Below are 57,671 nucleotides of genomic sequence, written 5' to 3'. Positions count from 1 at the left end.
TTAACTGCTGCTGCGGTTACAGGCAAAGTTGATGAGTTGCGCGGTCTTAAAGAGAACGTCGTTGTTGGTCGCTTGATTCCTGCTGGTACGGGCCTTGCTTATCACAAAGCCCGTAAAGAAAAAGCGGATCAAAAGCTGCTTGATAAAGACATGAGTGCAGCGTTTGATATGCCTGCTGGTAGTGATAACAAAGACTTTACAAGCTTTGATGAAGCCTTTGCCCAAGAGCTTAATCAAGACAGCCAGTCTTAATTGTTTGTCGTATAAAAAAAGCCAGCATTTTTGCTGGCTTTTTTGTACCTGTTGAATGCGCTCAAAGACAGTGTTCTTAAACGGTTTTATAAGAAATTTATTTCAAAAAATAGTACACTAAATCAGCGCCCATCACTTAGAACTTAAACAAGGATAATATACGTATGGCAGACAAAGGCCGCGTTGCTAAATATCAAGCAGATCGCACTAATCAAAAGCTGTATTTTTGTCGCTTGGCTTGTCAAGCTGCGGGCAGTAGTAACGACAAACAGCTGTATCAGGCGCATTGTGAAACCGCTATTTTTCATCTATACGGGACTTTTTTAGCTTTTTTACAAGAGCTCAGTCAATTTTACGGGCTGCAAGAGAGTGCGCCTACATTGACTGATATTGAAGAAGCTTTGGATACGCGCACACAGGTTTCTCCAGAAATCCTACGCTTAAAGCAGTTACGCGAAAAAGGCTTTTTGGCTAATATCGAGCGCGCGTATCAGCGTTGTCTTTATGCTGTTCCGCCTGAATCTTTGGCAGATACTTCAATGGCTGTTAATGCAGCGCCAAAAGATTTGATCGTTAATGTGGTGACCTTATCGAATCAATGGCTACCTGATGAGAGCACTATTCGTGAATGGCGTCAGCAGTTCTTAGAGCTTATCGAGCAACTACGTGCTGGCATGGTAGAGTTTTAATAGAATAAGCAGTGATAAGAGTAGAGCCGTCATATAGATTTAGCATAGCCATAAAAAAGGCTTATCGATAATCAATCGATAAGCCTTTTTTGGTAGCTTAGGACTCTATTCTGGCATCGGCGGCATACGTTCAGCAGGCGTTGGTGCCAGTGGTGTATTTTGGATAGCGCTACGACTGTTGTTCGTTGATTGTGTCGTAGCAGCATCCTCTTCTACAGGTTCAGGCTCTAGTGGCTGCCTTGGTTGTACATTGGGTTTAACAGGTTTTGCTCTAGCAGTATCCTTTGCTATATCGTCAGCGTCTTCATCTAAGACTAAGCCGTCATCAGTCATCTTTATCACTTTTTGCTGCTGACGTTCTGATTTGGCGCGGTTATTGATAGACACCCATTGTTTGGGCGTATCTTTAAGTTGGGCTTTCATAAAGTCCATCCACACGGGCAGGGCTGCTACGCCGCCGTACTCACGGCGACCCATCGTCGCAGGCTGATCAAAACCCATCCAAACAACAGTTGCATTGGTAGGATGAAAGCCTGCAAACCAGGCGTCTTTGGCCTCATTTGTCGTCCCTGTCTTGCCGCCGATATCATCACGACCCAGAGCACGGGCTCGAACGGCAGTACCGCGTTGAACGACATCACGTAGGATATCTGCCATCTCAAAAGCCACTTGCGGCTTTAAGATTCTAGGCGCCTGCGTAGCCATAACATATTGTACAACAGGCGCATCTAGGCGATCAGCTTTAGGCTTTGCGTCATAGATAAATGCTTCATTTTGGGCCGCTATCAGCGCCTCTTCTTCAGCATCTATTCCACCATTACTCTCAGCATCGTCCGCGCTAGCATCGTCCGTTTGCTCGTCAGTGCTCTGTGCATCGGTGGTGTCGTCATCAACAGGCGTGTTAAAGGCTTCAATCAGGGCTTCATTGCGCTCATCGAGCAGCTCGTTAAAGCATAAAGCACACGCTTGTTGCGGATTCGCTTGAAACAAAAGCTTATTATCGTAATTGTAAATTTGCTCAATAAAATAGGGCTGAACGCGGTGACCACCATTAGCAAAGGTGGCGTAGGCCGTTGCCATTTGCAGAGGCGTTGCCTGTCCTGTACCTAGTGCTAATGACAAGGTTGTCGGTAGTTTTTCTTTATCCAAACCAAATTGATCAAGCAGGTCGCGAGTATCTGAGATACCTATCGCTTGTAGCAAGCGAATAGAAACTAAGTTGCGCGACAAATACAAGCCGCGGCGTAAGGTAATATCACCTAAGAAGCGCTCGTCAGAGTTTTTGGGTTTCCAGTCGCCGACTTGAATAGGACGGTCTGAGACAATGCTATCAGGACGATAGCCTTTTTGTAGTGCGGTGGTGTAGACAAGAGGCTTAATAGTAGAGCCGGGCTGACGCCACCCTTGTAGCGCACGATTAAATTTGCTGTGATTAAAATCAAAACCACCGACCAACGCATTGAGCGCTCCTGTCTCAGGATCTAGCGAGACTAAGCTGCCTTGTACTTCAGGGATTTGTGCCAATTGCCAATTGCCATTCTCAGTCGGTATTACCCGAACGATGTCCTCTTCACTCACAACCTGACTGGCATTACTAGGATAGTAGCCAACGCGATCAGCGGATATATATTTGCGCGCCCAGCTCATACCAGACCAATTGACAGTGACGCTCTCACCTGAAGGAATAGTTGCCTCAAAGCTACGCGAATTGACCTTGGTGACTTTAGCAGGAGACATACTGCTATAACGTCGAAAGTTCTCTAACGACTCGCCATTAGCTTCGGCGCCGCGCCAGCCGTGTCTGTGCTCATAAGCAACAAGACCTTTGATAACTGCAGCTTCTGCAGCAGCTTGTGCGTCACTATCAATCGTTAATCGTACGCGCCAGCCGCCATTGACAACCTCTTCACCATAGCGGTTGACTAAAGCATATCGCGCCATCTCTGCCAAATACGGCATATTGACATCAAGTTTTTCTTGATAAAGTTTGAGTCCAATAGGCGAGTTGATGGCTTCATCATGCTGTGCTTGATCGATGTAACCTAGATCATGCATGCGTCCAATAATCCAATTACGGCGCGTCAAAGCACGATCTGGATTGGCAACAGGATTATACTTTGAAGGTGCTTTTGGTAGGCCTGCCAGCATCGCCATTTCAGCAACCGTCAAGTTCTCTAACGATTTACTGTAGTATTTTCGAGCAGCAGCGCGGATACCATAAGCGCCTTCGCCTAGATAAATCTTATTGACATAGAGTGTCAAAATCTCATCTTTACTCAGCTCATCTTCCATTTTACGAGCCAAAAACAGCTCAGTTAGCTTACGATTGAGCGTACGCTCTGGGCTCAAAAAGTAATTTTTGGCAACCTGCATAGTGATGGTTGAGCCGCCCGTTTGAGTGTCATCATCGGTGACGACTTCGGTGACCGCGCGACCAAGACCTTTGATACTAATACCGCTATGCTGAAAAAATGAAGCATCCTCTGCTACCAAAAACGCCCGCGTTAAATTCTGTGGAATCTCGTCATAAGTCACAGGCAGTGACATACGATTGCCGTACTGGCCGATGAGTTTGTCATCACGACTATAGATTTGCAGCGGCATCTCTAAACTTGCCGTTTTGATTTCTTGAATGCTAGGTAGGGTTGGGGATAGGTACATCGCCATGCCATAAAAACCAATCGGCACTGCCAATGCCAAGATGACAACCAATGCCAAAAAGGCAATAAAGAGTCCAACTAAGAAGCGTAAGAGATGAACGGTAGCATTTTTTTGGGTCATAATCAGACTTTTTAATTCAAATTTGCAACAGATGTTTTATTATACCTTGAACCAAATGCGCAGGTCATACTAAATGTGCAATATCTTTTCTAAATGCTTGAATATGTCTGTTAAGTAAAGTATTGTACTGAATCATTACAATTCATTATAAAGTCGTACACTTCATACAAGGTATAGCGTTTGTGAGGTTATTTTCTTCTAAGAGTCAGCATTTAATTGGAGTGGACGTCTGTGCAACTTCAGTAAAGCTTGTGGATATACGACGTGAGCAGGGCGTATATCATCTAAAGTCTTATGGAATTGAAAGCCTAGCCTCAGGTGTGGTCGTTGACAAACTCATTGTAGATACCGAAATAGTCGGAGATACCATTGCTAGTTTGGCAAGGCGCTGTCAGGTTGCAGGTAGCAATGCGGCAACGTCAGTCTCAGGATCCGCGGTCATTACCAAAATCATCGATATGGATAAAAACCTAACTGATGTGGAACGAGAAGCACAAATTCGCCTTGATGCTGATCAGTACATACCTTATCCGCTAGAGGACGTCAATTTAGACTTTGAAGTACAAGGCCCCTCGCTTATTAGTGATGAGATGGTACAAGTACTGCTCGCCGCCTCACGTTCAGAGAACGTCGATCAGCGCGTCGATGCGCTAACCTTTGGCGGCTTGCAAACCAAAATCATGGATATCGAAACCCACGCTATCGAGCGCGCTTTTGATCTCATGGTAGACAATTTAGCCAATTTGCCTGAGCTTGTAGCTTTGGTTGATATTGGGCACAATCAGACGACTTTGTATATTGCAAAAGATGGCGAGTTTGTTTATAGCCGCGAGCAACTCTTTGGCGGCGCGCAGCTCACTGAGGCGATTCAAAACCGCTACGGTCTTACCTTTGAAGAGGCAACCTTGAGCAAGCGTGAACGCACTCTACCTGATGACTATTATCCTGAAGTGCTGACGCCGTTCTTAGAAAGTGCTATTCAGCAAATCACGCGCTCATTACAATTTTACTTCTCGTCAAGTCAGTACAATAGTATAGATCACATTGTGCTAGCAGGCGGTAGTAGTGCCATCTCAGGCTTAGCTGGTATGGTGCAACAAAAGCTTGGCGTAAGCGTCAGTGTTGCCAACCCCTTTATCAATATGACCATTGACCCCTATATAGACAGCGAGCAGCTAGCGATTGATGCGCCTAGTCTCATGGGTGCATGTGGCCTGGCGCTTAGGAGCTTTGACTAATGGCTCGTATTAACCTATTGCCTTGGCGCGCAGAAGAACGTGAACGTCGTAACAAGGAATTCATTACTTTAGTCGTTGCCGTGACTTTGCTGGCACTACTAGCGGCATTTGCATCATGGAGCTATTTTAACAATGAGTTAGAAGAGCAGCGCGACGCTAATGCGCTTATTGAGCAAGAAAACGCTCGCCTTGATGCCGTTTTGGTAGAGATTGACGGTTTAGAGCAGCGCCGTGAGGATATTATCTCTCGTATGCAAGTCATTCAAGATTTGCAGGGTCGCCGTCCTGTTCCTGTACGTTTATGGGATGATATTGCCAAAGCTATACCGCCCGCCCTTTATCTCAACAACTTTAAACGTGAAGGCGACATATTGACGCTGACGGGTTTTGCTGACAATCCAAATGTGGTATCTAGCCTGATTCGCAATCTCGATAGCAGCGAGTGGATGGGTAACTCTGCTGTTAGCAATATTCAGCAAAATATCAGCGCGTATGAAGCACCGCCCACACTCAATGAGCCGACCACGACAGGGGATGCGCCGCGTCCTGTCTACCCTGAGGACAGCTACGTACAATTTGTAGTGACGACTAAAGTACAGTCGGATACTGCTATCTTAGATGACGCTGCTGTAGCGGAGGGCACCTTATGAGACTCGATCTAAAAAAGCGTCCGTTTGGCGCCAAAAAGACGCCAATACGTAGTAAACGCCGCGCCAAAAAACCTTTTGATTTTAACGAGTTTCGCCGCAGTTTTCAGTCATTAGATGCTGATAATTATGGCAGCTGGCCGCTACCTGTCAAGCTTACGGTTATAGGATTTATTATTGCTTTTATTGCCGCTTTGTCTTGGGCGTTGCCCATTAGCAGCAAAATTGACGATATAAGAGCGGCTGAGAGTGAGCAGCAAGTATTGCTTGAGAGTTACCGCGAAAAACAATCGCGCGCGCGCCACTTAGAAGCTTATCAAGCGCAGGTCATACAGATGGAGACGGAGTTCAATACTTTGCTCGATCAATTGCCAAAGGATACGCGCGTATCAGAGCTGGTTGAGGGTATTAACATGACAGGGGTCGGCAGCAACATACGCTTCCAAGATATCTCCGTTGAACCTGAAATCGAAAACGAGTTCTTTATCGAGCAGCCTATACGCATTGCAGCTTTAGGCGAGTATCATCAGTTTGGCAGCTTTATCAGTGGTTTGGCGGCTCTACCGCGTATCATTACTATGCACGACTTTGAGATTAGTAACCCGCAGCCTACCTTAGAGGTTTTGCCTGAGCTTAATATGGTGCTACAAACCAAGACCTATCGCTCAAAAGAGGCAAAACCAGACGTAGAGGTCACAGGTGAACCGGCTGCTGCCGGGACTACAGAGGCAACGGATACTCTCGCTGCTAGTACAGGAGGCAACTGATGACCAAGAAACTACCCATCGTTTTGATCAGTGTCTTGGCATTATGGCTTAGTGGCTGTAGTGATCGTATCGGTATGGCAGAGCAGGCTATGGTAGACATACGTAATCAGCCTGCGCAGCCTATCGAGCCGCCGCCGCAAACCGAGCTGGTTGAAGATTTTGTTTATAGCGCAAATACCTTACGTAGCCCCTTTTTGCCGCCAAGTTTGGTCAATGCTCAAGGCACCAGTAGCGTGACGAACGGTATACGTCCTGATCTTAATCGTATAAAAGAGCCGCTTGAGCAATATGAGCTGGCGCAACTGATCTTTCGCGGTATGCTCATCTCGCCTGAAGGTCAGCAGTATGCCTTGGTGCAGCGCCCTGATGGTTCAGTGGCTAGCGTAAAGGTTGGCGATTATATTGGGCTAAATGATGGACGTATCGTTGAGATTACACCGACCCAAATTAATTTGATTGAAATTGTGCCAGACAGCCGCGCCGGGTTTATCGAAAGACCCCAGTCGCTGGTCTCTCCTATAAGTTAAGTCGGCAGATCTTTTGAGGAATAAGCAATGACCGTACGCCATGATCAGGTAACAACAATGAGTAAACGCGTATCTTCACCCTTTGCCGTCTCGGCACTGGCGGTAAGTATGATCACTATCAGTGCTAGCGCCTATGCCGAACAACGCATCAACACGGTCTCTGTGGTGCAGACAGCACCCGCCACTACCCAAATGCGTTTAGGGTTCTCCCAAATGCCGCAGTTGCCAGCTGCTTATCAGTTGGAGGATCCAAGCCGGCTGGTTTTGGACTTTGAGCAAGTGCAAAATGGGCTCAATAATCGCGCCAGCACCTATAATATTGGCATGATCAATGAAGTTACCACCTTAAACAACGACAGCACGACGCGCTTGATTGTGGGGCTTAGACAAGCTGGAGAGTACACGACTGCAATCGAAGGTAATGACTTACTCCTGACTATCACTGATCCTACTCGCGCTGTCGTATCCGCGCCTACTGTTGCACGTACGCCTTCTGTGGTGCGTCCTACCATAGTGAGTACTCCCACTGTAGTGACCACGCCTACTATTGTACGTGCGCCTACTGTCATCACTAATGACCCTATTCAAGATGTGTTAAATGGCAATACGGCAATCACAACCACTCCAATCGTCACGCCTATTATCGAGACGACAACGGTACCTGCCGCTGCAGTGGTCAGTCGCCCTGTAACAGTGACCGAGCAAGCCCCTGCCAATACAATGGTCGTACGAGTCAATCCTTTATTAGACCCAAGGCTTGCTGGTAGCCAAGTCAGTCAGCAATATAGCTATGATGGACTGACCGCACTGAATTTCTCTGCAAAGGGCAAGGGTGGTGATATCAGTATTGCACTTGCAAACGAAGCCATCCCAGTAGATGTGCAGCGTCAAGGCAGCCAGCTTGTGGTTCGCCTGACGGGTAGTACCGTGCCGCGTAACTTGCTACGCCGCCTAAACATCAATAGCGGACTTGTCAGTAGTGTCGATACCAAAAACCAAGGTCAAAACGGCGTTATCACCATCAATATGAATGGCGATTACGAGTATCAGGCTTATCAATCAGGCAATCAGCTTAATATTAGTGTTAAAGAGCCTGAGATGCTGCGAGAGCCGACTTTGGAGGAGAGAGTCTATACAGGTGAAGCCTTATCAATGGAGTTTCAAGACGTTGAGGTTCGTAGCGTTTTAGATATCTTGGCGCAGTTCACCGATATGAATATTGTCGCCAGTGATTCAGTCGCCGGCAATATTACCTTACGCCTTATTAACGTACCTTGGGATCAAGCGCTAGATATTATTCTAAAGAGTAAAAATCTTGGTAAGCGTGAGAATGGTAACGTCATTTTGGTCGCGCCATCCACTGAACTTGCTGAACAAGAAGCGCGTGAGCTGGCAGCACAGCAGGCGGTAGAAGCATACGCGCCGCTACGTACCGAATACATTCGTCTAAGCTACGCTAGAGCGCAAGACGTGTTTAATCTGATATCGCAAGGGAGCGGCTCAACAGGTAACAACAATATCGGCGGGGCGATTAATAATAACATCGGTACGGCTAACCGTTTTGAAGACAACAGCACGCTACTCTCACCGCGCGGTACAGTCACTATTGATGAGCGCACCAATACTTTGATCGTAAAAGATGTCGCAGATAGCATCGAGAACATTCGCGAACTTATTAGCAAAATTGACATTCCTGTACGCCAAGTCATGATCGAGGCACGTATTGTGAGTGCAACCGATAGCTTTAGTAAAGAGATCGGTGTGCGCTGGGGTATCTTGTCTAATGGCGCTGCAAACAATCGTAGTTTGCTTGTCGGTGGTAGTAATCAGACACTTGCAGACCTAAAAGACTTCGACATAGAAACCACAACAGTGAATGGTCAAACCGTCTCTTATCCCTCATACGATATCAGTCGCCCTGATAATCTAAACGTTGATCTTGGGGTTGCTAATCCTGCTGGTAGTATCGCTTTTGGTCTACTTGGGCTCTCTGATGTGATGCTTGATCTGGAGCTCTCAGCGCTACAAGCTGATAATCGCGGTGAAGTCATCTCAACGCCCAAGATTTTGACAGCAGATAAGCAAACGGCAAAAGTTTCGTCAGGTACGCAAATTCCTTATCAAGAAGCGTCCGCTAGTGGTGCGACAACGACTAGCTTTAGAGAGGCAGCACTTAGTCTGGAGGCCACACCGAATATCACTCCAGATGGCAAAATTGGTCTACAACTATTGATTACAAATGGTACGCCAACGATTATCAACAATCAGGTCGCCATCTCAGAGGACCTCATATCCACTAATGTCATTGTAGAAGATGGACAAACCATTGTCTTGGGCGGCGTATTTAGAAACCGTACGAACAACGGCGTTGATAAAGTGCCTTTCTTGGGTGACTTGCCGTACATTGGTCGCGCCTTTCGCCGCGATGTCCGCAGCAACGACAAAGAAGAGCTGCTGATCTTTATCACCCCAAAACTGATCAATGATGGTATTAGTCGTCTAAACTAAGATCGGATAGTCCGATAAAAGCAAGCCTTAGTGCTTGCTTTTTTATGGTATAGATTTGAGCGTTATAGGCAAAAGTGAATACGTGACTAGCCAGAATATCGACGACGTTGTATGATAGAGTATTTGGCTGAGTAAGTATGATGATGGAGCAATTACCGTCGGTGTTTTTAGTCGGACCGATGGGCTCAGGAAAAACGACCATAGGCCGCCTGCTCGCTAGGCAATTGGGCCGCTCTTTTGTAGATAGCGACTGGTACATAGAATCGCAGACTGGCGCTGATATTGCTTGGATATTTGCTAAAGAGGGTGAAGCGGGGTTTCGTGAGCGTGAAACACGCGCTATAGATGAGCTGACGCAAAGAGAGCAGATCGTACTGGCAACAGGTGGCGGGGCAGTTATGGCCGCGAGCAACCGTGAGTTTTTGCGTGAGCGCGGCATTGTGGTTTATCTCAACGCCCCTGTTGAGGTGCAGGTCGCCCGTACCGCGCGTGACAAATCAAGACCGCTACTCCAGCAGCCTAATCCTCGAAATATACTACAAAACTTATATGAGATTCGAGATCCTTTGTATCGGCAAGTGGCGCATATCATCATGCCAACGGGTCATACTTATCCGCGGCATATGGTCACTCAATTGCTTGAGCAACTCGAGCGCTTTTGCACCGAACAAAACATAACGACAGCAGTAATCGGTAGCGATGATCGTGACGTAGATACGCAAACAAAACCCTCTGCTGATTGACCCTTAGTTTGCCCTGACCCCTCTATCATTTAGGACTCTTCTATGACAGCGCCAATATCTGCTAACGGTTTAATGGTTAAGACGCAAAGCCATGATTATCCGATTGTCATTACTAAAGATGCTCGCAAGCTTAGTATGAGTGAGCAAATTACTCCTTTTATTAGTGGTCAGCAAGTCCTGATCGTCACTAACGATACCGTTGCCCCTTTGTACTTACAGCCTTTGCAATCAGCGCTTGAAAAAAGTTTTACAGTCAAAGTATGCATCCTACCAGATGGCGAGCAGTACAAAAATCAGACCAGTATCAATCAGATCTACGATGCGCTTATGATCGAGCATTTTAACCGTGATGTGACACTTATTGCGCTTGGCGGCGGCGTGGTAGGGGACATGACGGGGTTTGCAGCCGCAAGTTTTATGCGCGGCGTTAATTTTATTCAGATTCCAACAACGCTACTGTCACAAGTGGACTCAAGCGTTGGCGGCAAAACGGGTATCAATCATCCACAAGGCAAAAACATGATCGGCGCTTTTTGGCAACCACAAATGGTGCTTGCTGATATGAGCACGCTGCAAACATTGCCGCCGCGCGAGCTGTCCGCTGGACTGGCTGAGGTCATCAAATACGCGCTGATTATGGACGCCGATTTTTTGACTTGGCTTGAGGACAATATGGCGGCAATGATAGCGCTTGATCTAGATATATTGGGACAGGCAGTGCAGCGCTGCTGCGAGTACAAAGCTAATATCGTCGCGCAAGATGAGCGAGAATCTGGCGTACGCGCATTGCTTAATTTTGGTCACACCTTTGGTCATGTGATCGAAACACACGAGGGTTATGGTAATTGGTTACATGGTGAGGCAGTCGCAGCAGGCATGATGCAGGCAGCTCAGCTGTCGCAAAAGATGGGCTGGTTAAATGCTGAGGATCTGGCGCGAGTGGAGCGAGTTTTAGCGAGCGCTAATCTGCCAACTACGCCGCCTCCCATTGATCCGCAAACGGCATTGGATCTTATGGGACATGACAAAAAGGTCAAACAAGGTCAGATTCGCCTTATTCTGCTCAAATCTTTAGGCGAGGCGGTCGTTACAGATAAGTTTGAGGCGCCGCTACTTGTAGAGGTATTGTCCAAGCACGCTTAGCCTAACTTATTGATACACTGACTAACTCATTGATACACTAACTGTTATACCTTATGTTCTCAAAGCTCATAACTTTCAAAACCTATAATTTTCAAATCTTTAGCACATAATGGTGTAAAATAGGGATAACGCAAACGAATAGAGGTCTCTACGTTTTATCCGTTTGCTCATTCTTATTTTTGCCAAGGATTTATTCATGGTAGCACCACGCTCAACAACGCCTCCTGCTCAGTCATATCGCCGTCAGGCACTGATGTGGTTACTGATGACGCTGATACTAGGCGTTATTACGGCTTTGATTTGGATGTTTAGCCAGACGCCATCTATGGCAAGCAAAATTGAGAATGCGCCCATTTCTGCGCCGCAATCTTTGAGTACTGAACTTGAACAGCCGCTTGCTATTGAGGCTTTGCATGAGCTTGATACTGATGTGCAACCAATCAGTTTTGATGCCACTGTACGAGACTTACGTAGTTATCCTGCTGAATTCAAGGACAAGCGTTACTTACTCTCTAACAAGGGTAAGTGGACGGTGCAGGTGATGAATGTCGTTGAAAATGACGTGATTGTCAGTTATTTAGAAGGCCGCAAAGATCGCGACAAATTCTCCTACTTTCGCTATCGCGACGAAGATGATCAACTGCGCTACATGCTCACTTATGGACTGATGAGTAGCCCGCAAGAAGCGGCAGGTGCGGCTAAACTGATCGATTTTAAATTGCCTGCCAATGTTCGCGTGATACCTGAAGAGATCAATCGCTATGTCAGTATTATCGATAATTATGAGCGTCCAGGCCCTATCAAAGATCTAAGTACTAAGCGCGCCCGCTCCGTTAAATTAAAACGTACAAAACGTGAAGTGCCGCCGCCTCAGCGCGAGCAGGCACCTGCTCAAAACAACACAGACTCGAGCAATGCGTCGATCAATCAAGAGCCAAGTAATAGTAGCCCTACCCAGAGTATTCGTGAAGTGGAGAATACCGATTCTACCCTGTCAGTAGATGAGGAGCGCACTGTTGAGACAGAAGGTGCAAGCAATAATAAACCAAAAGCTGAGCAAAATAGTACCAAGCCTGCACCAGCTGATGTGATTACTGCACCTAAAAAGCCTCCTGTCGTACCGACGCCTAAGCCGCCGCCTGCCAGTAATACTACCGCGGCACCTGTCAATAATAGCAACAGCAAAGCGCCAGCAAAGAGCGATGCAAGAAGCGAAGATAGTATCAAGGCGTTAATAGAAGAAAAGAGCGAATAAAAACAGTCAAACAAGCAGTATGTACGTTAGACGACGTACGTACTGCTAAATAGTCTTGGACGCTACGCGCTATTCGTTCACCGCTAATAACCTCTAGTTATGACTTAGCAAAAAAGACTAGATTTATAGTTATGCATTCATTAAAATAAAGAGCACTAAAATTAGTAATATAAAGAAAGGTTTATCCTTAAATGTGAATAAAACCATATCTTTATGTCTTACCGGTCAAGGGTTTTTATCAGGCCGCACAGTTTGATAAGCTATAATGACGTTCAAGCTTTATGTACTTACAATAGCAGTCAAAGAATGACAATCGCTTACTGACCACATAAGACTTTGGCTTATATAAATACATTTACAGCGCATCACGCCATTTATTAATTCGGTTATAAGAATATTACCTGCCAGCCCGTTCTGCCTTCGGGCATCCGCTTATGATCCGCATTGGATGCATGAGCTGTCTGCTTACTTAAAAGGACAAGCTATGTCGATGATTTCCTCCCATACACATTTGGCGACGCCAGATGACTTCTCTGATAACTGTGGTTTTGGTTTGATTGCTCATATTGAAGGGCAAGCCAGCCACGATTTGGTCAAAACAGCCATTCATAGTTTAAGCTGTATGACCCATCGCGGCGGCGTTGCGGCTGACGGTAAAACGGGTGATGGTTGTGGTCTTTTACTTGCCAAACCGATTGAGTTTTTTAAACAAATCGCAACTGAGCAAGCTTTCGCTATTAGCGATAACTTCGCTGTCGGTATGGTATTTGTCAGTCTCGATGAGACCAAAGCTGTGCACAGTCAGCAAGTACTCGCTGAAGAAATTGAAGCGCAGGGACTTAGAGTTGCAGGCTGGCGCGATGTACCTACTGATTTGGATATTGTCGGTGAAATCGGCCGTGAGACATTGCCTGACTTTAAGCAGATATTTGTAAATGCTACTGACACGTTAAGCCCTGATGACTTTAACCGTAAACTGTTCGTTGCTCGTAAAAAAGCAGAGCAGCGCCTAAGTGATGATGAGCTGTTTTATGTTTGCTCATTGAGCTGTCAGACGATTATCTATAAAGGTCTGGTCATGCCCTCAGATCTGCCCGCGTTCTTTTTAGATTTGCAAGACACGCGTTTGGCATCGCATATCGTCGTTTTCCATCAGCGCTTTTCGACCAATACGTTGCCGCGCTGGCCTCTAGCCCAGCCGTTTCGTTACTTGGCTCATAATGGCGAGCTCAACACTATCACAGGCAATCGTAACTGGTCTGAAGCACGTACGCCAAAGCTAAAATCAGATAAGCTGCCCAACCTAAACGAATTGACCCCGCTAGTAAATAGCACAGGGTCTGATTCCTCAAGCCTTGATAATATGCTTGAGGTATTGATGTCAGGCGGTATGAATCTGTTCCACTCGATGTCTATCTTAGTGCCACCAGCATGGCAAAATGTTGATAGCATGGATATGGATCTGCGCGCGTTTTATGAGTTTTACTCGCAGCATATGGAAGCATGGGATGGGCCTGCTGGTCTTGTGATTCAAGATGGTCGCTACGCGGTTTGTATGCTTGATCGTAACGGTCTGCGTCCTTCGCGCTGGGTGACGACTAAGAACGGCTATATCACCGTGGCCTCTGAGATTGGCGTTTGGGATTACGATCCCAAAGACGTGCTGGCAAAGGGACGCGTCGGTCCTGGTCAGATGCTGGTCATCGATACATTGACCGGTCAAATACTCGATACCAAAGCCATAGCGACTTTACTTAAAAAAGCTCACCCCTACCGTAAATGGCTACGCGAGGAGGCGACGCGCATTCGTGATGACGAGCGCTTAGAAGAAGAGTTGGCTGCCAAAGCTTGTCGCGGCGATAGCCTTAAAGCACTACAAAAAATGTATCACATCACTAATGAAGAGCGTACCGAAATCATCCGCCCTAACGCTGAAAATGGTCAAGAGCCAGTCGGCTCAATGGGTGACGATACGCCAATGGCTGTGCTATCACAGCAGATACGCCATGTGGGAGACTTTTTCCGTCAGCAGTTTGCTCAGGTCACCAATCCACCGATCGATCCGCTACGCGAATCTATCGTCATGTCGCTACAGACTTGCCTTGGCGCGCAGACCAATGTGTTTGCGCCATCAGCCAAAGACGCGCACCGCATTGTACTGTCATCACCAGTGCTTTCAGCGAGCAAAATGCATCAGATTGAACATTTAGAGGACGGCGCCTTTAAGATGGCGCGCATCGATCTTAACTACGATCGCAATCTGACACTATCAGAAGCTATTGTTGCTATTTGTGAGCAAGTAGCAGCCAAGGTGCGAGCAGGCAACACCTTGATTGTCTTATCAGACAAAGCAATTGACGCAGGCAAAGTACCTGCTAATGCGATTATGGTCACAGGCGCAGTACATCATTACCTCATCGCTCAAGGCATTCGTACCGATGCCAACCTAATTATTGAAACAGGTCTTGCAAGAGATTCGCATCATATTGCAGTACTAATCGGTTTTGGTGCAACATGCGTCTATCCGTATTTGGCGTATGATGTTATCGATGATTTGGTCGCAACTGGAGAGCTATTGGGCGACCCTATTCAAGCGCGGGTTAATTTCCGTAAGGGCTTGAATAAAGGCTTGCTCAAAATCTTATCCAAGATGGGCATCTCAACGATCGTCTCTTATCGCGGCGCGCAGTTATTTGAAGCGGTTGGTCTGTCTGAGGAAGTGGTTGCCATGTGCTTTAAAGGCGTGCAAAGCCGTATCAAAGGCGCAACCTTTGAGGACTTAGCCGCTGATCAAGCCGTACTCGCAGCCAATGCCTTTAAACGCCGAGCGCCACTCGATCAAGGCGGCCTGCTCAAGTTTGTCTTTAATAAAGAGTATCACGCCTTTAACCCTGATGTGATCAACAGCTTGCATACCGCCGTTCGTACAGGGGATTATGAGAATTACCGTCAGTATGCAGATATTGTCAATAATCGCCCCGTCGCCACTTTGCGTGACTTGCTACAGCTCAATACCAGTAACAGCATCGATGTCGAAGAGGTCGAGGACAGCGCGTTAATACTCAAGCGTTTTGACTCCGCTGGCATGTCTCTTGGTGCGTTATCCCCTGAGGCGCACGAGTCAATAGCGATGGCGATGAATACTATTGGCGGTCGCTCAAACTCAGGTGAGGGCGGCGAGGATTCAGTACGTTACGGCACTTTGCGTAATTCAAAGATTAAACAAGTGGCCTCGGGTCGTTTTGGGGTGACGCCCGCGTATTTGCGCTCAGCTGAGGTTATGCAGATCAAAGTGGCTCAAGGCGCAAAACCTGGCGAGGGCGGTCAGCTGCCAGGCGGTAAGGTCAACGCTTTGATTGCTCGTCTGCGCTATTCTGTACCAGGGGTGACGCTAATCTCGCCGCCGCCGCATCATGATATTTATTCTATTGAGGATTTAGCACAGCTCATATTTGATCTTAAACAAGTTAATCCTGATGCGCTGGTCTCTGTCAAACTCGTCTCGCGCCCAGGCGTGGGTACAATTGCCACAGGCGTTGCCAAAGCTTATGCTGATCTGATTACCATCTCAGGCTATGATGGTGGTACAGCAGCGTCACCGCTGTCATCTATTCATCATGCAGGCTCGCCGTGGGAGCTAGGACTTGCTGAAACTCAGCAGTCGCTACGAGTCAATGGCCTGCGTCATAAAGTCCGCGTACAGACCGATGGTGGTCTCAAGACGGGACTGGATGTCGTCAAAGCGGCCATATTGGGTGCTGAGAGCTTTGGTTTTGGTACCACGCCGATGATTGCCGTAGGTTGTAAGTATTTGCGTATTTGTCATTTAAATAACTGCCCAACAGGGGTGGCGACGCAAACGGCTAAACTACGCGATGAGCACTACATTGGCGAAGCTGAGATGCTAATCAACTTCTTTAAGTTCGTCGCAACAGAGACGCGAGAGTGGCTAGCGGCGCTTGGCGTACGTAGCATGGAAGAGCTGGTCGGGCGTACTGACTTGCTCGATGTGTTAGAAGGCAATACGGATAAACAGCGTCATCTTGACTTATCACCGTTATTATTTAGTCACCCTGCCAGCAGCGGTATGCCGCAGACTTGTCAGGTCGAGCGTAACGAGCCGTTTGATAAAGGCTTGCTTGCTGAGCAAATGATTAAAGATATGATGCTCGCTATCCGTAAAGGCACGGGCGGGGATTACAGCTATTACGTTGGCAATTGTGATCGCTCTATCGGCGCGCGTATTTCAGGCGAGATTGCGCAGGTTTGGGGTAATCTTGGCATGAGTGATATGCCAATTAAGCTGCATCTGACGGGTACCGCAGGTCAGAGCCTTGGCGTCTGGAACGCAGGCGGTCTCAATATCGAGCTTGAAGGTGATGCCAATGACTATGTCGGCAAAGGTATGACTGGTGGCGAGATTGTTATTTATCCGCCAAAAGACTCGAGTTTCGCCGCGCAGGATACGGCTATTATAGGTAATACTTGTCTATACGGCGCGACAGGCGGCAAGCTCTATGCTGCTGGCACCGCAGGCGAGCGCTTTGGTGTACGTAACTCGGGCGCTCATGCAGTCATCGAGGGCACAGGCGATCATTGCTGTGAGTACATGACAGGCGGTATTATGACTATCCTTGGCAAAACAGGTCTTAATTTTGGCGCAGGTATGACAGGCGGTTTCGCTTACGTGCTCGATATGGAAGGCGACTTCTTTGATCGCTGTAATCATGAGCTGATTGATCTCAACCGCATCTCAAGTGAGCAGACTGAAGGCCACCGTATTCATCTGCAAAAGGTCATTGAAAACCATGTCAATAAGACAGGTAGCGCTTGGGGCCGAACCATACTAGCTGATTTTGAGCATTATGTTCGTAAGTTTTACTTGGTCAAGCCTAAGGCTGCCAGTATCGCAAACTTACTCAAAACGACCATGGCAGACCCGCAGTAGTCGCGTTATTTTGAGTACAAAAGACGCTTCAATGTTTTAAGCAGGCAGATGACTTTTATCGCATCTTTATTAACCGAAAACGATTACAGTCATCGCCCACTAATCAAGAGATTTTATCATGGCAAAACGCTTAGACAATAACTATCAGTTTATCGAAGTACCGAGGCTTGAGCCGACCAAAAAAGACATCGTCACCCGAGCAACAGAGTTCGTTGAGATCTACAATCCTATCGAGAGTGAGTCAATCGCTCAGCAGTCGCATCGTTGTCTTGAGTGCGGTAACCCTTATTGCGAATGGAAATGTCCGGTACACAACTACATTCCCAATTGGCTCAAACTTGCGACCGAAGGACAGATCTTTCAAGCCGCTGAGCTATGTCATCGCACCAATACTTTACCTGAGGTATGCGGGCGCGTATGTCCGCAAGATCGTTTGTGCGAAGGCGCTTGTACCCTCAATGACGGCTTTGGCGCAGTCACTATCGGTAATGTTGAGAAGTACATTAACGATACTGCCTTTGCTCTTGGCTGGCGTCCTGATATGTCCAATGTCGTCTGGACGGATAAAAAGGTCGCCATTATCGGCGCGGGGCCTGCTGGCCTTGGCTGCGCAGATATCTTGGTGAGAAACGGCGTTAAGCCAGTACTTTTTGACAAGCGTCCTGAAATCGGTGGCTTATTAACCTTTGGTATTCCAGAGTTCAAGATGGAAAAAGACGTCATGCGCAATCGCCGCGAGATCTTTGAAGGCATGGGTATGGAGTTTTGCTTGGAGACAGAGATTGGGACTGATGTCAGTATCGATGAGCTTATGCAGGATTATGACGCGGTATTTATGGGTATGGGCGCTTATACTTATATGCGCGGCGGTTTTGCTGGTGAAGAGCTAGAAGGCGTTCATGATGCTCTTGATTTTTTGATCGCTAACGTCAATCGCTGCAACGACTGGGAGAAAAACCCAGAGGAATATATTGATCTCAAAGGCAAGCGCGTGGTGGTGCTCGGCGGTGGTGATACGGCGATGGATTGCAACCGTACTAGCATTCGTCAAGGTGCCGAGCAAATTGTCTGTGCCTATCGCCGTGATGAGGAGAATATGCCAGGCTCGCGCCGCGAAGTCATTAACGCGCGTGAGGAGGGCGTTGAGTTTTTATTTAATCGTCAGCCGACTGAAATTATTGGCTTAAATGGCAAGGTGAATGGCGTCAAAGTCGTCACTACGCAATTAGGCGCGCCTGATAACCGTGGTCGCAGTCGCCCTGAGCCTATTCCAAATTCAGAAGAGATCATCCCCTGTGATGCAGTCATCTTGGCCTTTGGTTTTCGCCCAAGCCCAGCAGATTGGTTCGAAGGTCAGCAAGTGGCGATGAGTCAATCAGGACTTGTCGTTGCGCCAGAGGAGCAAACCTTTAAATTTCAAACCAAAAACCCAAAAATATTTGCAGGCGGGGATATGGTTCGTGGTTCTGATTTGGTCGTAACGGCGATTTGGGAAGGACGCGAAGCGGCTGAAGGTATCTTGGACTATTTGGAGGTCTAAATATCAGGCCTGAGTTCACCCTAACGTCTTTTATCTATAAAAAGGTAAAAGGCGTTATTTTTATGGTCAAGTTAGACGTAGATAGTAGATAATGTCTATTACAACCTGTCATGACAAAAGAGTATCCCGCGTGAAACCGACTATTTGGCAACGGGTCACCGCCCCTCTCGTTGAGCCGTATGCCCGCTACCAACATGCTGATGTACTGCACGCTATACGTTTGGGCACAGCAGTACTAATAGCGCTGATATTAAATGAATTCACGCGTCTGCCACATGGCGAGTGGACGACCATCACCGTGTTTGTCATCTTGGGCTTGTTGCAATATCAAGGCGCTATTTATACCAAAGCCAAAGAGCGAGTGCTCGGCACTTTGCTTGGCGTAGCTGTTGGTTTGGTGTTTTTGTGGCTTAGTCAAGATATGGGCGCTTGGTTATGGCTGTATTATATGTTGATTGGCATTATCAGCGGCATTATTGGTTATGTAGCAGTCAAGCAGCTCGGTTATATTGGACTATTAACAGGCATCACTATGCTGATGATTGTCTCAAGTCCTGATCAAAGCAATATCACCCAGGACGGGATGTTCCGCGCTGTTAATATCTTGATTGGTACGCTAGTGGCAGTCGCGGCAACTTTAGTACTACCGCTCAAGTCAACCTTGATGTGGCGGTTCTTATTGGCGACCAACCTTGAGGCCTGTAGTGACCTGTACGCTGGAGTCGGTGATCATGTCGGTGCTGATACGCTGGTTCATCAAACCTTTGAGCCCATTACGACGTCCATTACGAAGACCGATCCGCTAAATCTCACCTATAGCGCAAACAAAGTGGTAGATATACCCGTTGATGATACTTTACCCAAAGCACTAAAGGTGATCAATAAGCGTCTGCTAGCTGTCCGCCCGCATATGGCAGCTACTATGAGCGAGTCAGGTATTGACAAAAAAACTATCGAAACCATTCAGCGCACTCATCGTAATATCATTGGAACGATTGATCTACTGCTAACTGCCGCGCCGCGTTTGGCCAGTATTGAGATCGATGAGGATAATCATATTTTGCTCAAGCACTATCAGCACGAGCTGACGCATGCCATGCAAAACATAGCCGCAGTACTACGTAGCCCAAGCGATGAGTCGTTCCGTGCGATTACGCGTATCGAAGTCTCAGAATACCCAAGCGTGCAGCATCTAGCCTTTGAGTGGCAAGGGTATTTTTGGCTAACACAAACCTTGCAAATACAATTGCAGCGCTTGAGTGATCTACTCGAAAAAACCAATGCGCAGTGGTTTGCCGCTTCAGGTCTTAGGTATCAGCGCCGCGAAAAACGTCGTATTGAAGCGCATGGCGGCGAGACTGATCTGCATTTATAATTATTGACCCTTTAACCTTTTGTCACTTCTGTAAAAAAGCGCTACCGATTGCTCGATAGCGTTTTTTTATCGCTGAATAACTAGCGCAGCGATTAATGACAGTGCAGCGATTAACGACCTGTCTTTAGCATATCCCAATACTGCTGATACACTTGCAAGGCGTCGTCACCGACGTCTTCTTGAAACTCCGCTTTGGCAAGCACTTCTTGAGAGGGGTAGATCGTTGGGTTATTGCGTACGCCTTCATCCATCAGCTCACGTGCAGCGCTATTGGGTGACGCATAACCAATCTCTTCGCTGACGATTTTGGCATTCTCAGGACGCAATAGATAATCGATGAATTGATGCGCGGCGTCTACTTGTTTAGCGTTCTTGGGAATGACAAAGTTATCCATCCAAAGAATAGCGCCCTCAGACGGATACTTATAAACCAAGCTGGTCAGACCTTCATCATTCGCCATGACCGCTTCACCATTCCACGTCATACCTAGATTGGTTTCGCCTTCGATATAGGGCATGCGAGTGGCATCAGAATTAAAAGTTTTGACGTTGGGCATGAGCGTGGTCAGCTTCTCATAAGCGGCTTTGATCTCATCAGGATTGCTGCTATTGCCTGAGTAGCCAAGGGTCAATAGCGCCATACCGAATACTTCGCGCACGTCATTGGTAAGCATGACCTGATCTTTATACTCAGGCTTCCATAAATCATTCCAGCTATTAACGCTGGCAGGATCGACGCTATCACCGTTGATGGCAAGGCCAGTGCTGCCCCACATATAGGGAATCGAGTATTTGTTGTCTGGATCGACTTTTGTATTAGTGAATGAGGTATCCAAGTTGCTAAAGTTGCTTAGTTTTGACTGATCTATCTTTTGTAATAGCCCTTCGTTTGCCATTTTTTCGACATAGTACGTTGACGGTACGGCAAGATCATACTGACTTGAGTCATTGAGCAGTTTGAGCTTGGCATACATTGCCTCATTGGAGTCAAAAGTGGTGTAATTCACAGAGATACCTGTCTCAGCCTCAAAACCATCCAAAATCTCTTGCGGCATATACTCAGACCAGTTATACAGATTGAGCGTCACATCACTACTCGGCGCGCCGTCGGTGGCAGCGGTATCTGAGTTGCTACAGCTGGCAAGTACCAAAGCAACGGCAGCACTAAGCAGCAGTTTCGACATTACTGTACGTGTTGAGCGTTTGGTGGCTTGCATGGCGGTATTGGTGTTCAAGGCAGAGAGTTGAGTCAAAATAGTGCTCCTAAAGTCAGACAAATAAATATTGAGACACGTAGCAAGTATCAGCAATGATACTGTTATGGTCATAACTTAACGTGTTTTAAAGGGTAACGATAAAATCAGCTATTTTCAACAGGCTTTGATTAAATGTCAGGCTATAAGGTAAAAGATGGCATAAAAGAGAAAGCCATGAGTTATGATATGATTGCTAACCTTTTACCAATCTTTGATTTTTCTACTTTTGGTTTTTACCATAAAGGATACTCTTATGGCTCAGACGCAACCCACTATGACTTCTCAATCGACTATGATTTCGCAGTCGACCGTTTCTCAACTGACAATGCCGCAATTGTTGAAGGATAAGGTAGTCATAGTTACTGGTAGTAGTCGCGGACTTGGCGCAAAAATCGCGCAGCAAATGGCCGCTGCTGGCGCTCGTGTATGCGTCAATTATCTGAGCAGTAAAGACGCCGCTGATAAAGTCGTCGCCGACATTATATCAGTAGGCGGGCATGCTTTTGCTTATCAAGCAGATGTCACTGAGCTGGCAGAAGTCAAAGCCATGGCAGAGGAGGTCAGCAAGCGCTATGGGCGTATCGATGTTTTAGTCAATAATGCTTTGCCTCACTATCAGTTTGACCCAAGTGCTGACTATACCAGTATCGAAACCGTAAAATGGGCGCATTTTTCACAGCAAATCGATGGTATCGTCAAAGGCGCGGTCAATACCGTACAAGCGGTACTGCCGCAGATGAAAGCGCAGCACATGGGTAAGATTATCAATATCTCAACCAATCTAATCTATAACCCAGTAGTGACTTACTATGATTACACCACAGCCAAATCTGCGCTGGTTGGACTAACGCGTAACTTAGCAAGCGAGCTTGGCCCGCATGGTATTCGAGTTAATTTGCTCGCAGGTGGTCTCCTAAAAACGACGGATGCTAGCAGCCTCACGACTGAAGCAGTCTTTGATTATATCGCCACCACCACGCCGCTACGTCAAGCCACCTCAGTTGCTGATTTTGCTAATGCAGTACTGCTGATGGCGTCTGATTTGAGCGCAGCAATTACTGGACAATCTATTGCCGTTGATGGCGGTTTGACGATGCCTTAGAGTCTCAAGATTAAGAAGCTTTGAGAGCTTAAAATACTAACAACAAAATCACTAACAACCAAAAGTATCTGGAACCGATATTTAAAGAGAAATACTATGAACAACCGCCAACGCGCAGGCATACTCACTGCCATAATTGGGCTTATCGCTCTAATTGCCCTGCTTAATGCCAGCACGTCCGCCTCTATTATCAACTGGCCGATGGAGGCCTACTTAGGCACTGTATTTACCATTGGCTGGCTAAGCGGCGTGCCTGATTGGTTGGCTTATATCTTAGCCATTGTGGTTTTTATTGTGGTCATCGGCATAGGGTATAAGCTTGGCAGTTGGCTCTATGGATTGGTGCGGGGTTAAGAGTTATTTGATAATTAGTATGCGATGTATAAAAAATTACTGATTAAGCGCTGCTTTAGGACTTATTGACACTACACGCACGTAATTTAAAATCATTTTTTTAATAAGGGTAAACTAAATTAAAGCTTAGTTTGCCCTTTTTTAGTAGTGTAACTTTTTTGGAATAAATGACATATCGGCGCACAATCCTGCTATCGACTGTAAGCATTTGTTAGCAAGTCAAAAAAAGTTTGTTTCTAATTCCCAACTATGTTTCAATCGCAATCTTTGTAAGATTTTAATACTTTTATCAAATATTACATATTCCGATGGGAGCGTAGGTTATGAAGGGAAGTCATTCGCCAAATGATAACTTGGACACTATAGAGCACAGCTCACGTATGCAGCGGTTTTTAAAAGGGGTGGAGTGGTTAGGTAATTTGTTACCACATCCTGTTATTTTATTCGTTTGGATGTCAGTGTTGTTATTGCTGCTCTCAGCTGTCATGTCGTACTTTGGCGTATCAGTCATTGACCCAAGACCAGAGGGCACCAGTGGACGCAGCGCTGATGGCATGATTGAAGTCGTCAACTTGTTGAACGCTGAGGGCTTGGCTCGCATCGTCGAAAATCTGGTGACTAACTTCACTGGCTTTGTGCCGCTGGGTACGGTTCTAGTTGCCTTGCTCGGTGTCGGTATCGCTGAGCACTCAGGCATGATATCGGCTGCGCTGCGAGGTCTGGTCATGAATGCCCCAAAAAAGATGGTGACCTTTACCGTGGTATTTGCCGGTATTATGTCGAACACGGCAGCTGAGCTAGGTTATGTAGTACTGATACCACTAGCAGCAGTGATTTTTCACTCGTTAGGCAGGCACCCATTAGCCGGTCTAGCAGCGGCATTCGCTGGGGTGTCAGGCGGTTATAGTGCTAACTTACTATTAGGAACAGTGGATCCTTTATTATCAGGGATTACCCAAGAAGCGGCGCGTATCATTGACCCAGCTTATATCGTTGGGGCAGAAGCCAACTGGTACTTTATGATCGCCAGTACCTTTTTGATCAGTGGTCTAGGTTATTTTGTCACCGAAAAAATCGTCGAGCCAAGCTTAGGAGAATACAACCCTAAAGATGCTGATGATGCTTCGGTACTCGAGACGCAAATCGAAAAAGTCTCCGCACTTGAGAAAAAGGGTCTACTATGGGCCGGTATCAGCATGCTCATATTCTGCTTGTTGCTAGCATGGACCATCATTCCTGCAGACGGCATCTTGCGTAACCCAGAGACGGGTCTGGTATCAGGGTCGCCATTTCTAAAAGGCATTGTGGTCTTTATCTTCGTATTCTTTGCGATACCAGGTTATATCTACGGTAAGATCACGGGTAGCATCAAGAGCAACCAAGATGTCGTCGACGCCATGAGTAACTCGATGAGCTCACTGAGCATCTATATTGTTTTGGTGTTCTTTGCTGCGCAGTTTACCGCGTTCTTTAAATGGTCAAACTTGGGATCGGTAATGGCGGTATCTGGCGCAACTTTCTTAAGTGATGTTGGCCTAACCGGGCCGTTGCTTTTGGTTGGTTTTATCCTGATCTGTGGTCTGGTCAACCTTATGCTCGGCTCGGCATCAGCACAGTGGGCAGTGACAGCACCTATCTTTGTACCTATGCTAATGCTCACAGGCTATGCGCCAGAGATGATTCAAGCGGCGTATCGTATCGGTGACTCAACCACTAATATTATCACGCCGATGATGAGCTACTTTGGTCTTATTTTGGCAGTGGCTATTCGCTATAAAAAGGACACTGGGGTTGGGACATTAATGGCAATGATGTTACCATACTCGATGGCATTTTTGATTGGTTGGACTATTTTGTTCTCGATTTGGGTATTTGTACTGGGTCTACCTGTGGGGCCTGGCGCAGAGACATTCTATCCTGCTAGATAAACTGGTTTTATCGTTACGGTAGCAGGATTAACAATAGCTGTCTGTGTAACACTAAAAACCCTTGTCAGGTCATGGCAAGGGTTTTTAGTGTTACACACTATCTACGATACTTATGAAGTAACCTTTAGCGCCAAACGTTCAAGTACCGACTGAATACCGCGCTCTTCAATAGTGCCTGTGACAAAGTCTGCGCGCTCAATCAAAGCAGGTTGTGCGTCACCCATCGCCACCGCGAAGCCAACCAGATCAAACATCTCTAAATCATTAAAACCGTCACCAAACGCCATACATTCACTAGCATTAACGCCGTAATATTGACAGACATCCAAAATACCGCGCGCTTTTGAGGCTTCAATCGGTAAGATATCTGCGCCCGTATTGTGCCAATGCACGAGCTTGAGATCGTACTTGGCAAAGTCGACTTCTTGCATCTTCTCTTGCTGATTATTAAAAAATACTGAGCACTGATAGACTTCACTGGTCTGATGATAAAAGGGGTCGACGATAGAGTTTGGCGTACGCGCATTAAACTCACGCAAGCGCTCGTTTTCATCCGACCAAGCGATATGGGTCGCTGAATCAAACTTGTGTATCAAATCGCTGGCTTGGCACAGCTCTACAATTTTGGTTGTTTGCTTATTCGACAAGGGATAGTGACTGATTCTATTATGATTATCAAAACTATATTGACCATTCATACAGATGATCGAATCGAGTACGTTGGCCTCTAGTAGCGCCAAGATATCAGGCGGCAAAATCGCTTTTGAGCGCCCTGTCGAGATGACGAGTTTGACATCAGAATGAGCTAGCGCCTCAAGCGTCGCTTGATTATGCTTAGCAATGATGCCTTTACGGCTAAGCGTATCATCGATATCAAAAAAGATGATCTTGGGTGTCGGGATTTTACTTGTCGCCCGCGCACCGCTAGCTTTAAATTCGGTAAACATAGCTATCCTTGTCTTACTTAAATTTGCGTTCTTTTAAACTTCTTTATCTAATTGCGCTAAAAACTCATTGGCATTTTTTAAGTGCTCTTTTTGCTGGTTTTTATCCATCTTATCCCACATCGACAGCAGCATACCGATACGTGGATTCTTTGCAAAAAAGTCGCGATGCACATGCATAAAGCGCCAAAACAGCCCATCCCAAATAGCCGCCCACTCGACAAGCTCGCCTTTGGACTTGACTTGATAATCACTCATTTTATTAATATAGTTACTACCGCTGATATAGGGTTTGGTCGCCATCAGACCGCCATCGGCGAACTGACTCATGCCATAGATATTAGGCACCATCACCCAATCATAAGCATCGATAAATAGCTCCATAAACCACTGATAGACCTCATCAGGGTCAAACTCACAGAGCAGCATAAAGTTGCCAAAGATCATGAGGCGCTCAATGTGATGCGCGTATCCTGTCTTGAGCACTTTTTTAATCGTCGTATCAATGGGCATGATACCCGTATCACCGGTATAAAAGCTGGGCGGTATCTTACGTTTAAAGCCCCAAAAGTTACTGCTGCGCTGTTTGCGTCCAATATACTCGTAGAGTCCGTACATAAACTCGCGCCAGCCGATAATCTGGCGGATAAAGCCCTCTAACGAGTTAATCGGAATATCGTATTCCTCGCTAATCTCAAGTGTGCGCGTCACCACTTGCTCAGGGGTGAGCAGACCCGTATTAAGCATCGGCGTCAAAATACTATGATGCAGTACATGCTCGCTTGCGACGATAGCGTCTTCATATTTACCAAAGTCTTTAAAGCGTGTCGCTAAAAAGTTCTCAAGCCACACCTCCGCCTCGGCATGAGTGGTCGGATAGCGAAAGTCAGGATTCGCCTCGCCATAATGGCTGCCAAAATTGTCCTCAACGTAGCTTATCGCTTCCTTGTAACGCTCAGTTAACTTAGGAAATTCAAGCGCAGGCGGCGTCTCTTTACGTGGGTATTTTTTGCGGTTGTCTTCATCAAACGACCACTGTCCGCCGATAGGATCATCGTCTTCATCGATAAGGATCTTTTCACGTTTGCGCGCTTGAGTATAGAAGTCATGATGGAATAGGCGGTTGTCGCGAAAAAACTCGCAATAAACAGGCAAAGGATTCAAAAACATCGGCGTTGGCGAACAATCAAAGTCAATATCAGCGTCTAGTACGGCCTGCTGGACGTACATACGCAGCCAGTCATCGACCAGATCAATACAATAAATTTTTGCAATAGCATCATCATTGTCAGCATCGTTTTTGCTGCTGACAAAGCTCGCAACCAGCTTACGACAGTCGCTGTGTTTATGGGCGGATTCAATATAATGTACAGTTTTGCCCGCGTCCTTCAAAGTTTGCTCATAAGCTTTCATACTCGCGCGGTGCAGTACTAGCTTTTGCTTATGAAAGGGATACTGGGTAAAGTACAAATCCTCTTCAATTAGGTAGCACACGTCCTGCCAAAGGCTCACATTGGCAAACAGCTGATGCGGGAAGATTAAGCTGACTTTTTTACTCATAAGTTAAGCTTATATTAACTAAGACAACTCATTATAAATGAGCCATTGCCATGTTGTAAGGTAGGGTTGTGTTACTGATTAAATGCTAAAACGCTGCGCAAGATTTTATTGTTGCCCATAACCGAAAAGACTTTTGCTTTAACCACTCTATAAATCACATGGCAAAACCACCATATACGTAAGCATTAAACCGAGTATGAATAATAAAAATGAGAGCGAGCCAATGACCACAGCGACCAACGACACAAGCCAGCAAGATCGTGACAATGATCTGTTTAGCATCACGCCGCGTCACCCTGATAGTCGCCTTGAGGCGGACTGGTTGTTTCTGTATAACAAGCTGCCGCCTGATCAATGGTTTGGTGCAGATTACGCCTACAAGACCTCAGGTTGGCTAAAGGTACATACCAATATACGCAAACGCCAACGTATATTGATGCAAATCAGCGACGCCTATCAAAACGGCGAGTTTGATTGGTCAGAGTATCGCTCGCAAATCCTTAAACGCATCAATATGCATATCCTCAAGTTGCATCAGCATCATGGGGTAGAGGACGAAGGATTCTTCCCTGAGTTTGTCAGCATGTATCCTCAGCTTGCACCTGCGTTTGAGATACTGGGTAAGGATCACGAGTACCTCAACGCGCTACTCGATGAATTGCAAATTCAAAACGATCAGCTGGCAAGAAGTGAGGTAGAGGACAAGGCGCTGGCTAAGGAATTGCACGACACGCTAGTCAAAGTGACCGATTTACTTCAGCAGCATTTAACTGATGAAGAGGATTTAGTCATTCCGATTTTGGGGCTGAGGCAGAGTTAGGGGTTGTGAAATTTGCTATTTGCGTAGGCTGGGCTTTTAGCCCAGCATTTAAATGCTCTAAACTCTTTAAAGGCATAATTCATGCGAACCTATATCAGAGATAAGACTAAAGGTGGGACTTACTTTTTGACTATGACATTGTTAGATCGCAAAAGTGATCTTCTTACAAAACATATTAACGAGTTTCGCCACGCTTATCGACTGACTAGACAAAACCATGATTTTAAACTTAACGCGATGGTATTGTTGCCTGATCATGTGCATATGCTCATTACTTTAGCAGAGGATAGCGATAATTACGCTGTCATCATCTCTAGTATAAAGACGCATTTTTCTCGTCAAATTAAAAAGTCCGCTAGTGAAACCATCAGCCACTCTAGAGTAAGAAACAGAGAACGCGGTATTTGGCAGCGGCGGTTTTGGGAACATAGAATTAGAGACGAGTTAGATTATCAGCGCCATATGGATTATATTCATTACAACGCGGTCAAACATGGTTATGTCGCGCGTCCTTCCGATTGGCAATATTCAACGTTTCAAAGGTGCGTAGAAAAAGGGTTTTGTCCGCTTGATTGGGGTGGGGTAGGTGTTGATGTGATTGAAATTGATTATGATTGATTGTTGATTTGAGAGTTATTTTTTTGGCGTAGTTTTGCTGGGCTAAAAGCCCAGCCTACGCTAGCTAATCTCGATGCTCCCAAACAACAGCAATCTTAGCACCCAACATATCTTCTAATTCTTTCAATATTTCTGAACGAATAGAAATGGCTTCATTAATATCGCTTTCAAACTCTTCATCTTCATTGTCATCTAATTGCCAAAATTTATTAGTTGCTACAAAGTCTCCAGCGCTCATCATGAACGGGCTAGTAATAATAATATCTGAATGTGTCAGTTGCAGGTTTTCAACTGCATCAAAATAGGGTTCATGTTCACATTCGATAATATTTTCGTCAAAAAGTGAAAATGCTTCTTCTTTTTGTTCATCAGTTAAAACATGGTCTTGGTCTTCGATATAAATAAAAACGTATTGTTCACTCATAATATTCTCCCAGTAAGCACAGGCTGGGCTTTTAACCCAGCTTTCTAAAAATTAAATAAATAAACCCAACTAACCAACCTCAACCCCAGTCACATTCTGAAAGCCCCTTGGCAACTGACCACCACGATTACCACGTGTGCCTGTATAGTTCGCTAAGTCCATAGGTTTTAAGGTGACATGACGCTTGCCAGCAGTAATCACTAAGCTGTCTTGCAAGCTGAGTGGGGTAATTGCTAATACTTCCTCATCGCCTTTTAAGGTAATCATTTTATTGCCCTTTCCGCGAGCTTGCTCGGGCAGATCATCGAGCGCAAATATCAATAAATATCCGGCGTTAGTAACGACAGCAACGTGATCAGGGATAGTGCTTACCGCTTCGCTATCATCGCCATTAGTCCCTGCACTGGCATCGATACGTGCGACAGGTAACAGGCGACTATCTGCAGCAAGATTGATTAGGTTTTTGCCTGATTTTTGATTGGTATCGAGATTGCCGAGTCTATTGATAAAGCCGTAACCTTTTGAGCTGGCAAGGATAATACGTTGCTCATCGCTACCCGTGAGTAGCTGCTCAAAGCTCGCGCCTGCTGGTGGTTTGAGTACACTGGTGAGCGGATCACCTTGACCACGCGCTGAAGCTAGGTTGTGCGCTTCAATACTATAGCTACGTCCTGTGCTATCGAGAACATAAATTTTCTCATTGGATTTGCCGCGCACATCGGCTTGATAGCCATCGCCTGAGCGGTAAGTCATACCTTTTGCATCCACCTCATGACCTTTAGCGGCACGTATCCAGCCTGCTTTGGACAAGATAGCGGTAATCGGCTCACTAGGTATAAGGTCGGACTCTTTAAGTGCTTGCGCTTCATCGCGCTCCATGAGTGGCGACATACGCTCGTTGCCATGCTCCTTCATATCGGCAGTCAGCTCATCGATAATAAGTGCCGTTAGGCTCTCAGGGTTGTCGAGATATTCTTGTAGTTTGGCACGCTCAGCAGCGAGCTCGTCTTGCTCACGACGCAGCTCAATTTCCTCAAGTTTCGCGAGTTGGCGCAAGCGAATGTCCAAGATAGCATTGGCCTGAATCTCAGTGAGATCATAGTTCTGCATCAAGGTCGCTTTGGGATCGTCCTCTTCGCGGATGATACGAATCACTTCATCGATATGCAGGTACGCTATCAATAATCCTGCCAAAATATGCAAACGCTTATCGATCTTATCGAGACGAAATTGTACGCGGCGCGTGACCACAGAGCGGCGACAGACTAGCCATTCTTCTAGTATTTCCTTGAGATTTTTGACTTGCGGCTTACCGTTCAAGCCAATCATATTCATATTGACGCGGTAATTGCTCTCAAGATCGGTGCTGGCAAACAGATGACTCATGACGCGCTGGACGTCAACGCGTGTAGATTTAAGTTCTAAAACAATACGGCAAGCGTTTTCGTGATCGGACTCATCATGGATATCGACGATCCATGGCAGTTTTTTATCGGTCATCAGGCGGGCAATTTGCTCTTGAATCTTGTTGCCTGAGACTTGGTAGGGCAGAGCGTCGATGATAACGAGATTTTTCTCTTTTGGGTCAACATAAAAGGTCGCGCGCATCTTATAGCTACCGCGTCCCGTCTCATAGATCGCTTGCAAGTCTTTTTTGCTAGTAATGATCTCAGCAGGGGTGGGTAGATCAGGCGCAGGTATCGACTGGGTAAGCTGTTTGACCGATAGATCGGGGTTTTTAAGCAGGCGAATAGCCGCGCGTACCACTTCATTGAGATTGTGCGGCGGGATATCGGTCGCCATACCGACGGCGATACCTGTGGTGCCATTTAATAAAATATTGGGCAGGCGCGCGGGCAGAGTGATGGGCTCTTGCATGGTGCCATCGAAATTATCCTGCCAATCGACGGTGCCTTGACCCAGCTCGCTAAGCAAAGTATTGGCGTAGGCGGACATTTTGGCTTCGGTATAACGCATGGCAGCAAAGGATTTGGGATCATCAGGGCTACCCCAGTTGCCTTGTCCGGTGATCAGCGGATAGCGGTAGCTAAACGGCTGCGCCATTAGCACCATCGCCTCATAGCACGCGCTATCACCGTGCGGATGATATTTACCTAAGACGTCACCGACGGTACGCGCGGACTTTTTGGCTTTGGCGGAGGATTTAAGCCCCAGCTCGCTCATGGCATAGACAATACGGCGCTGCACGGGTTTGAGACCGTCAGCGATGTTGGGCAGCGCGCGATCCATAATGACATACATGGCGTAGTTGAGGTAGGCTTGTTCAGTGAATTCGGCGACAGAGCGGCTGTCCATCGGCTCGCTAGATAAGATAGGATCAATAACATCAGACATAGAGTAGGGTTCGCTTTTATTTTAATGAACAAAAAAGATACCCTATCCTAAAGCAAATCAAAGCAATTAAAAAGCGATATAACACAGTATACGACAAGGCATGACGCTTGTTTTTTATAAAAGAATTTGGCTGATTGATGGTGATATAAAGGGCTACTTTGAGCAGTAAATAAGTCATATTATTTAAGCTAGTAATCGACGATACATGCAGATTGCAGATGATTATTTATTGTAAAGCTACTAGGTTTATAACAAACAAATGTATAGCCAAAAAACTTGTGAATGAGTAGGTTTTAGTAATGCAAACATTTGATTTTACTGATAAAATCAATAGAAAGACGCTTTTGCATACTGGCATAACAGTTTTTTGTGTTGAGTAGTTAATACAAAGTGTGTATGTTAAAGAACAATAGGGTAAAGAAGCACTATTTATTACCATTTTCCTTACTTATCGTTACAGGTTGCAGTCATTTATTCGCTTGCCTTAACAGGCTATTAGCGTCTTTTTGATGCACTTGTATCAAACAGGGCAGTCATATTACATTTACTAGGAGCAACAAGATTATGGACAATCAAGAAAACGTCAATCGCAACAACGATAAAGTTTGGCTAAAAACCTATGAAAAGCTTGGCATGACTTATGATATCGATATGCCAGCTGATAACACTTCACTTATTGATATCTTTGAGCAAAGTTTTGCTAAATATGGCAGTAAGACCGCTTATGTCTGTATGGGCGCTAGCATTACTTTTAAAGAAGTTGATGAGCAAAGCAAGCAAGTCGCTGTGTATTTGCAGTCGCTTGGCCTGACTAAAGGCGATAAAGTCGCAGTCATGATGCCAAACATTTTGCAACTGCCAGTATCTGTCATTGGTGTCTTGCGTGCAGGTTTGACCCTTGTCAACGTAAACCCTTTATACACGACCAAAGAGCTTGAGCATCAACTTACAGATTCTGATGCCAAAGCACTAATCATGGTCGAAAACTTCGCTAAAACTTATCAAGATATCGGCCGTGATGTGGTTGATAATGTCGTCATCACTGGTATGGGCGACATGATGGGTACGCTCAAAGGCTTTATGGTCAATACTGTCGTACGCCATGTCAAAAAGATGGTACCTGATTATAGCATCGCCAAAAGCATCAGCTTCAAGAACATGCTGAAAAAAAGCCCTGCGCGTAAATACAAGCGTCCTAATGACATTATGCTCAATGATGTTGCTGTCCTACAGTACACAGGTGGTACAACAGGCGTGGCTAAAGGCGCGATGCTCACGCACAAAAACCTCATTGCCAACTTAGTACAGAGCAACACCTTCTTAGGTAGTGCTTTTGATGAGTTCGATGCCAAAGGCGAGCAGGCTGTTATTCTGACCGCCCTGCCGCTATACCATATTTTCTCGTTTACCGTTTGCGGTATGTTTGGGATCTATCGTGGCTGCGTCTGCTTACTAGTGCCAAACCCTCGCGACCTTGATAGCTTAATGAAAGCGTATAAAGGCAATCCACCCGCCTTCTTCCCAGCGGTCAACACCTTGTTCAATGCACTGGCTAACAACGAAGAGTTTAAAGCCATGGATCATAGCAAGTTGCAGATGTCGATGGGCGGCGGTATGGCAGTTGTGAGCGCTACAGCTGAGAAATGGCGCGAAATCACGGGCAACATTATCCTACAAGGTTATGGCTTGTCTGAGACGTCACCCGTGGCTACTGCCAATCCGCTAAGCAGCACAGAGTTTAGTGGCACTATCGGCGTTCCTATGCCAGGTACTGAGATTGCCATCATCGATGAAGAAGGCAACGAAGTCGAGATCGGCGCGCGCGGTGAGATTGGTGTTCGTGGTCCACAGGTGATGAAAGGTTATTGGCAGCGCGAAGATGCGACCAATGAGGTGATGACGCCAGATGGTTATTTTTTAACCGGTGATATCGGTATTATGGACGAAGACGGCTATGTCACTATTGTTGATCGCAAAAAGAACATGATCTTGGTTTCAGGCTTTAACGTCTATCCAAACGAAGTCGAAGAAGTCATGTCTGGTCATCCAAAAATCTTGGAGTGCGGCGTTATCGGTATTGAAGATGAAAAGAGCGGCGAGATACCAAAGATTTTTGTTGTCCGTAACGATGCAAGCTTGACCAAGCAAGAAGTATTGGATTATGCGGTAGAGAATCTCACAGGCTATAAGCGTCCGCGCCATGTTGAGTTTATCGATGAGTTGCCAAAATCAAACGTCGGCAAAATCTTGCATAAAGACTTACGCGTACTCGAAGAGCAAAACACTGCTAAAGGGTAATCGCTACCCTTATCGGAACGGCTATATCTAGCGTATTTGCAAAATAACGCTAAAAAAAGACAGGGTCTCAATGAGAGGCGCTGTCTTTTTTATGCCTTACTATCAAGGACACGCATAGAGAAATCTTGCATAAACTGCTATAGTTCTGGTCATTACTTGCCTGCTATTATTTGGGGCGTATTGCACCGCTGCAGTATTATTAATTAGGAATTATTATGACAAACCATACCGATAATCAAAACGCTGACCAGAAGGCCGCAGATGATAAAACAACAAAAAATACCCAAGCAAAGCCTAAAACCACTGAATTTCCTAATATGCCAACGATACCTAGCGATCGACCTTGGCTGAGCGCTTATGAGCGCTACGGCATTGATGCCACCATCGATATGCCCGAAGATGACACGTCTATGATCGAGGTGTTCGAGCGTAACTTTCGCCGCTACGGACAAAAAACTGCCTATATCTGTATGGGCGCATCGATCACCTTTAAGCAGTTAGATAGGTACAGTCGCCAGATTGCAAGTTACCTGCAATCATTGGGGTTAGTTAAAGGTGATAAAGTCGGCGTCATGATGCCTAATATCTTGCAATACCCTATCGTCGCGCTCGGCATCATCCGTGCTGGTATGGTGCTCGTCAATATCAACCCGCTCTACACCAGTCGTGAGCTGTCGCATCAGTTGCATGACAGCGGCGCTAAAGCCATCTTTATTGTTGAGAACTTTGCAAAAACCTATCAAGAAGCAGAGGACAAAGGTAAGGTCGAACATGTCGTCGTTTGCAAAATCGGCGATATGCTCGGATCTATAAAGGGCAGGGTCGTAAACTTAGTCGCCCGTCATATCAAAAAGATGATCCCCGCCTATCATTTGCCTAACAGCGTAAGTTTTAAAGACGCGTTGAACGCAGTTTCGGCAAGTCAATACAAGCGTCCTAATCTCAATCTCAGTGATGTGGCACTATTGCAGTATACGGGTGGTACCACAGGCGTGGCTAAAGGCGCGATGCTCTCGCATGGTAATTTGGTCGCCAATATGCTACAGATTAGCGTACTGATTAATAGCGCTTTTGAAGATGATGTGAGCAGCGATGATGTGATTTTGACCGCGTTGCCGCTGTATCATGTGTTCTCGTTTATGGTCTGCGGCATGTACGGCATGTATCAAGGCTATACTGGTTTGCTGATTCCTAATCCGCGCGATCTTGATGGTCTGATAAAAGAGATGGGTAAATACAAGCCTACCTTTATCCCAGCGGTCAATACTTTGTTTAATGGACTGGTCAATAACGAGCGTTTTGCCGAGTTAGATTTCTCTAACCTAAAAGCGTCTATCGGCGGCGGTATGTCAGTGCTGACAAGCGTCGCAAAAGAGTGGCATGAGATTACAGGACTGCCTATCGTTGAGGGCTATGGTCTATCAGAGACCTCTCCAGTTGTCGCCTTTAACCCGATGACCATCGCTGAATTCACGGGTAAAATCGGCATTCCAGCGTCGAGCACCGATATCGTCCTTATCGATGATGAGGAAAACGAGGTTGACATAGGTGCACGCGGTGAGATCTGCGTTAAAGGTCCGCAGGTGATGATCGGCTATCAAAACCGTCCTGATGAAACGGCCCAGACGTTCACTGCTAGTGGTTATCTTAAGACAGGTGACATCGGCATCATGGATGAAAAAGGCTTTATCAAGATTGTCGATCGCAAAAAAGACATGATTATCGTTTCAGGCTTCAACGTCTATCCCAACGAGATAGAAGAGGTCATGACTGAGCATCCAGCGGTCAATGAGTGCGGCGCTATTGGTGTGCCAAGCGATGAGCGCGGCGAGGATCCTAAGCTATTTGTCGTCAAGAAGGGCGAGGTCACAGAAGAAGAACTACTCGATTATGGCAAAAAGCATCTAACCGGCTACAAGCGTCCACGTCATATTCAGTTCGTTGATGAGCTGCCTAAGTCAAATGTCGGCAAAATATTGCGCAAAGAGCTGCGCAAAATGGAAGGTTTGGAGTAATCATCCATACTTAATTCAAGCGGTAGTGCAGCGATAAGGGTCAATCTTGCTATTACGCCACTGCCGCGTTAGGATATCTCACTTATTCAATCACTTATAACACTGCACTTGTTATGACGTCACACTAGGAATATTTATGCGCAATGATAACCGCGAGCTGAACCAACTTCGAGACATTAGCTTTGAGCGTCACTATACCAAACATGCTGAAGGCTCCGTGCTCGTAAGCTTCGGTGACACCAAAGTTTTGTGTACGGCGAGCGTCGAGTCAGGCGTACCGCGCTGGCTCAAAGGCAAAGGTAAGGGCTGGATCACCGCGGAATACGGTATGCTACCGCGCGCAACCAATACCCGCAATCAGCGTGAAGCGGCTCGCGGTAAGCAATCAGGACGCACTCAAGAGATTCAGCGCTTAATCGGTCGTAGCTTACGGGCGATGATAGATCTAAGCAAATTGGGCGAAAATACCATTTATCTCGATTGTGATGTGTTGCAAGCAGACGGCGGGACTCGTACCGCAAGTGTCACGGGTGCTGCGGTTGCCTTAATCGACGCGCTTGAGAGCCTGCAGCGAGCCAAAAAGCTTAAAGCTGATCCTCTAATTGGTCTGGTGGCAGCAGTCTCTGTTGGTATGAAAGACGGTCAAGCCTATCTTGATCTTAACTACGAAGAGGATTCTAATTGTGATACTGATCTCAACGTGGTGATGACGCAAAAAGGCGAGTTCATTGAATTACAAGGTACGGCCGAGGACAAGCCATTTACTCGCGCGCAAGCAGATGACATGTTAATACTGGCTGAAAAAGGCATTAGCGAGCTGGTAGCTATGCAAAAGACAGCGCTTGGCTGGTAAATAATTTTGGCGAGTAAGTAGCATTTGGCTGGTAAATAGTACGGGCAGCCAGATTAAGGTTTGGCTGCTACTTTTATGATAAGACGATAGGTTCTTTATATGCTCAAGCTGACCGATGACGGCGCAAAAATCACTCTGCAAGGCGCGCCTGCTACTGCCGATAATGGGCTGTTTTGGTTCGGCTCAGCGCTACTTATCGGTGCAATCGCAGTCGCTTTGGCGATGAGCCTATTGCCAGAGCGCCTGTCTATTGGGGCATTGGCTTTGCTGGTGGTTGGTAGCTTTATCTTTAATCGCCAGCGCCAACAGCGCAAGGCGGCACAAAGCGGCATTATCAGTACAGGTACGCTATGGGTGCAGGCAGGCAAGCTTATACATGATAATCAAGGGCGGCGCGCGACCATTGCGCTTGGCATTAGCGATAAGGTGACGCTCTTTGGTGAGCAGCTACAAATATTGGACGGCGAGGGCACGCGCAAATATCATATTAGTGGTTTTGATAATGTGCAAGAGGCCAAAGCCGCCCAAGCAATACTACAAGGTCAAGCGATCACTAAGCGCAACGCTAATATCAAAATGAGTGAGCAATAGGCTTTGCGCTCTTTAACGCCGAATACTTTTTTTATTCTCTTCAATCTATTATCTTAAAACAAATCATTAGGCTCTACTCCTACCTCTTATCTGCTTTTTTACGCCTTTTATCGTCTTAAGCTTAGTAATAAGGCTTGCGATAGGCGCTATAAATGGTTTATAAGTGAAGTTAAATTATATCGACAGGGAGTGAGTCATGCCGCGTTTATCCATTTGCTTATGTAGCGCTTTATTATTGCCATTTATCACCTTACCTGCTCATGCTGATAGTATGAGTCAGCTTATTGCGCAAAAGTCGCTCTCGGTCAATACCAGTTATCAGTATCCTAGTATACAGCGCCAAGCTCCTGCGGTATTGCCCGCATTTTTGTCAGGACAGTATGACAACGTTGATAGCGAGTATTTGCCACTGCTTAGCCTTGCAGAGAGGCAAAGCAGCCCTGCTGCGCGGGAAGTGATTAGCACGGCGCGTACGATGGCGCTCAATGAGCGTACTATCGTCCAAGGCGGCTGCTGGGATTATTTAGATGCGGTGTTCAAGCGTGCTGGCGTCACGCGCGATACCGTGCATAAAGGCAAATATGGACAAGGCCCATACGCCGCGAGTCACGAGATAAAAGCAGGGGACTGGCTCTATTATATCAATCACGGCTACAACGGCGTCGAGCACAGCGGACTGTTTGTTGGCTGGACTGATAAGGCGGCAAAAGAGGCACTCATACTTAGTTACGCCGGCGAGAATCGCCGCGAGCCTGCCCGCTACCGAGTCTATGATTTGAGTAATGTCTACCAGATCATGCGCCCAACGATTTAGAAGTTAGATGTTTTTAAGCACAAAAAAGCGTCCGTATTTATTTTTTATTTAAATGAGTACGAACGCTTTTTGGTTGTCAGATTTAATATAAATTCAAAAGGGCTTTACGACGACTAAAATGACGATAATAACTAAGCCTATGACGGGCACTTCGTTAAACCAGCGCCAAAATTTATGAGTCTTATACTGCGGATTATCAACCAGTTTTTTGCGATAATAGCCGCACGCACCGTGGTAAATTGACAACAAAACCACTAAGACTATTTTGACGTGCAACCAACCTTGGGTTTTGTACACCTCCCAACCATGCACCACCATCCAAATGCCAAATATCCACGTCGCTATCATCGATGGCGTCATGATGCCGCGATATAGTTTGCGCTCCATAATCACAAAGCGGTCCTGACTGATCTTGTCCTCACTCATCGCATGATAAACGAACAAGCGCGGTAAATAAAAAATCGCTGCAAACCAGCACACCACTGAAATGATATGCGCCGCTTTGATCCAGTTAAAGTAATCTGCCATAGTGTCTGCTCGTCGCCTTTTTAGCAAAAAAGTTGTGAATTAGCGCAATAGCTTAACCTAAAGCGCCAACGGATACTGTTGTGAATTGATTGATGTCAACTTAGCAGCTTAGACAAGCGATTCGGCAAGTACGTGCGATTGATGCCCACTCATAACGTCGAGCACAGGGACATGCTTAAGTGCTCTTGGCGTGGCAAGCTGTGCGGTCAAACCCAGCTCTTGCATTAGTCTATTGTCGCTTGCTTGACTGGCATTACCAGTCGTAAGGAGCTTGTCACCATAAAAGAAGGAGTTGGCACCTGCCATAAAGGCGAGCGCCTGCTCACCATCAGATAAGCTCTCGCGTCCTGCAGACAGGCGCACATAACTGGTCGGGCAGCATATACGAGTTACCGCAATCGTGCGTATCCATTCGATCACAGACAGCTCACCCTCAGCGATTACTTTATCTCCAATAGGTGTGCCCTTAATCGGTACGAGTAAGTTGACGGGTATAGACTCAGGGGCTTTTGGCATTTTGATCAGCTCATACAGCCAGTCCACTCGATCCTCACGGCTCTCGCCCATACCGACGATATTGCCACTACAGACATTGATGCCAGAGTTGCGCACATGAGCGATGGTATCTAAGCGCTCATCATAGCTGCGCGTACTGACCACTTGCTCATAGTAGCGTCTGGAGGTATCCAAATTATGATTGTAGTAATCAAGTCCCGCTGCGGCTAATTGCTCGGCTTGATCGGCGTCGAGCATACCAAGCGTCATGCAAGTCTCAAGCCCCAAGGCTTTGACCTCTTTGACCAGCTCAGCCACATATGGCATGTCTTTTGCGCTCGGATGCTTCCAGGCCGCGCCCATACAGAACCGCGATGAGCCTGTGGCTTTGGCGCGTTTGGCCGCGGCAATTACCTTTTGGATATCCAAGCGCTTTTCTGCTTGCAGCTCAGTCTTGTCACGGTGATGACCGGACTGTGAGCAATAGCCACAGTCTTCAGGGCAATTGCCTGTTTTGATAGAGAGCAAGGTGCTGATTTGGACTTCATTGGCTGTAAAATGCTGACGGTGAACAGTCTGTGCTTGCAATAATAAATCTGTAAGCGGTAGATCAAATAGCTCAGCGATCTGCTCGCGGCTGGGTTTAATGTGTGCTGCGTTGTTTAAGCTATTGGTTGCTGCATCACTGTTTGGGGTACTGTTTTGTCTGATGCTAGGTTCTGAAATACTAAGCAATCCTGCCATGAGTGAAGTCCTTTTATTTTAATAAACGATAAGCCTGTTTTTTTGCCATAAAAAAAGGTTGCGATACCCGTAGTATACCGCAACCTTTTAAGAACACCAGAGCGCTAATCAATCACGCCAACTTTACCCTTATTTACCGATCTTGTGCTTAGCAACGCCGACCCAATGTCCAGCGAACTGCTGAGCTTTATAAGCATATGGTTTAGCTTTTTGGATGTAGGGCTTAAGCTCTTCTGGAATAGTCGGTACGATGTGTTTGGCAAGCTTATTAAACCACATCATCAAGCTATAATCGCCTTCGATACTCAAATTGCCTTCTTGAACAGCGGTCATAAAGGCAGGCAAGCTACCTTTGGTCAACAGCTTGACGCCTGTCATTGAATCTTTAAAGTTGATCGTCAAGTCCGCTTTTTCGGCATGGCCACTACGCTGACTAAACTGTCCATTATCAAAAGTAAAGTAACGAGCAACGTCTGCCTCTTCACTTGCAATCTCGATAGTCACTTGACGATCAGCCAATAGAGCCGCGACTTCTTCGTTGTCGCTATCAGCAAGCATGGACAAGCGGTAGCCAACAACAGCCAATAGCACATCTAATGGGTCAGATTTGATATCTAAAACAGGTATAGTAAACATAGATAAGCTCCTAATATATGTCAAAAGGTGGATGAGCGATAAAATGAAGCGTAGTTTACTATACTTATGTCACCCAAGTATCAACGATTAGTGTCTATTACGTCATTAGGTAAAATTAGATTGAAACAAAGATTGGGTCTGAGAAGTATAACTCGCTTGCACTACTGAAAGCGCGGGGTGTAATCATCATCGTATACAGGACTATGCTCAACATAACGGGCGGCTTTAAGCTCACGCTGCTCTTGTAAGGCTGTGCTGACATCCTCGTAGCGAATAGCTCTGTATAGCACCCACAGCCCCAGCGGCACCCAACTAATACCCATCGCCAGCACGTAGCTGTGCCACTCAGTGAGTACAAACCAGCTCGACACCAAACCACTTATCGCCTCAACCGTTAGCCAATATCCCATACCGCCGAGCAAGTACCAAAGTAGCCAGCGCTGTGAGGACAATGCTAATACCACAACCAATCCTGCCAGCAGACTCAGACCGAGTATCGTAGTGCTATTTATACTTAGTGCGTCAAAAGAAAATATAGTCAACAACATCATTCATCTCGCTTATAAAGGTGAATTTCAATAACACCATTATGAAAGCAAAACGGATAAAGAAGAAGAGTCATAAGGCGACTTTGCGACAACCGTTGACGTCTGATTTGAGCGCGCTAAATCACAACTATAGCAAAGCCAATCTTTGCTTAAGCTCGCCCGTTTTGACGTCCCCACCACGACAATAAAGATACCAATACCGCGCCTAATAGCATCAAGCTTATCGTCATAAACCACTGCGCGCCAGCAGGGTATTGCCACGGCATAACGTTATGTACCGCATCGTTATGCAAAGCATTCGTTATCGATATTTTCCACGGCCAGACTTTGACTAAAGAGCCTGCGATAAACCCTGTTAAAAGCGCTAAAGTCGCCTGATAGTAACGCGACAATAGCCACTTAAGCACGCGCGTAAACAGTAATAGACCCGTTGCCATACCAGCGACTACTGTCAATATAACTGTTATATTCATGGTGCTGACGGCCTCTAACACCGCATCGTAAGCACCAAGCAAGAGCAGAATAAACGAGCCTGAAATACCAGGCAATATCATCGCACAAATTGCGATAGCACCTGCAAAAAATAGATAGGGCAGACTAGGTGCTGAACTCAGCAGGGGCAAACTACTAACGCCAACGGCGACTACCAGACCGATAATAAATAAGCTTGCTCGGCCTATATTCCAGCGCTTGATTTCGGTCAGTAAAATAACGACCGTCGCTGCTACTAAACCAAAGAAAAACGACCAGATCAATAAGGGCTGATTGTCCAGCAAATGCTTAATCATACCTGCCAAAGCAATAAAGCTAGTCACAATACCTAAGAGCAAACACACCAGAAAAGTTGCATCAACCTGACGCCAAACGTCACCGACACCTTTGATACCGCCGCGCTGACGGAACACGCCCCACAAACTTGGACCAATACGGCTAATGGCATTGATAAGACGCTCGTAGATGCCTGATATCAGCGCTATCGTACCGCCAGAGACGCCCGGTACAATGTCGGCTGCGCCCATAGCAATGCCTTTGACATATACGCCAAGCAACTGCTTTGGGCTGTCATCATAGGTAGGATGAGTATCTAAAGCAGGGTTTAGGTTAGCGTTTAAGTGCGCGTCTGAGGTGGTATCAGTTGTGGCAGGCGGTGTGTCTGGCTGCGGTGAGGGTGATGCCGTCATGGACATTCCTTTAGGGTGGTAAGTGATCAAAGTAGGGATGAGCATTGAAAAGAGTGAGAAGTATAAACGATATCAAGTATAAACAATAAGCCAGATGAACGGTTATATCGTCCATCTGACTTATCTTTAAAAACTTGTCGCTACGCTGAACTATCGTTAAATTCGATATGGATTATGCAGGAATAAAAGCAGGGTAGCCAAGCGCGTATAGAACGCCTTCAAGTCCTGTAACATTGATTGCCGCATCAGCGCGCGCTTGTACAATAGGTTTGGCGCGGTAAGCGACGCCCAAATCGGCATCTGCCATCATCGGTAGATCGTTTGCACCATCACCGACGCAGACCACTTGCGACATAGCAAGCCCCAAGCGCTCTGCGGTATGAGCGACGATAGCTGCCTTTTTATTACCATTCACGATAGGCATCTGAACATGGCCTGTAACCTCGCCATCTTCGATATCTAAGTGATTGGCGTGTACTTCATCAATGCCTAACTGCTCGGCGATATAATGCGCAAAATACGTAAAGCCGCCTGAGACCAATACCGTATGATAGCCCAGAGCTTTGAGGGCGCTGATTGTCGCGCGCGCCCCTGTCGATAAAGTAAGACGCGTACAGATATCATCCAAGACATCTGTTGACAGCCCTTGCAACAACGCCACACGCTGCACGAATGACTCATCAAAATCTATCTCGCCGCGCATAGCCGCTTCAGTAATGGTCTCGACTTGATCGCCAACGCCTGCCGCTTTTGCCAGCTCAACGATAACTTCTTGCTCAATCAAGGTTGAGTCCATATCAAAGCAGGCTAGCTTGTGCGTGCGCAGCATATGACCGACCGAGAGAATATGACAATCAACCAGCTCTGCGCTACTGGTTTGAGTACTGCTCTCTTGCGTGCTATCGTTTTGAGCTAAACTATTTTGAGTCAAACTATTTTGAGCCAAACTATTTTGAGCTAAGTCATGACGCAGTCGAGTGGTTAATTGATCATCAATAATGTGCGCGGCGGCACTGGTCTTGGCAGGATGCATCAAAGTATCTGTGACGGGCACAAATAAATAGCGATACACTTGCACGGAGACAAAAGGCGGGCGAGCAGTCGCTTGCGTGGTATCGATATCATCGATAGCGACCTCTACAAAATGCGCTTGGGTATCCTCAGCGACAGTCACTAAGTGCCAATTAGGCTGCTCATCCACCCACGATTGCACATAGTGATGAATATCGAGCGTGGGTATGTGAAAGGGCAAAACGACGATAAGCGCAAAAACAGGAAGCGATTGCAAAGTGTCAAAATCTTGCAAGTGCGTATCTTTGGGTAAAAGTGAAGCGATAGAGTCGACGGCCTGCTGCCATGCTTTGCTGTCTTTTGGTAACGAGTAAGGTGTGTTTTTTGGCATGGCTCAATTGTCCCTTGTATGCTGATATGAGACTAGGAATAATAACAGTTTTACAGCGTAGCGCCTATAGATACGCTAAAAAGTAAAAATGATGTAAAAATTGTTTTACAGTGGATTTATCGCACGCCATAACGACGACGATAGTGATATAGTAGCCATAGTTTATGACAGCGGCTCTTTAAAGAGTGATACTCTTTAAGCCATAGCTCTTTAGAGCTTAATAACCAGCAAACGCCTCTTTGAAAACGAGTACTTACGTCGTTTTTTAATTTTAATTATTCAAAAAGTTTATCCTATCATGATGTATTTAGCGCCGCGGCAAGGGTTGTTTGCCATTATTATTCTGGTTAGTTTTTGTCTGCAAACTTTGCTACTAGTCATTAGTACTGATCAGCAGTTGTCCAAAAGCCGTGCGCAAAAGGGCGAGCAAATGGTCGCCCAGCTCATTGACGAGGCTAGGCTGGCTTTAGAGAACAAAGACCGCGTCAGCTTAAGTGTGATTGCCAATCGCTACACCAGCGAGCAAGACGTCGCTCGCATCGTGATCAAGGACAGCAACGATGAGCTACTCGTACCTGTCGGCAACGCGCCTATGCAACAAGGCGATACCATTCGCAAAATGGCGACCAAAGGCGATGCAGTCATTGGTAGTGTGGCTTTAACTCTAAAAGATATTAGTAAGGGCGAGATCATCGCTATGCAGTGGCCGTTTGTGATCGGCTCATTACTGCTGCATCTGTTTTTGTGGTTGCTCTATGGTTATGTCGCTCGCCCAACTAAAGAACAAATCAATACCCTAAGTCATGAGATTCAAGACCTGCACCGTGATCGCTATAGACAAGAGGGGCAAAACCTTTATAATCGCCGTGCTGTGTCCGGTAGTGTTGATGATACTGAAGCTGTAGAGCAAAAATCAGCGGATAGCAGCCTTGTTAGCACCAATACCAAAGATGCTAAAATCAAAAACGATACCAAAAAAGGGGTTAGTGCTGCCAGCATCCACGATGAGCTCAATGCCTACCTTAAGTCGCAACAAAACCCTGATGCAAATCGCGAACAAGCTGTAGATGTGCCAAATACTGCTGGCAGTGACTCCAATGTCGATCAGGGTTCTAATACCTCAACTCACGCAGCATCTGAGCCTAATAAAACATCGAAGCTGTCCTCTGCTCGCACTTTCGATCATGTCAGCGTACAGATTATGCTCCATGACGAATTCAATATGCTTGAGCGCTTGGCGCCTGAGATGCGCGCGCCTTATTTAGCGCTTTGTACTCAGCTGCTTAATCAAGCTATGAACGAGCTGCTCAGATTACCGCTACTGCTCGGCGTGAGCGCTATCAATGAGCCACATTTTGATGATAAGGGCGCAGCTATCGCTCTGCTAAAGGCAGATAATAGCCATGCTAAAGTGGCGCTAGCGGGCGTGATGCTCGCCAAGCTATACCTGATGCTCAACAAGATCATTCATGACAAGCATATTGAGCTGGCGCGTTTTGCTTTGCCGGCAAAAGCAGGCGTCAGTGACAAGGTGCAGCTACAGGCCATGACACAGCTGCTTGAGAGCATCGGCAGTAAAGAGCAGATGCTTATTTTGTTGCCAAACGCCGGTCTCAAACAGATTGCAACCCATGTAAAAGTTAAGAGCGTGCAGCGTCCAACGACAGTCTATGAGCGTGAGTGCACCATCTTTGATGGTGGCAATGACGCCCTGATTCAGCGCCTCGCTGATGTGCGCAATGCCGTGTTGATGATAGATGAGTAATAGTTATGGTTAAAATAGTATTGACTACTTAAAGCGCGCAGGCGGCAAAAAGGATTGACAAGATTACCCTGAAACCTTATAAGGCATATAGATACTGATGTGTTTAGCAGTGACTAACATCAGTAACCCTTTTAACCTCCACCCCATAATGATAGGAGTTTGTCATGAGTGACGCTGATATTGACGACGATTTTGATGATGATTTTGTCGACGATGATGATGCAAAGATGGTAGAAGAGGCGGAGACCAGCGTCCGTACTCGTTTGAGCAGTTTAGAGAAACGTCGTTTAATCGACAACTTACTAGAAGAAAAGCGCCTAGCCAAAGAGCTAAAAGATGAGATGGACGATCTCGATGACTTTGATGACGATGATGACGATTGGGACGACGAGTAACTAACAGTATAGCAATGAGCCAGAGGCTACACATAGTCATACAATTTGTCTAATTGGCTAAAAACTTAACTGTGTTAAGCTCAATGTTACTGCGCTAAGTGACTAAAGTTACTGAAAGGCTTAGCGCCGCAGCCATTTTTGCGCCATAAGCGCTACCGATAAAGGATGATCTATTATGGACCCATTAAGTTTTGATCAACTGCTAGATTATTTGGACACGCAAGAGAGCCAGTTTGTGCTCGATAGCATCGCCACTCATGGGTTTTTGACAGCGACAATCGTAGGCCCTGAGCTTCCCAATTGGATTGAGGCGCTATTTGAAGGTCATATTAGTGAGATTCCAGCCAATGTCGTCGATGGCATCAAACGCTGGCGCGCAGCCATCTTAGCTGAGCTCAAAAACGAGACGCCAATAGAGCTGCCCTTTAATGAAGACGCAGGTAGTGAGCAAGCAATCGATTTCTCTGAGGAGTCAGATATTGTCGCTTGGTCTATAGGATTCGTCGATGCGATGTATGGCGATGATGCGAGCGATTGGTTTGCGGACGAAGAGACCAGCGATGATGTGGCGGTGCTCACTCTACCTATGATCGTACTAAGCGGTATTGATGACGAAGATCCTGAACTGGCGCAGATGCGTGTTAACGAGGACAATATGGTACAGATGGTCAACGGTATTGAGAGCAATTTGACCGAGCTGTTTTTATTGTTTCATACCAATGATTAGATTTACTTACATTTGATACAGTCACTAAAAAGGCAATACCATGGCGGTACAACTCTCCAATCTTGAGCATTTACCGAACTACCAAATCACTGAGCGCTTGGATGTGGTGTATGGCAGTACGGTGCGCTCAAAACACGTCGGCAAAGATCTGTTTGCTGGCCTCAAAAATATCGTCGGCGGTGAGCTGACCGCCTATACCGAGTTATTAGAGGAGTCGCGCCAAGAAGCGATCGATCGCATGATCATAAAAGCTGAAGCGCTTGGCGCGGATGCGGTTGTAGGTCTGCGTTTTTCGACTTCTAGTATCGCTCAAGGTGCCTCCGAGCTGTTTGTTTATGGCACAGCGGTCAAGGCGATACCTATGCAGCAGCGAGTAGATGAGTCGGCTCATCAGCAACATAGTCAGATTGGGCAAACCCCAAATCCTACGCAAACCCCAACTGATGACTTGCCGCGTTTTAATCCTTTTGGCGAATGAATAGGCTTAACGCTTTGGCGCTAAGACGACGTTAAAGCGTTGAGATAAGAGATAGTCCATGAACAACTCTATGAGCCAAATCCTAATCAACTACGCGCCGCTACTTATCTTATTTGTAGTAGGGTGGTTTTTTGGCATGCGTCATGAACGTCAGCATTTGGCGCGCTTGAAGGTGTCAGAGAACGATCTGCGTCATATTGTAGTCTCAAGCGAGCGTTTTTACCGTCCTAGCTTGTCGACAGGGACACAAGGCGAGCTGGTACTTGGTAGCGTGGTTATTGCACAAGACTACTTTAAGATGGTTATCGCCAAAATCTTAAGCCTATTTGGCAAAAACCTGACCACTTATGAAACCTTGCTCGATCGCGCCCGCCGTGAAGCACTAGTGCGAATGCGTACTGAGGCTCAAAGCAAAGGCTACAATCACGTTTACGGGCTACGCTTAGAGGTCACTAATATCAATCAGCTTGGCAGTATGGTCGAGGCTATCGCATATGGTACAGCAGTCATTAGTACTGACACTACTACTCAACCTTATAGCTAGAGCACGTTGAACAGCTAGAGCATGCCAAATAGTTATACCCTAGCACTTTGCCTACTCTCTTAATACTTACCCTCTTATTTACTTCTCAAGCCACAGATCTCATTACAAAAGCCTATAACTGACTGAGTAGTAACGCAATCAACGCCATAACTCGCCTATGACGACGCTATACTGGCTTACGTTTGCCAGTCGCTATCGCCTTTATTTTTATTGATGAAAGTGCAAAAGATAGCGCCTCAGGCGGCTCTCATAAACTGACCGATAATTGGTCTTATCTACATGGATGTAGTTATGGAAAGTGTTCAATTAGTTACCTTAGTCAATTCTGTTGTTATTCCTATCTGTCTGTTTTTGATCATGATGGGTATGGGCATGACCCTTATCACCAACGACTTTAAACGAGTATTAAAGTATCCAAAGGCGGTCAGCATTGGTCTGACCAATCAGCTTATTTTACTGCCGATTATCGGTTTTGCCTTAGCCAATATCATGCCATTACGACCGGAATATGCAGTCGGTGTTATGCTGCTCGTGCTCTGTCCTGGTGGCACGACCTCCAACTTATTTACCTTTTTAGCCAAAGGCGATGTGGCGCTATCAGTCACGATGACCGCGATTGCTAGCGTCGTTACTGTATTTACCATTCCTATCGTATTAAGCTTTTCGCTCATTCACTTTATGGGCGCAGGTTCCGAGTTTCAGCTGCCGATTGTCAAGACTATGGTGTCGTTGTTTGTCATTACTATTTTGCCTATTAGCATCGGTATGTTGATTAAGCGTTTTGCGCCAAGGGTTGCCGATAGCTCACAAGTTCTGGTCTCGCGTTTTGGCGTGATATTTTTGACCTTTTTGGTGGTGTTTTTGAGTTACGTGCAGCGAGATATCATCGTTGATGCTCTTATTGATACAGGGCCTGTATCGTTGATTCTAAATGTGGTGACGATGGCGATTGGTTACTATAGTAGTAAGTGGTTTGGTTTGAGCTTGACGCAAAGAACCTCTATCACGATGGAGGTTGGTTTGCAAAACAGTACCTTATCGATCTTTATGGCACTTACCTTATTATCGAACTACGATATGTCGATGACACCTGCGATTTATACGCTCATTATGTTCTTGACCGCAGGTATTATGGTCAGAGTATTTAGCGCTAAGTTCAGAAGAGAGCAAGCAGTCGCAGTTTAAAATAAACGACTGTTTTGAGCACTTAAAAAGCCCTATATCGTAGCGAAATACGCTATGACATAGGGCTTTTTTGATTATATATGCAATAAAAATAAGCCTGTTTTTGAATGATGACTCGCTTTAGCGTCTACGGCCATTAATACGAGCAATCTTATCGACTTTAGCTTCTTTGTCCTGCTCTTTGGCTTTGGCAATATCAAACAAAAAGGTGCGGTTTTTGAGGACAGCGACGAACACCACGCCGCCGACCGTATTGCCAGCCAGTACAATGGCTAAAAACACAAGATAGCGCCCAAGACTAACCGTATTGCCATAGAGTAGGGCGGAGAATATCTCAATATTACCGACGATACTGTGATGCAAACCCAAAAACCCAATACTTCCAGTAATCAAAGTGACGAGTAAAATACGGCTAATGGTATCGCGCGATGAGGTAACTAGCCAAGCGGCAATGCCCATCATCCAGCCAGCCAGTACGGCACTGCCAAAAATAACCCACCAGCGAAATCCCAAAATATGCTCGGCGTAAGCATCGATATCGCTTGCGCTAAATAGATGCATGTTGAGTCCTAAGCCAATCATCAGGGCGGCAAACAGACAACCGCCGACCACGTTGCCCGCGATAACAATGCCCCACAGCCGCAGTAATTTATTCACCGGTTCAATCTTATTGATAACAGGTAAACTCAGTAGTGATGTCTGCTCGGTAAACAGTAAAGATTGCCCGATAACCACGATGATAAAGCCTATCGGATACAGCAAGGAAGAGAGCACCATAGCAAAATTATTAGGCATGACCTGAGTGAGCAAGGCAAAGGCGGAGAGAATGACAAAAAAGCTAATGCCAATCTCCAGCCCTGCGGTAAAGGCACTGGTAAATAAAGAACCCAAAGAGCGATCAAAGGTCTCCTTGGCATCGATAACCTGCTCAACTAAGATACTCGCGTAACTCTTGGCTTGACTTAGATTGTCATCGCTGGCAACGCGTTTTATCGTCTCTTTGTCGGCATCGCTGATCTGCTCAGGAAAATCCTCGTCCTTGATGGTGCCATCGAGGTCTGTCGCGCCATCTGCCAAATGCTCTGATGAGGTGAGTGGATCGTTGCTCTTAGTCTGTTTGCTCTCTTGGGTCACAATACGCTCGCTTGATAACTGACTCTATAATAGACTGCTAGTGTAGAGAGTTACGCTTATAGACTATGTTAAATATTAGGGGCATTGCTGTTGTTGATTGTTAAGTCATACTCAATCGGCGCTAAATCATCTTAGCACCTAACAAAATCCTGTCATCTGCGTTAAAATCACTCTACCACTTATTATGTCTACTTTTAATTAATAAAAGATAAAACTATGAGCAATCCCAATACTAACAACTCCAATCTCACCCAATCGATTCAAGCCGCCCTTAATCAATTAGAAAACGCCTACAATCCAAGCGATGTCGAAGCGGGCATGTATCAAGACTGGGAGGATAGCGGCTACTTTAAACCGACTTTTGATCGTGATGAGTCGTTCTCTATCGCTTTGCCGCCGCCCAATGTCACAGGTTCCCTGCATATGGGTCACGGCTTTAATAATGCGATTATGGACGCGCTCACTCGTTATCACCGTATGGATGGCGATAATACGCTGTGGCAACCGGGCACCGATCATGCGGGTATTGCTACCCAGATGGTCGTTGAGCGTCGTCTGGAAGCTCAAGGTATCAAACGCCGCGACATGACCCGCGAAGACTTCATCGATAAAGTCTGGGAATGGAAAGAAGAGTCGGGTGACAGCATTACTACGCAGATTCGCAGACTTGGCAGCTCAGTGGATTGGTCGCGTGAGCGCTTTACTATGGATGACGGTTTGTCTAACGCGGTCAAAGAAGTCTTTGTACGTCTATTTGATGAAGGGCTGATTTATCGCGGTAAGCGTCTGGTCAACTGGGACCCTAAATTTCAAACGGCGCTGTCAGATTTGGAAGTCGAAAACGTCGACGAAAAGGGCAGCTTGTGGCATTTTCGCTATCCTTTTACCGATAAAGACCTCACTACCCAAGACGGCAAAAACTACCTCGTCGTCGCTACTACGCGTCCTGAAACCTTACTTGGTGATACTGCGGTCGCGGTCAATCCAGAGGACGCGCGCTATACGCATTTAATCGGTAAAACCATTACCTTGCCTATCACAAACCGCGTGGTGCCTATCGTTGCCGATGATTATGTCGAAAAAGACTTCGGCACGGGTGTGGTCAAAATCACCCCAGCGCATGACTTTAACGATTATGAATTGGGTCGCCGTCATAGCTTACCGCTGATCAATATCTTAGATGAGCGCGCGAATGTCTTAGCTGAGATGGAGGTCTATACCGACTTGCAAGTGCGCGAGCCTGCGCTTGAGAGTACGCCTAACGAGTATGCGGGGCTTGAACGTTTTGCCGCCCGTAAGGTACTCATTGAGCAAGCGAAAAGCGAAGGCTGGCTTGAGGACATCGAGGACTACGCTCTAAAAGCGCCGCGTGCTGAGCGTGGTGGCACTATCGTCGAGCCGTTTTTGACCGATCAGTGGTATGTCGCTATGAATAAGCTGTCGCAGCCGGCGATTGACGCGGTCGAAGACGGTCGTATCGAGTTCGTCCCTGCCCAATATAAAAACATGTATATGGCATGGATGAACAACTTGCAGGACTGGTGCATCAGCCGTCAGCTGTGGTGGGGGCATCGTATCCCTGCGTGGTATGACGATGCGACTGGTGAGATTTATGTGGCGCGTGATGAAGCCGAAGTGCGTAGTAAATACAATTTAAGCGACGACGTCAAATTGCGCCAAGACGATGATGTGCTTGATACCTGGTTTAGCTCGGGCCTTTGGACATTTAGTACGCTTGACTGGGCAGACCCGAACGCTGATCCGCGCGTGCTTGAGACCTTTCACCCGACTAGCGTCTTGGTGACTGGTTTTGACATTATCTTCTTTTGGGTTGCGCGGATGATTATGCTGACCATGCACTTTGTCAAAAATGATGATGGCACGCCGCAAGTCCCGTTCAAGACCGTCTATGTCCATGGCCTCGTGCGTGATGGCAATGGTCAAAAGATGTCCAAATCTAAGGGTAACGTCTTAGATCCGATCGATTTGATTGACGGTATCGACTTGGAAGCGCTGGTCGGAAAACGCACTAGCAATATGATGAATCCCAAAGACGCGGCTAAGATTGAGAAGCAAACGCGTAAAGAGTTCCCAGAAGGTATCCCAGCGTTTGGTACAGATGCGCTGCGCTTTACTTTTACGTCCTTAGCGAGTACAGGGCGTGATATTAACTTTGATCTTAAACGTGTCGAGGGCTACCGTAATTTCTGTAATAAAATCTGGAACGCTAGCCGTTTTGTACTGATGAACTGCGTGGATAAAGACAGCAACGCGCTACCTATCGACCAAGCGCCCAATCCTGAGGTGTGGGAATTACCCGAAAAGTGGATTATGAGCCGCCTAAACTCCAGCATCAAAAACATTCATCAGCATTTCGCTCAGTATCGCCTCGATATGGTCAGCCAAGATATCTATGAGTTTATCTGGAATGAGTACTGTGACTGGTACGTTGAGCTTGCCAAAGCCAGTCTCAATGATGACTCGGTAACAGACGCGCGCAAAGCCCAAATCCGCTACGTGCTCTTGCATGTGCTCGAGACTGCCATGCGTTTTACCCATCCGATCATGCCGTATCTGACCGAGCAGATTTGGCAGACCATCGCGCCGCTACTGGGTCGTAAAAACACCGATAGCATCGTTATTGCCGACTATCCACAAACCGATAGCGCCCAAATTAGTGAACAAATTGAAGCGGATATGGACTGGCTACAAGAGCTCATCGCTAGCGTCCGTAATATTCGTGGTGAGATGAAACTGGGTAACGCGGTACGCCTGCCAGTGCTCCTACAAAATATCTCTAGTGATGAAGATGCGCGTCTATCACGTATCAAAAACCAGTTTAAAGCGCTTGCCAAAGTAGAGAGCTTAGAGATATTAAAAGAAGGCAATGACGTACCATTGTCATCATCAAGTATGGTCGGGCAGCTACGTGTACTAGTACCGATGAAAGGGCTAATCGATCCAACGGCTGAGCTTAATCGTTTGGGTAAATCCTACGAGAAGCTGCAAAAGCAAGCCGAAGGCATCGCGCGCAAGCTGAGTAATGAAGGCTTTGTCAGTAAAGCACCTGCAGAAGTGGTCGATGCTGAGAAGGCGAAACTGGCTGAGCTAGAAGGGCAGTTGACGGCGATGACAGCGCAGATGGAAGAGTTGAAAGCGTTGTAAATAAAGCGTAAATATCTATAGTAATGAAAGACGCTGTCACACTTGTGATGGCGTTTTTTATTGTCTACTGATTAGTTCTCTAAAGAACTCTTAGTATTGCCAAATACTGAATATTTGTGTGCTACTATCTAGATTAGTGTTGATTCTGCTAAACTAACAGCCTGTTTTAATTAGATAAGTGCAAAATTAATCAAAAATTTAAAGGAATAATAACTTATGCAATTACATGCTTATACAAGAACTATTTCTGATTTGTTTTCGGTGCAAAAAAATATATTGTTCCTCGGTTTCAGAGACCTTATTCTTGGAAAAAAAGCCATATTGAGGAACTTTGGGAAGATATCACTAATAATATAACTCTTGAACATGGAGTTTTTCATCATTCTGAATACTTTATAGGTACTTTAGTTTTGGTGGGCGACGATAAAAAAACGAACCTTTTAATAGTTGATGGTCAACAAAGATTAACCACTATTACGATATTGCTTTCTGTGCTTTGTAGAAAATTTGATAGTTTATGTGAAACTAGAAAGTCTGAAGCTATTTATAATAATTATATAATTGGAGAGACGGATGATGGAGATACTTATTTTAAGTTGGAAAATGAAAGTCCAAAACCGTTTCTCCAAAATGAAATACAGCATATAAAAAAGATGGATAGAAGTGAAGCAAGTACAGATGAAGAAAAAAACTTACAGAATAACTTTGATGATTTGTATTCCTATATTTCAGCTGAAAATCTTAGCTCTACCTTTGGTATAGAACAAGAAGATAAAGTGGCATATGTGGATGCCTTAGTTGCTATACGCGAACAGGTTTTAAAACATCTTAAAGTAATATATATAACTGTTGAAGAGGAAGAAGAGGCTTATACAATATTTGAAACGCTCAATGCTAGAGGTATGGACTTAAGTTCAGTTGATCTTATAAAAAACACCCTGTTTAAAAATATGCAAACAGTACATCCAGATGATGATGCAAAAACTAAATGGAAATCTATATATGATATTGTTAATTCGAGATCTTCCAGATCTGGGAATTTAGACAATTATGTAAGACATTGGTGGATATCAAGATATTCCAATGCTAGCAAAGATACTTTGTACAAGAATTTTAAAAGAGAGCTAAAAAAAGGTAAGATTAAACCTGAAACATTTATTTCTGAATTATATGATGACTCAAAAATGTATAAAGTCATCTCTTTTCCTTATAAAGAAGATTTTCCTCGACAGGAAGATGCATCAGTTTATGACTCACTTCAGGCTTTTAAAATTTTCAATATTGCTCAGCAGAAGCTATTTTTTATATCTTTGTTCAGAAAAAAAGAAGACAAGGTGATAGCACATAAAGATTTTGTTGACATCATCACATTCTTGGAAGACTTTCACTTCGTTTTTAACGCGATATGTTCTCAAAGAGCATCTGGACTAGACCAAATATATGCTAGAAGTGCTAGAGGTTTGTTTAATTCTAAAAATAAAATAGAATACAAACCTATTTTAAGTGATCTGAAAGAGCAGTTAATAAAGAAGGTTCCCGAAAAAGATGTTTTCATTAGAAAGTTTTGTGAGTTGAAGTATTTGAAGAAAGACATAGCAGACAAAAAGCTGATTCAATATATTTTCAATAAGATAGAAAGCTTTAGTTTTGAAAATAAAGAATTTTCTGCAGACTTTTTTACTCTTGAACATATTGAGCCACAAGATTCAAAGCTTATTAGTAAGCAGAGTATAGGTAAAATTGGTAACTTACTACCTTTAGGAAATAAGTTGAACGCAGAAGCAGATAATATGAAGGTGAGTGATAAAATATCTATATATAAAAAATCTGATTTTATGCTTACACAAGATTTTGCTAATACCTTTTCAGGTAATTGGCATGAAAGTGATATAGAGTTTAGAACTAGAAGCTTAGCAGAGTATTACTACGATAATTTGCTAAACCGACTAACACCTAAAACCAATAGTTAATATTAAAAATATTATAGTCGATCTGCTTTAGAATATTTACAAGGCTGATATTCATATTGCTTGAGATATTATTTTTACTTGCTTGTTTTGTAAGTTTCTTAGATTTAATCAAATATAGTGCTAGGTATAGTAATTAAAGCAGATATTCTTATGTAAGAAACAATTATAGACTTGAATTTCAGCAGTTTTTTAATGTCAGTAATTAGTCTATTATCCCTAAAGGAATAAAAATCTAACGTAAGGAACACTATGAATCATCTTACCGTCGGACAACGCGCGCCTTTAAGCAATCTTGCTATTGACGATACCGCACCTATCACGCTTAAGTTCACTCGCCAAAGTCCGATAGAGATTGATATCAGCTGCTTTGCCTTAGACGAAGCGGGCAAACTGATCAATGATGATTACATGGTGTTTTATAATCAGCCAACCTCACCATGCGGGCAAATCAAGCTCACCCATTACGAGTCGCAGCCAACAGCGAATAAAGGTATCCAAGCCGATTTTGAAGTGAATTTATCCAAACTGGCTGCAAATATAGACAGCTTGTTTTTTGTGTTATCAGCCGACACGCCGCTGAATCAAATTCAATCGTTAGAGATTGGCATTTGGCAGCAGTCGCAAAAAGCGCAGGCAGAATATCAAGCAGCAGACTTTGCTCAGCAGCAAGCCAGTATGCTAATGCAGCTTTATCGTAAAAGTGGCGTTTGGCGAGTATCTAACGTCGCGCAAGGTTTTAATGGAGGACTTGCCGCCATCGTGCAGCATTTCGGTGGTGATGTAGCACAAGACGAAAATAACACTGTGGCTTCATCAGCTCCGCAATCTTCTAAAATAAATACCTTAAAAGTCCCTTTAGAAAAGGTTATGTTAGAAAGAGCGCCAAAGCTAGTTAACCTTGCCAAAAAAGCCACCATCTCGCTAGAAAAGCGCCAATTACAGCAGTTGACCGCTAAGGTTGCCTTGGTATTAGACGCCACAGGCTCAATGAATCGCCAATATAAAGAAGGTCGCGTACAAGAGGTGGTCAATCGTCTGTTGCCATTAGCCGTCAGCTTTGATGACGACCAAGCACTAGACTGTTGGGCATTCGGTGAGCATTGTTCTTATTTAGGTGAGGTTGGGCTGAACAACTACGCTGATTTTATTGACACCGTACAAGGTGGCTGGCGTAAATGGGCACTTGGCCCACGCATCAACAATGAAGCAGAAGTCATGAAAGCCGTGACAGAGTTTTATCAAAAAGACGGCTTAGATGTGCCTGTCTACGTGCTATTTATCAGTGATGGCGGGGTGAATGATAATCGCGGTATCACGAGAGTCATGACTGAAGCGGCGAAGCTTCCTATATTCTGGCAATTCGTTGGTTTGGGTGGTCGCAGTTACGGCGTATTAAAAGACTTAGATGATATGACTGGACGACTGCTTGATAATTGCAGCTTTTTTGAATTAGACGATTTGGATGATGTTAGCGAAGAAGCTTTATATGAAAATATGCTAGAAGAGTTTCCAAGCTGGCTTAAAGAAGCACGTGAGATAGGGTTGATACAGAAATGAAAATAACTTCTTATCTTGATTAGTACAAAAAACCGTTACCGCATCTCGTCGTAGCGATTTTTTATATCAAAATTTTGATGTGAGATTAGCCAATCCAACACAACCCCATCATCTATTGCAGCACTTTTTTACAAAGGCATCTCTACAAACTGCTAAGATATAAGGGTGTCTCCACGGTATCGATTGGCGCTGTATCGATTGCGCTATAAGCGATATAATAACAACTACAAAATTTGATACCTAGATATAGTCAAGTCCTTCTCTCATTTGTATTGGAGTAATCGCTATCATAAATATATATGTTGTCTTTTGGATTGCCCTAACCTTTTTCGCCTTTTTGATTACTGTGAGTAACATCAACAGTTACAAGTCAATTCTTGCCAGAGACTCGCGCCCAAGAAAACCTGCCAAGGGTGATATTTTTGAGATTGAGACGAGTTTTTATAAAAAGGATGCGACGTTTCATGATGTGCTGTTTTTTCATGCGTCAGCGTCGGGCGTAGCGATAGTGTTATTGGTACTGATCATCAAGGGCGAAACCTTGTTTCCGGGTACCGTGACCTTTTTTGGCCCGCTATCTTCTTTGGCTATCTTTACCATTAGTATCGTACTACTTATCTTAGCGTTTTACTTTTTTACCATTTCTATTCTAAAGCTCGGTTATACGCTGGCTCGACTGCGCGGTGCTGACGGCAAAGAGATCAAATCGCTATACGCTATTGGTGGCGTTTTTGCTTACTTTTTAGTCTTTGCGATATTGGCGCTTATCTTGGTATAAAGGTTGTGGCACTTAAAGTTGTCCAATAAAAAACCGCTCGCAATATGAATTGTGAGCGGTTTTTTGTTGCTAAGGCTATAGGCTTATTCAGGGT

Annotated in this window: 47 protein-coding genes (2 of these 47 cut by a window edge); 33 read left to right on the top strand and 14 right to left on the bottom strand. The window is 45.6% G+C overall.

Translation table 11 applies throughout. From position 1 onward, the window contains the following. Both rpoC and ACTXGE_RS09285 read left to right on the top strand, forming a co-directional pair. A protein-coding gene (rpoC, locus tag ACTXGE_RS09290) for a DNA-directed RNA polymerase subunit beta' (protein ID WP_443543232.1) crosses the window boundary here: on the top strand, positions 1-252 show its 3' portion. The gene continues 3,972 nt to the left of window position 1, outside the view; 252 of the gene's 4,224 nt are visible here — the last part of the coding sequence; its start codon lies beyond the left edge, outside the window; it ends in the stop codon at positions 250-252. 164 nt (positions 253-416) lie between these two features. Continuing rightward, positions 417-941 (top strand): DUF6586 family protein, encoded by a 525-nt coding sequence (locus tag ACTXGE_RS09285; protein WP_317199256.1) that lies wholly within the window; start codon positions 417-419, stop codon positions 939-941. Between the two features lie 105 nt (positions 942-1,046). Here the strand turns inward: ACTXGE_RS09285 and ACTXGE_RS09280 are convergent, their stop codons facing one another. Further along, entirely contained in the window at positions 1,047-3,722 is a 2,676-nt protein-coding gene (locus tag ACTXGE_RS09280) for a penicillin-binding protein 1A (RefSeq protein WP_443543230.1), read from the bottom strand. Between the two features lie 182 nt (positions 3,723-3,904). Here ACTXGE_RS09280 and ACTXGE_RS09275 point away from each other — a divergent pair, with 182 nt between their 5' ends. The 11 genes from ACTXGE_RS09275 (at position 3,905) to ACTXGE_RS09225 (ending at position 20,413) form a co-directional block, all read left to right on the top strand. After that, positions 3,905-4,960 carry a pilus assembly protein PilM gene (locus ACTXGE_RS09275; RefSeq protein ID WP_443543228.1) on the top strand — a complete coding sequence of 352 codons (1,056 nt, stop codon included), beginning with the start codon at positions 3,905-3,907 and terminating at the stop codon, positions 4,958-4,960. Next, positions 4,960-5,610 carry a PilN domain-containing protein gene (locus ACTXGE_RS09270; protein ID WP_443543226.1) on the top strand — a complete coding sequence of 217 codons (651 nt, stop codon included), beginning with the start codon at positions 4,960-4,962 and terminating at the stop codon, positions 5,608-5,610. The genes ACTXGE_RS09275 and ACTXGE_RS09270 overlap by 1 nt, the downstream gene beginning before the upstream one ends. Beyond that, the gene (locus ACTXGE_RS09265) at positions 5,607-6,374 is read left to right on the top strand and encodes a type IV pilus inner membrane component PilO (RefSeq protein WP_317199252.1); all 768 of its coding nucleotides are present in this window, start codon (positions 5,607-5,609) and stop codon (positions 6,372-6,374) included. Before ACTXGE_RS09270 ends, ACTXGE_RS09265 begins: the two co-directional genes overlap by 4 nt. Continuing rightward, positions 6,374-6,901: a pilus assembly protein PilP gene (locus tag ACTXGE_RS09260; RefSeq protein ID WP_317199251.1), complete on the top strand. Its 528-nt coding sequence runs from the start codon at positions 6,374-6,376 to the stop codon at positions 6,899-6,901. The genes ACTXGE_RS09265 and ACTXGE_RS09260 overlap by 1 nt, the downstream gene beginning before the upstream one ends. Positions 6,902-6,928: 27 nt before the next feature. Continuing rightward, a complete protein-coding gene (gene pilQ / locus ACTXGE_RS09255) occupies positions 6,929-9,409 on the top strand; it encodes a type IV pilus secretin PilQ (protein WP_443543224.1) in 2,481 nt (826 codons plus the stop codon). 140 nt (positions 9,410-9,549) lie between these two features. Next, on the top strand, positions 9,550-10,152 hold the full coding sequence (gene aroK, locus ACTXGE_RS09250; protein WP_443543244.1) for a shikimate kinase AroK: 603 nt from the start codon (positions 9,550-9,552) through the stop codon (positions 10,150-10,152). 42 nt (positions 10,153-10,194) lie between these two features. Next, positions 10,195-11,295, top strand: coding sequence for a 3-dehydroquinate synthase (gene aroB / locus ACTXGE_RS09245; RefSeq protein ID WP_443543222.1), 1,101 nt, complete (start codon positions 10,195-10,197; stop codon positions 11,293-11,295). 196 nt (positions 11,296-11,491) lie between these two features. Then, the gene (locus ACTXGE_RS09240; RefSeq protein ID WP_435949683.1) at positions 11,492-12,550 is read left to right on the top strand and encodes a hypothetical protein; all 1,059 of its coding nucleotides are present in this window, start codon (positions 11,492-11,494) and stop codon (positions 12,548-12,550) included. A 484-nt stretch (positions 12,551-13,034) separates the two neighbouring features. Beyond that, positions 13,035-17,498 (top strand): glutamate synthase large subunit, encoded by a 4,464-nt coding sequence (gene gltB, locus ACTXGE_RS09235; RefSeq protein ID WP_443543220.1) that lies wholly within the window; start codon positions 13,035-13,037, stop codon positions 17,496-17,498. Positions 17,499-17,616: 118 nt separating this feature from the next. Further along, positions 17,617-19,038: a glutamate synthase subunit beta gene (locus tag ACTXGE_RS09230; RefSeq protein ID WP_443543218.1), complete on the top strand. Its 1,422-nt coding sequence runs from the start codon at positions 17,617-17,619 to the stop codon at positions 19,036-19,038. Positions 19,039-19,168: 130 nt separating this feature from the next. Then, on the top strand, positions 19,169-20,413 hold the full coding sequence (locus tag ACTXGE_RS09225; protein WP_443543216.1) for an FUSC family protein: 1,245 nt from the start codon (positions 19,169-19,171) through the stop codon (positions 20,411-20,413). A 110-nt stretch (positions 20,414-20,523) separates the two neighbouring features. Here ACTXGE_RS09225 and ACTXGE_RS09220 read toward each other — a convergent pair whose 3' ends face one another. After that, complete coding sequence (locus ACTXGE_RS09220) at positions 20,524-21,666, bottom strand: ABC transporter substrate-binding protein (RefSeq protein ID WP_443543214.1); 1,143 nt, start codon at positions 21,664-21,666, stop codon at positions 20,524-20,526. A 256-nt stretch (positions 21,667-21,922) separates the two neighbouring features. Between ACTXGE_RS09220 and ACTXGE_RS09215 the strand changes: the two genes are divergently transcribed. The 3 genes from ACTXGE_RS09215 (at position 21,923) to ACTXGE_RS09205 (ending at position 25,053) form a co-directional block, all read left to right on the top strand. Beyond that, positions 21,923-22,771, top strand: a complete 849-nt coding sequence (locus tag ACTXGE_RS09215; RefSeq protein WP_443543212.1) for a 3-oxoacyl-ACP reductase — start codon at positions 21,923-21,925, stop codon at positions 22,769-22,771. Positions 22,772-22,867: 96 nt separating this feature from the next. Further along, positions 22,868-23,125, top strand: coding sequence for a hypothetical protein (locus tag ACTXGE_RS09210; RefSeq protein ID WP_443543210.1), 258 nt, complete (start codon positions 22,868-22,870; stop codon positions 23,123-23,125). A gap of 323 nt (positions 23,126-23,448) precedes the next feature. Continuing rightward, a complete protein-coding gene (locus tag ACTXGE_RS09205; protein WP_443543208.1) occupies positions 23,449-25,053 on the top strand; it encodes an AbgT family transporter in 1,605 nt (534 codons plus the stop codon). A gap of 110 nt (positions 25,054-25,163) precedes the next feature. Here ACTXGE_RS09205 and ACTXGE_RS09200 read toward each other — a convergent pair whose 3' ends face one another. Together ACTXGE_RS09200 and ACTXGE_RS09195 are read right to left on the bottom strand one after the other, a co-directional pair. Then, the gene (locus ACTXGE_RS09200; RefSeq protein WP_443543206.1) at positions 25,164-26,000 is read right to left on the bottom strand and encodes a Cof-type HAD-IIB family hydrolase; all 837 of its coding nucleotides are present in this window, start codon (positions 25,998-26,000) and stop codon (positions 25,164-25,166) included. Between the two features lie 33 nt (positions 26,001-26,033). Further along, positions 26,034-27,557, bottom strand: coding sequence for a cryptochrome/photolyase family protein (locus ACTXGE_RS09195; protein WP_443543205.1), 1,524 nt, complete (start codon positions 27,555-27,557; stop codon positions 26,034-26,036). Positions 27,558-27,753: 196 nt separating this feature from the next. On the opposite strand from ACTXGE_RS09195, the gene ACTXGE_RS09190 reads away from it, so the two are divergent. Continuing rightward, positions 27,754-28,377: a hemerythrin domain-containing protein gene (locus ACTXGE_RS09190; RefSeq protein WP_443543203.1), complete on the top strand. Its 624-nt coding sequence runs from the start codon at positions 27,754-27,756 to the stop codon at positions 28,375-28,377. 81 nt (positions 28,378-28,458) lie between these two features. Beyond that, positions 28,459-28,995, top strand: coding sequence for an REP-associated tyrosine transposase (locus ACTXGE_RS09185; RefSeq protein WP_443543201.1), 537 nt, complete (start codon positions 28,459-28,461; stop codon positions 28,993-28,995). A gap of 64 nt (positions 28,996-29,059) precedes the next feature. On the opposite strand, the gene ACTXGE_RS09180 is transcribed toward ACTXGE_RS09185, so the two are convergent. Together ACTXGE_RS09180 and parC are read right to left on the bottom strand one after the other, a co-directional pair. Beyond that, on the bottom strand, positions 29,060-29,419 hold the full coding sequence (locus tag ACTXGE_RS09180; RefSeq protein WP_443543199.1) for a hypothetical protein: 360 nt from the start codon (positions 29,417-29,419) through the stop codon (positions 29,060-29,062). 69 nt (positions 29,420-29,488) lie between these two features. Beyond that, the gene (gene parC / locus ACTXGE_RS09175) at positions 29,489-31,774 is read right to left on the bottom strand and encodes a DNA topoisomerase IV subunit A (RefSeq protein WP_443543198.1); all 2,286 of its coding nucleotides are present in this window, start codon (positions 31,772-31,774) and stop codon (positions 29,489-29,491) included. A 564-nt stretch (positions 31,775-32,338) separates the two neighbouring features. On the opposite strand from parC, the gene ACTXGE_RS09170 reads away from it, so the two are divergent. The 5 genes from ACTXGE_RS09170 to ACTXGE_RS09150 all read left to right on the top strand — a co-directional run bounded on the left by ACTXGE_RS09170 (position 32,339) and on the right by ACTXGE_RS09150 (position 38,345). Continuing rightward, positions 32,339-34,072 (top strand): AMP-binding protein, encoded by a 1,734-nt coding sequence (locus ACTXGE_RS09170; protein WP_317199236.1) that lies wholly within the window; start codon positions 32,339-32,341, stop codon positions 34,070-34,072. 317 nt (positions 34,073-34,389) lie between these two features. Next, positions 34,390-36,087 carry an AMP-binding protein gene (locus tag ACTXGE_RS09165; protein WP_443543243.1) on the top strand — a complete coding sequence of 566 codons (1,698 nt, stop codon included), beginning with the start codon at positions 34,390-34,392 and terminating at the stop codon, positions 36,085-36,087. Between the two features lie 136 nt (positions 36,088-36,223). Further along, positions 36,224-36,940, top strand: coding sequence for a ribonuclease PH (rph, locus tag ACTXGE_RS09160; RefSeq protein WP_317199235.1), 717 nt, complete (start codon positions 36,224-36,226; stop codon positions 36,938-36,940). Positions 36,941-37,039: 99 nt separating this feature from the next. After that, entirely contained in the window at positions 37,040-37,531 is a 492-nt protein-coding gene (yajC, locus tag ACTXGE_RS09155) for a preprotein translocase subunit YajC (RefSeq protein ID WP_443543195.1), read from the top strand. A 196-nt stretch (positions 37,532-37,727) separates the two neighbouring features. Then, the gene (locus ACTXGE_RS09150) at positions 37,728-38,345 is read left to right on the top strand and encodes a hypothetical protein (RefSeq protein ID WP_435949670.1); all 618 of its coding nucleotides are present in this window, start codon (positions 37,728-37,730) and stop codon (positions 38,343-38,345) included. Positions 38,346-38,438: 93 nt separating this feature from the next. On the opposite strand, the gene hemJ is transcribed toward ACTXGE_RS09150, so the two are convergent. The 6 genes from hemJ to serB form a co-directional block, all read right to left on the bottom strand. Continuing rightward, positions 38,439-38,873 carry a protoporphyrinogen oxidase HemJ gene (hemJ, locus tag ACTXGE_RS09145; RefSeq protein WP_435949668.1) on the bottom strand — a complete coding sequence of 145 codons (435 nt, stop codon included), beginning with the start codon at positions 38,871-38,873 and terminating at the stop codon, positions 38,439-38,441. Between the two features lie 108 nt (positions 38,874-38,981). Further along, positions 38,982-40,112, bottom strand: a complete 1,131-nt coding sequence (gene bioB, locus ACTXGE_RS09140) for a biotin synthase BioB (RefSeq protein WP_443543193.1) — start codon at positions 40,110-40,112, stop codon at positions 38,982-38,984. A gap of 129 nt (positions 40,113-40,241) precedes the next feature. Beyond that, positions 40,242-40,748, bottom strand: a complete 507-nt coding sequence (locus ACTXGE_RS09135; RefSeq protein WP_317199230.1) for an SCP2 sterol-binding domain-containing protein — start codon at positions 40,746-40,748, stop codon at positions 40,242-40,244. Positions 40,749-40,909: 161 nt separating this feature from the next. Next, positions 40,910-41,299 (bottom strand): AciT family ciprofloxacin tolerance protein, encoded by a 390-nt coding sequence (aciT, locus tag ACTXGE_RS09130; RefSeq protein WP_443543190.1) that lies wholly within the window; start codon positions 41,297-41,299, stop codon positions 40,910-40,912. A gap of 146 nt (positions 41,300-41,445) precedes the next feature. Next, positions 41,446-42,477, bottom strand: coding sequence for a DUF368 domain-containing protein (locus ACTXGE_RS09125; protein WP_443543188.1), 1,032 nt, complete (start codon positions 42,475-42,477; stop codon positions 41,446-41,448). A 172-nt stretch (positions 42,478-42,649) separates the two neighbouring features. Further along, positions 42,650-43,879, bottom strand: coding sequence for a phosphoserine phosphatase SerB (serB, locus tag ACTXGE_RS09120; RefSeq protein WP_443543186.1), 1,230 nt, complete (start codon positions 43,877-43,879; stop codon positions 42,650-42,652). Between the two features lie 298 nt (positions 43,880-44,177). On the opposite strand from serB, the gene ACTXGE_RS09115 reads away from it, so the two are divergent. The 6 genes from ACTXGE_RS09115 to ACTXGE_RS09090 all read left to right on the top strand — a co-directional run bounded on the left by ACTXGE_RS09115 (position 44,178) and on the right by ACTXGE_RS09090 (position 48,973). Continuing rightward, a complete protein-coding gene (locus ACTXGE_RS09115; protein WP_443543184.1) occupies positions 44,178-45,644 on the top strand; it encodes a hypothetical protein in 1,467 nt (488 codons plus the stop codon). 164 nt (positions 45,645-45,808) lie between these two features. Then, positions 45,809-46,039, top strand: a complete 231-nt coding sequence (locus ACTXGE_RS09110) for a PA3496 family putative envelope integrity protein (RefSeq protein ID WP_317199225.1) — start codon at positions 45,809-45,811, stop codon at positions 46,037-46,039. A 172-nt stretch (positions 46,040-46,211) separates the two neighbouring features. Continuing rightward, a complete protein-coding gene (locus ACTXGE_RS09105; RefSeq protein WP_443543241.1) occupies positions 46,212-46,766 on the top strand; it encodes a UPF0149 family protein in 555 nt (184 codons plus the stop codon). 40 nt (positions 46,767-46,806) lie between these two features. Further along, a complete protein-coding gene (locus ACTXGE_RS09100) occupies positions 46,807-47,244 on the top strand; it encodes a YbjQ family protein (RefSeq protein WP_317199224.1) in 438 nt (145 codons plus the stop codon). A gap of 58 nt (positions 47,245-47,302) precedes the next feature. After that, on the top strand, positions 47,303-47,788 hold the full coding sequence (locus tag ACTXGE_RS09095) for a YbjQ family protein (protein WP_317199223.1): 486 nt from the start codon (positions 47,303-47,305) through the stop codon (positions 47,786-47,788). A 291-nt stretch (positions 47,789-48,079) separates the two neighbouring features. Further along, on the top strand, positions 48,080-48,973 hold the full coding sequence (locus ACTXGE_RS09090; protein WP_317199222.1) for a bile acid:sodium symporter family protein: 894 nt from the start codon (positions 48,080-48,082) through the stop codon (positions 48,971-48,973). A 120-nt stretch (positions 48,974-49,093) separates the two neighbouring features. Here the strand turns inward: ACTXGE_RS09090 and ACTXGE_RS09085 are convergent, their stop codons facing one another. Beyond that, positions 49,094-50,107 (bottom strand): formate/nitrite transporter family protein, encoded by a 1,014-nt coding sequence (locus ACTXGE_RS09085; protein WP_443543181.1) that lies wholly within the window; start codon positions 50,105-50,107, stop codon positions 49,094-49,096. A gap of 216 nt (positions 50,108-50,323) precedes the next feature. Between ACTXGE_RS09085 and ACTXGE_RS09080 the strand changes: the two genes are divergently transcribed. The 4 genes from ACTXGE_RS09080 (at position 50,324) to ACTXGE_RS09065 (ending at position 57,577) form a co-directional block, all read left to right on the top strand. Further along, on the top strand, positions 50,324-53,272 hold the full coding sequence (locus ACTXGE_RS09080) for a valine--tRNA ligase (protein WP_443543179.1): 2,949 nt from the start codon (positions 50,324-50,326) through the stop codon (positions 53,270-53,272). Positions 53,273-53,547: 275 nt separating this feature from the next. Next, positions 53,548-55,242: a DUF262 domain-containing protein gene (locus ACTXGE_RS09075; RefSeq protein ID WP_443543239.1), complete on the top strand. Its 1,695-nt coding sequence runs from the start codon at positions 53,548-53,550 to the stop codon at positions 55,240-55,242. A gap of 249 nt (positions 55,243-55,491) precedes the next feature. After that, positions 55,492-56,799: a VWA domain-containing protein gene (locus ACTXGE_RS09070; protein WP_443543176.1), complete on the top strand. Its 1,308-nt coding sequence runs from the start codon at positions 55,492-55,494 to the stop codon at positions 56,797-56,799. Between the two features lie 346 nt (positions 56,800-57,145). Continuing rightward, positions 57,146-57,577 carry a hypothetical protein gene (locus ACTXGE_RS09065; RefSeq protein ID WP_317199217.1) on the top strand — a complete coding sequence of 144 codons (432 nt, stop codon included), beginning with the start codon at positions 57,146-57,148 and terminating at the stop codon, positions 57,575-57,577. Positions 57,578-57,660: 83 nt separating this feature from the next. Here the strand turns inward: ACTXGE_RS09065 and ACTXGE_RS09060 are convergent, their stop codons facing one another. After that, positions 57,661-57,671: the end of a hypothetical protein gene (locus ACTXGE_RS09060; protein ID WP_443543174.1), read on the bottom strand. Its footprint extends 823 nt past the window's final position; only the last 11 of its 834 coding nucleotides appear in the window; its start codon lies beyond the right edge, outside the window; the stop codon is at positions 57,661-57,663.

This window comes from Psychrobacter sp. T6-4 (genome assembly GCF_052258425.1).
Lineage (GTDB): Bacteria > Pseudomonadota > Gammaproteobacteria > Pseudomonadales > Moraxellaceae > Psychrobacter.
Note: the sequence above shows the minus strand (reverse complement) of the source record. Positions and strands in the feature narration are given on the sequence as shown.

What these genes read in the sequence shown, in the direction of transcription:
- hemJ (WP_435949668.1), bottom strand. Translation starts at nt 38,873, where the DNA reads ATGGCAGATTACTTTAACTGGATCAAAGCGGCGCATATCATTTCAGTG.
- parC (WP_443543198.1), bottom strand. Translation starts at nt 31,774, where the DNA reads ATGTCTGATGTTATTGATCCTATCTTATCTAGCGAGCCGATGGACAGC.
- aroK (WP_443543244.1), top strand. Translation starts at nt 9,550, where the DNA reads ATGATGGAGCAATTACCGTCGGTGTTTTTAGTCGGACCGATGGGCTCA.
- ACTXGE_RS09190 (WP_443543203.1), top strand. Translation starts at nt 27,754, where the DNA reads ATGAATAATAAAAATGAGAGCGAGCCAATGACCACAGCGACCAACGAC.
- ACTXGE_RS09260 (WP_317199251.1), top strand. Translation starts at nt 6,374, where the DNA reads ATGACCAAGAAACTACCCATCGTTTTGATCAGTGTCTTGGCATTATGG.
- rph (WP_317199235.1), top strand. Translation starts at nt 36,224, where the DNA reads ATGCGCAATGATAACCGCGAGCTGAACCAACTTCGAGACATTAGCTTT.
- ACTXGE_RS09180 (WP_443543199.1), bottom strand. Translation starts at nt 29,419, where the DNA reads ATGAGTGAACAATACGTTTTTATTTATATCGAAGACCAAGACCATGTT.
- ACTXGE_RS09195 (WP_443543205.1), bottom strand. Translation starts at nt 27,557, where the DNA reads ATGAGTAAAAAAGTCAGCTTAATCTTCCCGCATCAGCTGTTTGCCAAT.
- ACTXGE_RS09135 (WP_317199230.1), bottom strand. Translation starts at nt 40,748, where the DNA reads ATGTTTACTATACCTGTTTTAGATATCAAATCTGACCCATTAGATGTG.
- ACTXGE_RS09080 (WP_443543179.1), top strand. Translation starts at nt 50,324, where the DNA reads ATGAGCAATCCCAATACTAACAACTCCAATCTCACCCAATCGATTCAA.
- ACTXGE_RS09110 (WP_317199225.1), top strand. Translation starts at nt 45,809, where the DNA reads ATGAGTGACGCTGATATTGACGACGATTTTGATGATGATTTTGTCGAC.
- ACTXGE_RS09170 (WP_317199236.1), top strand. Translation starts at nt 32,339, where the DNA reads ATGGACAATCAAGAAAACGTCAATCGCAACAACGATAAAGTTTGGCTA.
- gltB (WP_443543220.1), top strand. Translation starts at nt 13,035, where the DNA reads ATGTCGATGATTTCCTCCCATACACATTTGGCGACGCCAGATGACTTC.
- ACTXGE_RS09205 (WP_443543208.1), top strand. Translation starts at nt 23,449, where the DNA reads ATGAAGGGAAGTCATTCGCCAAATGATAACTTGGACACTATAGAGCAC.
- ACTXGE_RS09230 (WP_443543218.1), top strand. Translation starts at nt 17,617, where the DNA reads ATGGCAAAACGCTTAGACAATAACTATCAGTTTATCGAAGTACCGAGG.
- ACTXGE_RS09115 (WP_443543184.1), top strand. Translation starts at nt 44,178, where the DNA reads ATGATGTATTTAGCGCCGCGGCAAGGGTTGTTTGCCATTATTATTCTG.
- pilQ (WP_443543224.1), top strand. Translation starts at nt 6,929, where the DNA reads ATGACCGTACGCCATGATCAGGTAACAACAATGAGTAAACGCGTATCT.
- aciT (WP_443543190.1), bottom strand. Translation starts at nt 41,299, where the DNA reads ATGATGTTGTTGACTATATTTTCTTTTGACGCACTAAGTATAAATAGC.
- ACTXGE_RS09095 (WP_317199223.1), top strand. Translation starts at nt 47,303, where the DNA reads ATGAACAACTCTATGAGCCAAATCCTAATCAACTACGCGCCGCTACTT.
- ACTXGE_RS09090 (WP_317199222.1), top strand. Translation starts at nt 48,080, where the DNA reads ATGGAAAGTGTTCAATTAGTTACCTTAGTCAATTCTGTTGTTATTCCT.
- ACTXGE_RS09125 (WP_443543188.1), bottom strand. Translation starts at nt 42,477, where the DNA reads ATGACGGCATCACCCTCACCGCAGCCAGACACACCGCCTGCCACAACT.
- ACTXGE_RS09265 (WP_317199252.1), top strand. Translation starts at nt 5,607, where the DNA reads ATGAGACTCGATCTAAAAAAGCGTCCGTTTGGCGCCAAAAAGACGCCA.
- ACTXGE_RS09270 (WP_443543226.1), top strand. Translation starts at nt 4,960, where the DNA reads ATGGCTCGTATTAACCTATTGCCTTGGCGCGCAGAAGAACGTGAACGT.
- ACTXGE_RS09100 (WP_317199224.1), top strand. Translation starts at nt 46,807, where the DNA reads ATGGCGGTACAACTCTCCAATCTTGAGCATTTACCGAACTACCAAATC.
- ACTXGE_RS09240 (WP_435949683.1), top strand. Translation starts at nt 11,492, where the DNA reads ATGGTAGCACCACGCTCAACAACGCCTCCTGCTCAGTCATATCGCCGT.
- ACTXGE_RS09185 (WP_443543201.1), top strand. Translation starts at nt 28,459, where the DNA reads ATGCGAACCTATATCAGAGATAAGACTAAAGGTGGGACTTACTTTTTG.
- ACTXGE_RS09150 (WP_435949670.1), top strand. Translation starts at nt 37,728, where the DNA reads ATGCCGCGTTTATCCATTTGCTTATGTAGCGCTTTATTATTGCCATTT.
- aroB (WP_443543222.1), top strand. Translation starts at nt 10,195, where the DNA reads ATGACAGCGCCAATATCTGCTAACGGTTTAATGGTTAAGACGCAAAGC.
- yajC (WP_443543195.1), top strand. Translation starts at nt 37,040, where the DNA reads ATGCTCAAGCTGACCGATGACGGCGCAAAAATCACTCTGCAAGGCGCG.
- bioB (WP_443543193.1), bottom strand. Translation starts at nt 40,112, where the DNA reads ATGGCAGGATTGCTTAGTATTTCAGAACCTAGCATCAGACAAAACAGT.
- ACTXGE_RS09210 (WP_443543210.1), top strand. Translation starts at nt 22,868, where the DNA reads ATGAACAACCGCCAACGCGCAGGCATACTCACTGCCATAATTGGGCTT.
- ACTXGE_RS09285 (WP_317199256.1), top strand. Translation starts at nt 417, where the DNA reads ATGGCAGACAAAGGCCGCGTTGCTAAATATCAAGCAGATCGCACTAAT.
- ACTXGE_RS09280 (WP_443543230.1), bottom strand. Translation starts at nt 3,722, where the DNA reads ATGACCCAAAAAAATGCTACCGTTCATCTCTTACGCTTCTTAGTTGGA.
- serB (WP_443543186.1), bottom strand. Translation starts at nt 43,879, where the DNA reads ATGCCAAAAAACACACCTTACTCGTTACCAAAAGACAGCAAAGCATGG.
- ACTXGE_RS09200 (WP_443543206.1), bottom strand. Translation starts at nt 26,000, where the DNA reads ATGTTTACCGAATTTAAAGCTAGCGGTGCGCGGGCGACAAGTAAAATC.
- ACTXGE_RS09165 (WP_443543243.1), top strand. Translation starts at nt 34,390, where the DNA reads ATGCCAACGATACCTAGCGATCGACCTTGGCTGAGCGCTTATGAGCGC.
- ACTXGE_RS09070 (WP_443543176.1), top strand. Translation starts at nt 55,492, where the DNA reads ATGAATCATCTTACCGTCGGACAACGCGCGCCTTTAAGCAATCTTGCT.
- ACTXGE_RS09215 (WP_443543212.1), top strand. Translation starts at nt 21,923, where the DNA reads ATGGCTCAGACGCAACCCACTATGACTTCTCAATCGACTATGATTTCG.